At 31.5% G+C, this 57,671-nt stretch carries 57 protein-coding genes, 1 tRNA gene and 1 rRNA gene (1 of these 59 running past the window's edge); 40 read left to right on the forward strand and 19 right to left on the reverse strand.

Going from position 1 to position 57,671, the window contains the following annotated elements; genetic code table 11:
* Together rrf and QHG34_RS12415 are read left to right on the forward strand one after the other, a co-directional pair.
* A 5S ribosomal RNA gene (gene rrf, locus QHG34_RS15880) occupies positions 1-71 on the forward strand; the annotation flags it as partial.
* A gap of 468 nt (positions 72-539) precedes the next feature.
* Positions 540-968, forward strand: coding sequence for an NUDIX hydrolase (locus tag QHG34_RS12415; protein WP_282630521.1), 429 nt, complete (start codon positions 540-542; stop codon positions 966-968).
* Here QHG34_RS12415 and QHG34_RS12420 read toward each other — a convergent pair.
* Genes QHG34_RS12420 through greA form a run of 4 tightly spaced genes read right to left on the reverse strand, consistent with a single transcriptional unit; the run spans position 965 to position 2,818 of the window.
* Positions 965-1,348 (reverse strand): hypothetical protein, encoded by a 384-nt coding sequence (locus tag QHG34_RS12420; RefSeq protein WP_282630522.1) that lies wholly within the window; start codon positions 1,346-1,348, stop codon positions 965-967. The genes QHG34_RS12415 and QHG34_RS12420 overlap by 4 nt on opposite strands.
* Entirely contained in the window at positions 1,349-1,918 is a 570-nt protein-coding gene (locus tag QHG34_RS12425) for a tetratricopeptide repeat protein (RefSeq protein WP_282630523.1), read from the reverse strand. It abuts the gene before it with no gap.
* Positions 1,919-1,924: 6 nt separating this feature from the next.
* Positions 1,925-2,317, reverse strand: a complete 393-nt coding sequence (locus QHG34_RS12430) for an HIT family protein (protein ID WP_282630524.1) — start codon at positions 2,315-2,317, stop codon at positions 1,925-1,927.
* Positions 2,318-2,338: 21 nt separating this feature from the next.
* Positions 2,339-2,818, reverse strand: a complete 480-nt coding sequence (greA, locus tag QHG34_RS12435; protein WP_282630525.1) for a transcription elongation factor GreA — start codon at positions 2,816-2,818, stop codon at positions 2,339-2,341.
* 135 nt (positions 2,819-2,953) lie between these two features.
* Between greA and QHG34_RS12440 the strand changes: the two genes are divergently transcribed.
* From QHG34_RS12440 to QHG34_RS12470, 7 genes are all read left to right on the forward strand, one after another.
* Positions 2,954-3,403, forward strand: a complete 450-nt coding sequence (locus tag QHG34_RS12440) for a Rieske (2Fe-2S) protein (RefSeq protein ID WP_282630526.1) — start codon at positions 2,954-2,956, stop codon at positions 3,401-3,403.
* A 175-nt stretch (positions 3,404-3,578) separates the two neighbouring features.
* On the forward strand, positions 3,579-4,871 hold the full coding sequence (gene eno / locus QHG34_RS12445; RefSeq protein WP_282630527.1) for a phosphopyruvate hydratase: 1,293 nt from the start codon (positions 3,579-3,581) through the stop codon (positions 4,869-4,871).
* A gap of 80 nt (positions 4,872-4,951) precedes the next feature.
* Positions 4,952-6,235 carry a citrate synthase gene (locus QHG34_RS12450; protein ID WP_282630528.1) on the forward strand — a complete coding sequence of 428 codons (1,284 nt, stop codon included), beginning with the start codon at positions 4,952-4,954 and terminating at the stop codon, positions 6,233-6,235.
* Between the two features lie 133 nt (positions 6,236-6,368).
* Positions 6,369-7,037 carry a sterol desaturase family protein gene (locus QHG34_RS12455; protein ID WP_282630529.1) on the forward strand — a complete coding sequence of 223 codons (669 nt, stop codon included), beginning with the start codon at positions 6,369-6,371 and terminating at the stop codon, positions 7,035-7,037.
* A 38-nt stretch (positions 7,038-7,075) separates the two neighbouring features.
* Positions 7,076-7,984: a M28 family peptidase gene (locus tag QHG34_RS12460; RefSeq protein WP_282630530.1), complete on the forward strand. Its 909-nt coding sequence runs from the start codon at positions 7,076-7,078 to the stop codon at positions 7,982-7,984.
* Between the two features lie 60 nt (positions 7,985-8,044).
* Entirely contained in the window at positions 8,045-8,563 is a 519-nt protein-coding gene (locus QHG34_RS12465; RefSeq protein ID WP_282630532.1) for a DUF421 domain-containing protein, read from the forward strand.
* Positions 8,564-8,778: 215 nt separating this feature from the next.
* Positions 8,779-9,351, forward strand: coding sequence for a DUF1572 domain-containing protein (locus tag QHG34_RS12470; protein ID WP_282630533.1), 573 nt, complete (start codon positions 8,779-8,781; stop codon positions 9,349-9,351).
* Between the two features lie 28 nt (positions 9,352-9,379).
* On the opposite strand, the gene aqpZ is transcribed toward QHG34_RS12470, so the two are convergent.
* Together aqpZ and gcvP are read right to left on the reverse strand one after the other, a co-directional pair.
* Positions 9,380-10,090, reverse strand: a complete 711-nt coding sequence (gene aqpZ / locus QHG34_RS12475; RefSeq protein ID WP_282630535.1) for an aquaporin Z — start codon at positions 10,088-10,090, stop codon at positions 9,380-9,382.
* A 144-nt stretch (positions 10,091-10,234) separates the two neighbouring features.
* Positions 10,235-13,090 carry an aminomethyl-transferring glycine dehydrogenase gene (gcvP, locus tag QHG34_RS12480; RefSeq protein ID WP_282630536.1) on the reverse strand — a complete coding sequence of 952 codons (2,856 nt, stop codon included), beginning with the start codon at positions 13,088-13,090 and terminating at the stop codon, positions 10,235-10,237.
* A gap of 226 nt (positions 13,091-13,316) precedes the next feature.
* Here gcvP and hisE point away from each other — a divergent pair, with 226 nt between their 5' ends.
* A complete protein-coding gene (gene hisE / locus QHG34_RS12485; protein WP_282630538.1) occupies positions 13,317-13,661 on the forward strand; it encodes a phosphoribosyl-ATP diphosphatase in 345 nt (114 codons plus the stop codon).
* Positions 13,662-13,679: 18 nt separating this feature from the next.
* Positions 13,680-14,456, forward strand: a complete 777-nt coding sequence (locus tag QHG34_RS12490) for a M48 family metalloprotease (RefSeq protein ID WP_282630539.1) — start codon at positions 13,680-13,682, stop codon at positions 14,454-14,456.
* Between the two features lie 428 nt (positions 14,457-14,884).
* Here QHG34_RS12490 and QHG34_RS12495 read toward each other — a convergent pair whose 3' ends face one another.
* The gene (locus tag QHG34_RS12495) at positions 14,885-15,286 is read right to left on the reverse strand and encodes a thiol-disulfide oxidoreductase DCC family protein (protein ID WP_282630540.1); all 402 of its coding nucleotides are present in this window, start codon (positions 15,284-15,286) and stop codon (positions 14,885-14,887) included.
* A 72-nt stretch (positions 15,287-15,358) separates the two neighbouring features.
* On the opposite strand from QHG34_RS12495, the gene QHG34_RS12500 reads away from it, so the two are divergent.
* Both QHG34_RS12500 and QHG34_RS12505 read left to right on the forward strand, forming a co-directional pair.
* Positions 15,359-16,747 carry an HTTM domain-containing protein gene (locus QHG34_RS12500; protein WP_282630541.1) on the forward strand — a complete coding sequence of 463 codons (1,389 nt, stop codon included), beginning with the start codon at positions 15,359-15,361 and terminating at the stop codon, positions 16,745-16,747.
* Between the two features lie 43 nt (positions 16,748-16,790).
* Positions 16,791-17,297: a DUF2314 domain-containing protein gene (locus QHG34_RS12505; protein ID WP_282630542.1), complete on the forward strand. Its 507-nt coding sequence runs from the start codon at positions 16,791-16,793 to the stop codon at positions 17,295-17,297.
* Positions 17,298-17,372: 75 nt separating this feature from the next.
* Here QHG34_RS12505 and QHG34_RS12510 read toward each other — a convergent pair whose 3' ends face one another.
* Positions 17,373-19,505: a Tex family protein gene (locus QHG34_RS12510; RefSeq protein ID WP_282630543.1), complete on the reverse strand. Its 2,133-nt coding sequence runs from the start codon at positions 19,503-19,505 to the stop codon at positions 17,373-17,375.
* Positions 19,506-19,864: 359 nt separating this feature from the next.
* Between QHG34_RS12510 and QHG34_RS12515 the strand changes: the two genes are divergently transcribed.
* From QHG34_RS12515 to QHG34_RS12525, 3 genes are all read left to right on the forward strand, one after another.
* Positions 19,865-20,287 carry an acyl-CoA thioesterase gene (locus tag QHG34_RS12515; RefSeq protein ID WP_282630544.1) on the forward strand — a complete coding sequence of 141 codons (423 nt, stop codon included), beginning with the start codon at positions 19,865-19,867 and terminating at the stop codon, positions 20,285-20,287.
* Positions 20,288-20,343: 56 nt separating this feature from the next.
* Positions 20,344-21,549 (forward strand): RsmB/NOP family class I SAM-dependent RNA methyltransferase, encoded by a 1,206-nt coding sequence (locus tag QHG34_RS12520; protein ID WP_282630545.1) that lies wholly within the window; start codon positions 20,344-20,346, stop codon positions 21,547-21,549.
* Between the two features lie 266 nt (positions 21,550-21,815).
* Positions 21,816-22,196, forward strand: a complete 381-nt coding sequence (locus QHG34_RS12525; protein WP_282630546.1) for an endonuclease domain-containing protein — start codon at positions 21,816-21,818, stop codon at positions 22,194-22,196.
* Between the two features lie 10 nt (positions 22,197-22,206).
* Here the strand turns inward: QHG34_RS12525 and QHG34_RS12530 are convergent, their stop codons facing one another.
* The gene (locus QHG34_RS12530; RefSeq protein ID WP_282630547.1) at positions 22,207-24,441 is read right to left on the reverse strand and encodes an OmpA family protein; all 2,235 of its coding nucleotides are present in this window, start codon (positions 24,439-24,441) and stop codon (positions 22,207-22,209) included.
* Positions 24,442-24,689: 248 nt separating this feature from the next.
* On the opposite strand from QHG34_RS12530, the gene QHG34_RS12535 reads away from it, so the two are divergent.
* From QHG34_RS12535 to QHG34_RS12550, 4 genes are all read left to right on the forward strand, one after another.
* A complete protein-coding gene (locus QHG34_RS12535; RefSeq protein ID WP_282630549.1) occupies positions 24,690-25,556 on the forward strand; it encodes a cupin-like domain-containing protein in 867 nt (288 codons plus the stop codon).
* Positions 25,557-25,696: 140 nt separating this feature from the next.
* Positions 25,697-26,890, forward strand: a complete 1,194-nt coding sequence (gene mnmA, locus QHG34_RS12540; RefSeq protein ID WP_282630550.1) for a tRNA 2-thiouridine(34) synthase MnmA — start codon at positions 25,697-25,699, stop codon at positions 26,888-26,890.
* 256 nt (positions 26,891-27,146) lie between these two features.
* The gene (nagB, locus tag QHG34_RS12545) at positions 27,147-29,069 is read left to right on the forward strand and encodes a glucosamine-6-phosphate deaminase (RefSeq protein ID WP_282630551.1); all 1,923 of its coding nucleotides are present in this window, start codon (positions 27,147-27,149) and stop codon (positions 29,067-29,069) included.
* 66 nt (positions 29,070-29,135) lie between these two features.
* A complete protein-coding gene (locus QHG34_RS12550; protein ID WP_282630552.1) occupies positions 29,136-29,618 on the forward strand; it encodes a GNAT family N-acetyltransferase in 483 nt (160 codons plus the stop codon).
* Here the strand turns inward: QHG34_RS12550 and QHG34_RS12555 are convergent.
* Positions 29,615-30,319 carry a hypothetical protein gene (locus QHG34_RS12555; protein WP_282630553.1) on the reverse strand — a complete coding sequence of 235 codons (705 nt, stop codon included), beginning with the start codon at positions 30,317-30,319 and terminating at the stop codon, positions 29,615-29,617. The genes QHG34_RS12550 and QHG34_RS12555 overlap by 4 nt on opposite strands.
* 249 nt (positions 30,320-30,568) lie before the next feature.
* On the opposite strand from QHG34_RS12555, the gene QHG34_RS12560 reads away from it, so the two are divergent.
* Positions 30,569-30,871 (forward strand): hypothetical protein, encoded by a 303-nt coding sequence (locus QHG34_RS12560; RefSeq protein ID WP_282630554.1) that lies wholly within the window; start codon positions 30,569-30,571, stop codon positions 30,869-30,871.
* Positions 30,872-30,901: 30 nt separating this feature from the next.
* Here QHG34_RS12560 and QHG34_RS12565 read toward each other — a convergent pair whose 3' ends face one another.
* Positions 30,902-31,624, reverse strand: a complete 723-nt coding sequence (locus QHG34_RS12565) for a YqjF family protein (RefSeq protein ID WP_282630555.1) — start codon at positions 31,622-31,624, stop codon at positions 30,902-30,904.
* A 90-nt stretch (positions 31,625-31,714) separates the two neighbouring features.
* On the opposite strand from QHG34_RS12565, the gene QHG34_RS12570 reads away from it, so the two are divergent.
* The gene (locus QHG34_RS12570; protein ID WP_282630556.1) at positions 31,715-32,749 is read left to right on the forward strand and encodes an alpha/beta hydrolase; all 1,035 of its coding nucleotides are present in this window, start codon (positions 31,715-31,717) and stop codon (positions 32,747-32,749) included.
* Between the two features lie 83 nt (positions 32,750-32,832).
* On the opposite strand, the gene QHG34_RS12575 is transcribed toward QHG34_RS12570, so the two are convergent.
* Positions 32,833-33,324 (reverse strand): metallophosphoesterase family protein, encoded by a 492-nt coding sequence (locus QHG34_RS12575; protein WP_282630557.1) that lies wholly within the window; start codon positions 33,322-33,324, stop codon positions 32,833-32,835.
* A 34-nt stretch (positions 33,325-33,358) separates the two neighbouring features.
* Between QHG34_RS12575 and truA the strand changes: the two genes are divergently transcribed.
* The 4 genes from truA to QHG34_RS12595 all read left to right on the forward strand — a co-directional run bounded on the left by truA (position 33,359) and on the right by QHG34_RS12595 (position 37,443).
* Positions 33,359-34,114: a tRNA pseudouridine(38-40) synthase TruA gene (truA, locus tag QHG34_RS12580; RefSeq protein WP_282630558.1), complete on the forward strand. Its 756-nt coding sequence runs from the start codon at positions 33,359-33,361 to the stop codon at positions 34,112-34,114.
* Positions 34,101-35,861 (forward strand): ABC transporter ATP-binding protein, encoded by a 1,761-nt coding sequence (locus QHG34_RS12585; protein ID WP_282630559.1) that lies wholly within the window; start codon positions 34,101-34,103, stop codon positions 35,859-35,861. The genes truA and QHG34_RS12585 overlap by 14 nt, the downstream gene beginning before the upstream one ends.
* 77 nt (positions 35,862-35,938) lie before the next feature.
* Positions 35,939-36,355: a hypothetical protein gene (locus QHG34_RS12590; RefSeq protein WP_282630561.1), complete on the forward strand. Its 417-nt coding sequence runs from the start codon at positions 35,939-35,941 to the stop codon at positions 36,353-36,355.
* A 137-nt stretch (positions 36,356-36,492) separates the two neighbouring features.
* Positions 36,493-37,443 carry a LysR substrate-binding domain-containing protein gene (locus tag QHG34_RS12595; RefSeq protein ID WP_282630562.1) on the forward strand — a complete coding sequence of 317 codons (951 nt, stop codon included), beginning with the start codon at positions 36,493-36,495 and terminating at the stop codon, positions 37,441-37,443.
* Between the two features lie 64 nt (positions 37,444-37,507).
* Here QHG34_RS12595 and QHG34_RS12600 read toward each other — a convergent pair whose 3' ends face one another.
* Positions 37,508-38,626, reverse strand: coding sequence for a calcium:proton antiporter (locus tag QHG34_RS12600; protein ID WP_282630563.1), 1,119 nt, complete (start codon positions 38,624-38,626; stop codon positions 37,508-37,510).
* Positions 38,627-38,791: 165 nt separating this feature from the next.
* Between QHG34_RS12600 and QHG34_RS12605 the strand changes: the two genes are divergently transcribed.
* On the forward strand, positions 38,792-39,106 hold the full coding sequence (locus QHG34_RS12605) for a DUF3817 domain-containing protein (protein WP_282630564.1): 315 nt from the start codon (positions 38,792-38,794) through the stop codon (positions 39,104-39,106).
* Between the two features lie 39 nt (positions 39,107-39,145).
* On the opposite strand, the gene QHG34_RS12610 is transcribed toward QHG34_RS12605, so the two are convergent.
* Together QHG34_RS12610 and QHG34_RS12615 are read right to left on the reverse strand one after the other, a co-directional pair.
* Positions 39,146-39,448, reverse strand: a complete 303-nt coding sequence (locus QHG34_RS12610; protein WP_282630565.1) for a helix-turn-helix domain-containing protein — start codon at positions 39,446-39,448, stop codon at positions 39,146-39,148.
* 20 nt (positions 39,449-39,468) lie between these two features.
* Positions 39,469-39,894: a transposase gene (locus QHG34_RS12615; RefSeq protein WP_282630566.1), complete on the reverse strand. Its 426-nt coding sequence runs from the start codon at positions 39,892-39,894 to the stop codon at positions 39,469-39,471.
* A 160-nt stretch (positions 39,895-40,054) separates the two neighbouring features.
* Between QHG34_RS12615 and fabV the strand changes: the two genes are divergently transcribed.
* Positions 40,055-41,254: an enoyl-ACP reductase FabV gene (fabV, locus tag QHG34_RS12620; RefSeq protein ID WP_282630567.1), complete on the forward strand. Its 1,200-nt coding sequence runs from the start codon at positions 40,055-40,057 to the stop codon at positions 41,252-41,254.
* A gap of 311 nt (positions 41,255-41,565) precedes the next feature.
* Positions 41,566-42,975, forward strand: coding sequence for an amino acid permease (locus QHG34_RS12625; protein ID WP_282630568.1), 1,410 nt, complete (start codon positions 41,566-41,568; stop codon positions 42,973-42,975).
* A 95-nt stretch (positions 42,976-43,070) separates the two neighbouring features.
* Here the strand turns inward: QHG34_RS12625 and QHG34_RS12630 are convergent.
* Positions 43,071-43,155, reverse strand: a tRNA-Ser gene (locus tag QHG34_RS12630).
* Positions 43,156-43,342: 187 nt separating this feature from the next.
* Between QHG34_RS12630 and QHG34_RS12635 the strand changes: the two genes are divergently transcribed.
* From QHG34_RS12635 to QHG34_RS12645, 3 genes are all read left to right on the forward strand, one after another.
* Entirely contained in the window at positions 43,343-44,512 is a 1,170-nt protein-coding gene (locus tag QHG34_RS12635) for an MFS transporter (RefSeq protein WP_282630569.1), read from the forward strand.
* Between the two features lie 144 nt (positions 44,513-44,656).
* Positions 44,657-46,333: a TrkH family potassium uptake protein gene (locus QHG34_RS12640; RefSeq protein WP_282630570.1), complete on the forward strand. Its 1,677-nt coding sequence runs from the start codon at positions 44,657-44,659 to the stop codon at positions 46,331-46,333.
* Positions 46,334-46,344: 11 nt separating this feature from the next.
* Positions 46,345-47,040 carry a potassium channel family protein gene (locus QHG34_RS12645; RefSeq protein ID WP_282630571.1) on the forward strand — a complete coding sequence of 232 codons (696 nt, stop codon included), beginning with the start codon at positions 46,345-46,347 and terminating at the stop codon, positions 47,038-47,040.
* On the opposite strand, the gene QHG34_RS12650 is transcribed toward QHG34_RS12645, so the two are convergent.
* Positions 47,027-47,407, reverse strand: coding sequence for a hypothetical protein (locus QHG34_RS12650; protein ID WP_282630572.1), 381 nt, complete (start codon positions 47,405-47,407; stop codon positions 47,027-47,029). The two genes, QHG34_RS12645 and QHG34_RS12650, sit on opposite strands and share 14 nt — an antisense overlap.
* A 253-nt stretch (positions 47,408-47,660) precedes the next feature.
* Between QHG34_RS12650 and QHG34_RS12655 the strand changes: the two genes are divergently transcribed.
* Positions 47,661-47,966, forward strand: coding sequence for a hypothetical protein (locus tag QHG34_RS12655; RefSeq protein ID WP_282630573.1), 306 nt, complete (start codon positions 47,661-47,663; stop codon positions 47,964-47,966).
* A 40-nt stretch (positions 47,967-48,006) separates the two neighbouring features.
* Here the strand turns inward: QHG34_RS12655 and lysA are convergent, their stop codons facing one another.
* Together lysA and QHG34_RS12665 are read right to left on the reverse strand one after the other, a co-directional pair.
* Entirely contained in the window at positions 48,007-49,251 is a 1,245-nt protein-coding gene (gene lysA, locus QHG34_RS12660; protein WP_282630643.1) for a diaminopimelate decarboxylase, read from the reverse strand.
* Positions 49,252-49,379: 128 nt separating this feature from the next.
* A complete protein-coding gene (locus QHG34_RS12665; protein ID WP_282630574.1) occupies positions 49,380-50,513 on the reverse strand; it encodes an MBL fold metallo-hydrolase in 1,134 nt (377 codons plus the stop codon).
* A 128-nt stretch (positions 50,514-50,641) separates the two neighbouring features.
* Between QHG34_RS12665 and QHG34_RS12670 the strand changes: the two genes are divergently transcribed.
* The 7 genes from QHG34_RS12670 to QHG34_RS12700 form a co-directional block, all read left to right on the forward strand.
* A complete protein-coding gene (locus tag QHG34_RS12670; RefSeq protein ID WP_282630575.1) occupies positions 50,642-51,190 on the forward strand; it encodes a YeeE/YedE family protein in 549 nt (182 codons plus the stop codon).
* A gap of 4 nt (positions 51,191-51,194) precedes the next feature.
* On the forward strand, positions 51,195-51,608 hold the full coding sequence (locus QHG34_RS12675; RefSeq protein WP_135836085.1) for a YeeE/YedE family protein: 414 nt from the start codon (positions 51,195-51,197) through the stop codon (positions 51,606-51,608).
* 2 nt (positions 51,609-51,610) lie between these two features.
* Entirely contained in the window at positions 51,611-52,240 is a 630-nt protein-coding gene (locus tag QHG34_RS12680; protein ID WP_282630576.1) for a Crp/Fnr family transcriptional regulator, read from the forward strand.
* Positions 52,241-52,410: 170 nt separating this feature from the next.
* Complete coding sequence (locus QHG34_RS12685; RefSeq protein ID WP_282630577.1) at positions 52,411-53,328, forward strand: YeiH family protein; 918 nt, start codon at positions 52,411-52,413, stop codon at positions 53,326-53,328.
* 119 nt (positions 53,329-53,447) lie between these two features.
* Entirely contained in the window at positions 53,448-53,717 is a 270-nt protein-coding gene (locus tag QHG34_RS12690) for a rhodanese-like domain-containing protein (protein WP_282630579.1), read from the forward strand.
* A 376-nt stretch (positions 53,718-54,093) separates the two neighbouring features.
* Positions 54,094-56,802, forward strand: a complete 2,709-nt coding sequence (locus QHG34_RS12695; protein WP_282630580.1) for a M36 family metallopeptidase — start codon at positions 54,094-54,096, stop codon at positions 56,800-56,802.
* A gap of 17 nt (positions 56,803-56,819) precedes the next feature.
* On the forward strand, positions 56,820-57,671 hold the 5' portion of the coding sequence (locus tag QHG34_RS12700; RefSeq protein ID WP_282630581.1) for a T9SS type A sorting domain-containing protein. Its footprint extends 1,572 nt past the window's final position; only the first 852 of its 2,424 coding nucleotides appear in the window; it begins with the start codon at positions 56,820-56,822; its stop codon lies off the right edge, out of view.

A 57,671-nucleotide genomic window follows, 5' to 3' on the forward strand; every position in this document is an offset into this window, starting at 1 on the left:
CCGAACAGAGAAGTTAAGCCTGCCTGCGCCGATGGTACTGTTACTTACGGGAGAGTAGGTCGTCGCCAGTTTTTATTAAAAGCCTCAAGATTTAGTTCTTGAGGCTTTTTTTGTGGTTATACTTTTTTGTAAAGTGTACAAAGTAAAATGTACGAAGTAAAATATAACATAAAACGTAATACTTCAGACATCTCTATAATCCAAAGGAACTTACCCTTCGACTCCGCTCAGGGTACCATAATAGGTTAGAAGATTCTTCACTACAATATTGTTATGTTCTGAATGACAGTTTTTAGTTTTGCTTATCACTTATCACTTATCACTTATCACTTATCACTTATCACTTATCACTTATCACTTATCACTTATCACTTTAAATGCGTTAGGGATAGTAGTGGAAATCCTTTTTTGTTGATTGAGCGAAGCGGAAATCATAACAAAAAAGATTGCAGCGAATAGCCCGACCGAAGGGAACGCTTAGAATATTATCTTCTGAACTGAGATTTTTTATATATTTAGTTTCTAAAATAAAATGAGATATGAAACCATTCAATGTGCGTGTATACGCATTGTTAGAACATAAGGGTAAAGTTTTGGTGATGCATGAACCATTTCAAGGAAAGTTGATTTATAAGTTTCCTGGTGGTGGTTTGGAGTTTGGTGAAGGAACAAAAGACTGTATTAAAAGAGAGTTGAAAGAGGAGTTGAACCTGAAAGTAAAAGTACATGACCATTTATATACACAAGACTTCTTTGTGTTGAATGCTTTTGATCCTACAGAACAGGTTTTACTAATCTATTATAAAGCAACTATAACAGATAGAGCTTTGGCTAAATTAAAAGTTTTGGATGCAGATATCAACGAATTGTTGTGGTTATCCAAAGAGGAATTGATTGCTGAGAAATTTACTTTAGAAGCAGATAAAGTTGTTGTAGAATTATTTAAAAAAGAAAACTTCGAATCTTAAGACTCGAAGTTTATTATTTTTTGATCATCGAAATACTGTATTACAGCATATTTCATCAATAAGGTTTGTTCATTTGTTTTGAGAGGCGGTAACTCTTCTAATAATTCGAAGTGTGGCCATCCATCAGGATCTTGTCCATCAAAACGATAAAAGCCAAAAGGTTCTAATACTCGACAAACGGCAATGTGTAATAAATTGAGTTTATCATCTTTCTTAAAACGTTTTTTACCTTGACCTAATTCTTGAACACCTATTAAGAAAAGAATTGTATCCAAATCTGGTGTTTCTCCATCAGTGAAATTAATTCTGAAAAACTCTTCAATTTGTTTCCATCTCGAAGTATTGGTCGATGTATCTTCTGTATATTTTGAAATATCCATTTAGAATTTACGTCCTTTATGACGCATATGTGGGTTTTGTAATTGAGAAGTACTTACGTTGAAACGTTTCATTTGATCATTCATCATTTTGATTTGATCAGTAAACATTCCTTTTGTATCGTTTTTCTTTGCCTCTTTAATGTAATTTTCAGCTTCTTTCTTTTTTCCTTTAGACATAGATGCTCCAGCTAAAGATAAATTTGCCATAGCACGATCATGGTCAAAAGATAAACCATAATTTAAGGCTTCTTTCATGTATTTCTCAGAAACAGCAACATTGTCTTGTGCTTCTGTAATTCCCATCATGTAATGGTAATATCCCATTTGTTTAGGAATTAATTGGGCTGATGGATTGGTAATTCTCTTTAACCATTTTTTCGCTTTTACCATGTCTTCTTTACGTAGAAACCAAAATGCTAATAAAATATTTTCGTTTCTGAAATAAAATAAAATAGGAAAGATCGCTAAAAACAACAACGAAAATCCCCAACCGTATTCGCGAATTGTAAACAAGTAGATTGCTAAGGCGATTAATACAGCGGCGATTACTAATTTAATGTATTTGTTCATCGTATATTATAAATATGATTTGATTTTGTCTGCAACATCATTCATTTCTTCAGCAGACAATTGAAGTTTCGGATTTGAGAAGTTAATGTCTTGCATAGAATTTAGAGGAACCAAATGCACATGTACATGTGGTACCTCTAATCCTACAACAGCAACACCAACGCGTAAGCAAGGAACTGCTTTTTCTATAGCTTGCGCAATTTCGTAACTAAAATCCATTAAGCCCAAATAAGTCGATTTGTCTAAATCAAAGATTTTATCAACCTCTTGCTTAGGCATAACCAAAACGTGTCCTTTAACCAAAGGAAAAGCATCTAAGATAGCGATGTACTGATCGTTTTCGGCAATCTTGTATGAAGGAATTTCTCCGTTTATAATTTTAGTGAAAATGCTTGGCATATTTTTAAACTATTTTAAAATTTAGTCCAAAGATATTTCTAAAATTTCAAAATTTAAAGTCATTCCGTTAGGTAATGTAATTTCTGCTACTTCGCCTAATGTTTTTCCTAACAAACCTTTTGCAATTGGAGTGTTAACAGAAATGCGCATTTTAGCTAAATCAGCCTCAGATTCAGGTACTAAAGTGTACACTAATTCTTGTCCGTTAGCAGTATTCTTAATTTTAACTTTTGATAATATAGAAACTTTAGAATGATCTAATTTTGACTCATCAATGACTCTAGAAAATGCGACAACTTCTTTTAATTTAGCAATTTGCATTTCTAACATACCTTGAGCTTCTTTTGCAGCATCATATTCTGCATTTTCAGATAAATCTCCTTTATCACGCGCATCAGCAATTTGTTGCGAAATTTTTGGACGTTCAAAAGTTTCTAACTGATGAAGCTCTTCACGCAACTTTTCTAATCCTTCTTTCGTTACATATTGTATATTTGCCATAACAACGATGTTTAATTAATTTTTATTAAATAGGTCTTATAAAATAAATAATCCTACACATATCAATAATATGCGCAGGACTATTTCTAATAATTTGTCCAACAAAGATAGTAAAAATTTTAATCTAAATTAAAAATGGAACAATTTATTAAAACGATTCTAAATAAGGTTTTGGTATTCGCTATTTTTCTATTCTCAATTCTATCATGTAACACAAATGACGGAACCGTAAATTGCGTACCAGTTACTACAATCAATGTTTCAATTAATCCAAATATGCCATTGTATAGTAATCTCAATAATCCTGGAGGTTGGGCATACGTAGATGGCGTAACTGCAGGATCAAGAGGGTTAATTGTTGTAAGAACAACTTCTGGATACAAAGCTTATGATAGAAATGCACCGCATATATGTCCTGGAGAAAAGACAAGCTTATATGTAAAAAATGATATCAGTATTGTTTGTGATGCCGATGGCGCTGAATGGATTTTATTAACAGGTCAGCCAACAAAAGTTGCTAATCGTGCTCCAAGAACATACAGAGTAGATCTTCAAGCAAACGGTAATCTTTTGATTACCAATTAAAGTATTTTCCTTCGAAAGACTTAATTACTTCTACTTATATTTATTATGCTTGCATAGATATTAATGATAGGCAATTAAATAATTTATTTTTAAAATAAATTAATTTCGTTGTAAAGATTGTACAAATCCATTATTTTTGGTAAATTAATTTTTACCAAATAAAAACATAAATACAATGAGCATTATTTCGCATATACATGCAAGACAAATCTTAGATTCTCGTGGAAATCCTACAGTAGAAGTAGATGTAATCACAGAAAACGGAATTATAGGACGTGCAGCTGTTCCATCAGGAGCATCGACAGGAGAATATGAAGCAGTAGAATTACGCGACGGAGGGAATCTTTACTTAGGAAAAGGAGTTCTGAAAGCAGTAGAAAATGTGAACGAAGTAATCGCTCCAGAATTAATTGGTTTTTCAGTTTTTGAACAAAACTATATTGATCAATTAATGATTGAATTAGATGGTACTGAAAATAAAGCAAAATTAGGAGCAAACGCAATTTTAGGTGTTTCTTTAGCTGTTGCAAAAGCAGCTGCAGAAGAATTAGGATTGCCATTGTTTAGATATATTGGAGGTGTTAATGCAAATACATTACCAGTTCCGATGATGAATATTGTAAATGGAGGTTCTCATTCAGATGCTCCAATTGCATTTCAAGAGTTTATGATTATGCCAGTTGTTGCAGAGTCTTTCTCAGATGCTTTACGCAAAGGAACAGAAGTTTTTCATGCATTAAAAAGTATTTTACACGATAGAGGTTTATCTACAGCAGTAGGTGACGAAGGTGGTTTTGCACCAACTTTTGAAGGAACTGAAGATGCTTTGGATACAGTTATTTTAGCAATCGAAAAAGCTGGTTACAAAGCTGGTGAAGAGATTATGATTGCTTTAGATTGTGCTTCATCAGAGTTTTACCACGATGGTAAATACGATTACACAAAATTTGAAGGTGATAAAGGAGCTATTCGCACTTCTGCAGAACAAGCAGCTTATTTAGCAGAGTTATCAGAAAAATATCCAATTATCTCGATTGAAGATGGAATGGACGAAAATGACTGGGAAGGTTGGAAAATCTTAACTGATAAAATTGGTAATCGTGTACAATTAGTTGGTGACGATTTATTGGTTACAAATGTGAATAAATTAGATCAAGCAATAGAAAGTGAAACAGCTAATTCAATCTTAATCAAATTTAATCAAATTGGGACATTAACAGAAACAATTAAAGCTGTACAAATGGCTCAAAATGCACGTTACACAGCAGTAATGTCTCATCGTTCTGGTGAAACAGAAGATGCTACAATTGCTGATTTAGCTGTTGCATTAAATACAGGACAAATCAAGACAGGTTCTGCATCTCGTTCAGATCGTATGGCGAAATACAATCAGTTGTTACGCATCGAGGAAATCCTTGGTGAAACAGCTATTTTCCCAGGTTTGAAAGCTTTTAAAATTAAACGATAATATTGTGCTGGACTGATATTTATCAGTCCAGAATAAATAAAAATATCGTAAATTACGCAATAAATAATATAAACTATAAAATGTCAGATAAGGTAATATTAAATTACAACGGAAACGAGTTGGAACTTCCAGTTACAACAGGTTCAATGGACGAAAAATCTATTGATATTTCTAAGTTAAGAAGTGCTACTGGATTAATTACAATGGATCCAGGTTACAAAAATACAGGATCATGTGAGTCTAAAATTACTTTTTTAGATGGTGAAGAGGGAAAATTAATGTACCGTGGCTATCCAATTGAACAATTAGCAGAGAAATCTTCTTTCGTAGAAGTAATGTATTTGTTGATCAAAGGAGAATTACCTACACAAGCCGAATTAGACAAGTTTGTTGCAGATATTAATGAGTATAATTATGTTTCTGAAGATTTAATCAAAATCTTAGATGCATTCCCAAGTTCTGCTCACCCAATGGGAGTTTTAACTTCTTTAACAGCAGCTTTATCAGCTTTCAACCCAAAATGTGTTGATGTTTCATCTCCAGATGATATGTATCGCGCAGCTGTTACTTTGTTAGGAAAGTTCCCAGTTTTAGCATCTTGGACTCAAAGAAAAATAAAAGGATTACCAGTTAACTACTCTAATGATAAATTATCTTACGTAGAAAACTTTTATCAGTTATTATTCAAAAAACCAGGTCAAGAATTAGACTTAGATCCAGTTATTATTGATGCTCTTGATAAATTATTTATCTTACACGCAGATCACGAACAAAACTGTTCTACATCAAGTGTACGTTTAGTAGGATCTTCTCACGCAGGTTTATTTGCTTCTATCTCTGGTGGTATCTCAGCTTTATGGGGACCATTACATGGTGGTGCTAACCAAGCAGTATTAGAAATGTTAGAAGCGATCAAAAATGATGGTGGAGATGTTGAAAAATACTTAGCAAAAGCAAAAGATAAAAACGATCCATTCCGTTTAATGGGATTCGGACACCGTGTTTATAAAAACTTTGACCCTCGTGCAAAAATCATCAAAGTTGCTGCTGATAACGTTTTAGAGAAATTAGGAATCAATGATCCTATTTTAGATATTGCTAAAAAATTAGAAAAAGCTGCTTTAGAAGACGAGTATTTCAAATCAAGAAACTTATATCCAAACGTAGATTTCTATTCAGGAATTATCTACAAAGCGTTAGATATCCCAACTGAAATGTTTACAGTTATGTTTGCTGTTGGACGTTTACCAGGATGGATTGCACAATGGATGGAAATGCGCGAAACAAATCAACCAATTGGTCGTCCTCGTCAATTATACACAGGAGAACCATTACGTGATTACGTTGAAATTGAAAAAAGATAAGAATAATCTTATTCATCATACAATCCGAAAATCAAACTTTGATTTTCGGATTTTTTTTTACAATTAATTTTTAGAGATTATTTGTTTAAAATGTGCTAAAACCTTATTTTTAAGTAAATTAAATTTTGTAACCATGAAATTTGAGAAAATACATAATAAAGGTCAAGCGCAAATCTTCGAAAACAAATACCTCGAAATGTTGACAAAAGGTCATCCTGCAGTTATTTGGGGAATGTACATACCATTACTTTCTTATTGTATTTATTATGGAATTTCTCGTTACGATTTATCTGTCTTAACAGTTGTTAGTCTATTTTTTAGCGCAATGCTATTTTGGACGTTGTTCGAATATTTTGCGCATCGTTATCTTTTTCATTGGACAGCCGAACAACCAAGTCTAAAACGAATTGTTTATATTTTTCACGGAAATCATCATCATTATCCGCGCGATAAACAACGTTTGTTTATGCCACCAGTTCCAAGTATTCTTTTGGCGTCAATTATTTTTTTGATTCAATATTTAATTTTAGGGAAATACACCTTTGCTTTTTTTCCTGGGTTTATGATTGGTTATTTATTGTATGCGTCTATGCATTATTTGATTCATGCTGTTGCGCCACCTTTCAAGTTTATGAAACCGCTTTGGCGCAATCATCATTTGCATCATTATAAAGACGAAGAATTAGGTTTTGGCGTTTCCAATACGTTTTGGGATCGTATTTTTGGAACAATGTTCGACTTAAAAAATGAAAAAGAAGACAAAGAAAAAGTAAAAGAATTGATGTTTGAGAAGAAAAGTTAATTTTTTGTATCTTCCCTCAAATTAAGTTCACACAAAAAATGAAAAAATATACTTTACTTGCAATAGGATTACTTGCGTTCAATCAAGCAAACGCACAATATTCAAAAGAAAATCAAAAGAAATATGTCGAAAAATTAGCTTCTGATGAAATGAAAGGTCGAAACTTTGGTACGCCCGAAAATCGTTTAGCAGCAGAATTTATTGCAGAAAAATTCAAACAAAATAAATTAAAGCCTTGTGTTGGCGATTCATATTTAATCGAATTTGAATATAAAGGGAAAACGGGGCAAAATGTTTGCGGAATAAAAGAAGGTAAATCGTCTGATATTTACGCTGTAGGTGCGCATTTTGATCATGTTGGAACAGATGACAAAGGCGATGATAAAGTTTTTAATGGAGCAGATGATAATGCAAGTGGAACTTCGGCTGTAATGGCTTTGTCTGATTATTTTAAGAATAAAAAAGTTAAGCAAACCATGATGTTTATGGCTTTTGATGCTGAAGAAATAGGATTAATTGGTTCTAAAATGTTGGTAGAAAATACAGATTTTCAGTCTTATTTACCAAATATGAAAGTGATGCTTAATCTTGAAATGATAGGAACTGTTTCTGCTTTTGGAGAAGGAAAAGTATATATGACAGGAAGTGATCGTTCGGATTTGATGAGTATAATGAACAAAAATTCATCTAAAACGTTTAAAGTTGAGAATGATCCTTATTTACAACAACAATTATTTTTCCGTTCTGATAATGTGAATTTCGTTAATCATAAAGTTGTTTCGCATGCGCTTTCGTCTGTTAACATGGAAAACCAACATCATTATCATCAAAAAAATGATGAAGTTTCGGTGATTAATTTCGAAAATCTGTCAGAAATTACTCAAGGAATAGGAAATTCATTGTTTCAGATGATGAAAAAAAATGAAGCACCTAAATATCTAAAATAAACTTTAATCCGTTCAAATTGAGCGGATTTTTTTATTACCTTTTGTTGATATAAATAGAATATGGAAGGTTATTTAGGAATTGTATTGCGATGTGTATCAGTTTATTTTTTTATGCTGATTGCATTAAGGGTATTTGGTAAACAACAATTGTCGCAATTAAATACGGCTGATGTTATTTTGATTTTATTGATTAGTAATTCAGTTCAAAATGCAATGGTTGGAACAGATTCTAGTCTAGAAGGTGGATTAATAGCAGCTTTTGTATTGTTTTTACTCAATTTTGTTGTTAAAAAAATAATGATAAAAAATCATTTTTTAGGAGATTTAATTGAACAAAAACCTGAAGTTTTGATTAGAAATGGAAAAGCAGACTTTACGATGTTGAGTAGATTAGATATTAATGCAGAAGAACTAGATGAAGCGATGCGCGAGCATGGAGTAGAGTATATAAAAGACGTGAAATTGGCAATGATGGAGATTGATGGTAATATCTCGATTGTCACAACGGATCAAAATCAATTTAAGGAAACACATTATAAGCGCAAACATAATCGAAAAAATTTACAAGGAACCGATTAAATAAGTAGATTTGTTGGTATTGAAACTATATTATGAATAAAATTATTAATCCTTTAAGTTATATAATTCTCGCAATTTTATTATTTCTGATACTGTCAGTCAACTTTTTTCCGATAGCAGGTTTAGAGAAATTATATAAGTATAGAATTGTTTTGATTGTGCTATATGTTGTGTTGAGATTGTATCAACATTTTGTTTTAAGTAAGAAATCATAAATGAACGATTTAGTTAAAGGAATTATCAAACAATTCCAGTATTATAAACAATTAGGTGAAAAAACGTTTGAGCAATTATCCCAAGATGATTTGTTTTGGCAATACAACGAAAACTCAAATAGTATTGCGATTATTGTGAATCATCTTTCTGGAAATATGTTATCACGTTGGACAGATTTTTTAACTACAGATGGTGAAAAAGAGTGGCGAAATCGTGATGAAGAATTTGAAGATACAATCAAAACGAAGCAAGAACTTTTAGAGAAATGGGAGAAAGGATGGAAATGTTTGTTTGATGCTTTAGCACAAATTAAAACGGACGAAGATTTGAATCAAATTATCTATATCCGAAATGAAGGACATACAGTTATAGAAGCGATCAATCGTCAATTGGCGCATTATCCGTATCATGTTGGACAAATCGTTTTTATTGGAAAACTATTAAAAGACAATGAATGGAATTCACTTTCGATTCCGAAAAATAAATCAGCAGATTATAATCAAACAAAGTTTTCGGTTGATAAAAAAGTGCAGCATTTTACAGATGAGTTTTTAGATGATAAAGAAAAATAAAAAAAGCTCCATTCGGAGCTTTTAAGTTTTATGCTAAATTTTCTTCTTTCTGTAAAAGGAATTTATAAATCAACCCTCCTACAATTGCTCCAGCGATTGGCGCAACCCAAAATAACCATAATTGATTTAAAGATTCTCCACCTACAAAAATTGCTTGTGATGTAGAACGAGCAGGATTTACAGATGTATTAGTGATTGGAATTGAAATTAAGTGTATTAATGTTAAGGCTAAACCAATTGCAATTCCAGCAAATTTTCCGTTAGCAAATTTATCTGTCGCACCTAAAATAACGATTAAGAAGAAAGCTGTTAAGACAAATTCAATTAAAAAAGCCGATTGTAAACTATAGCCATGTGGTGAAAAAGCGCCATAACCATTTGTTGCAAATGCACCAGCTTTGGTATTGTCTATTGCAAAATCTGCATTTCCTGAAGCGATAACATACAATACTCCTGCCGCAGCAGTAGCACCTAAAACTTGAGAAATGATGTACGGAGCTAATTGTTTTCCGTCAAATCGTCCACTTGCGAATAATCCAAAAGAAACAGCAGGGTTAAAGTGCCCGCCAGAAATATGACCAACTGCGTAAGCCATTGTTAATACTGTAAGACCAAATGCTAAAGCAACGCCAGCGTAACCAATTCCTAATTCTGGAATTCCTGCTGCGAAGATTGCACTACCACAACCTCCAAAAACTAACCAAAATGTACCGAAAAACTCGGCTGCATAATTTTTCATAAATGTTTTTAAATTAAAAGTTTAGTTAGAATGAATTTAAGAAAATTTTAAGAAATAATATATTTTTTCTTGATTATTCTCACAAAAAAAATCGCTCCGATTTCTCAGAGCGATTTATATTTAAAAATATTCTTTTCAGAATGATTAATCCATATAAGCTTCAATAGGAGCACAAGTACAGATTAAGTTACGATCTCCGTAAGCATCATCAATACGCGAAACTGAAGCAAAGAATTTACGTTCGCGAACCCACTCTAATGGATAAGCTGCTTTAGAACGTGTATAAGGATATTCCCACTCATCACCAGTAATTAAGTGAATTGGGTGTGGAGCATTGTGTAATACATTGTTGTCTGCTGGATAATCTCCGTTAGCAACCTCATCAATTTCTTGACGAATTGAGATTAATGCATCACAAAAACGATCTAATTCTGCTTTGTTTTCAGATTCTGTTGGCTCAACCATTAATGTTCCAGCAACTGGGAAAGATACTGTTGGCGCATGGAATCCGTAATCGATTAAACGTTTTGCAATATCTGTAACTTCGATACCAGCTTTTTTGAATGGACGACAATCTAAGATAAATTCGTGCGCTACTACATTGTTTGCATTTGTATATAAAATATCAAAATGTTTTTCTAAACGAGTTTTCATGTAATTAGCATTCAAAATTGCACCTTGTGTTGCTTTCAATAAACCTTCTGCACCTAACATCAAAATGTATGAGTAAGAAATTGGTAAAATGAATGCTGAACCATAAGGAGCTGCAGCGAATGTATTTTTCGCTTCTTTTCCTCCAGTTTCAATTAATGGAGAAGATCCTAAGAAAGGAGCTAAATGTGCTTTAACACAGATTGGTCCAACTCCAGGTCCACCACCTCCGTGAGGAATAGCGAAAGTTTTGTGTAAGTTTAAGTGACAAACGTCTGCACCAATATTACCTGGTGAAGTTACACCAACTTGCGCATTCATGTTTGCACCGTCCATATAAACTTGACCTCCGTAAGCGTGAATCATTTCAGTAACTTCTTCGATATTGCTATCAAAAGCTCCATAAGTTGATGGATAAGTAATCATCAATGCAGCTAAGTTATCTTTATGTTTTTCACATTTTTCTTTCAAGTCAACTAAATCTGTTTCACCAGATTCTAAGTTTTTCACAACAACAACTTGCATTCCAGCCATTGCAGCTGATGCAGGGTTAGTTCCGTGAGCAGATTGTGGAATTAATGCGATGTTACGGTGTCCTTCTCCTTTTGATTCAAAGTAAGAACGGATTACCATTAATCCTGCATATTCTCCTTGTGCACCAGAGTTTGGTTGTAAAGAAGTAGCGTCAAAACCAGTGATTACAGATAAATAATCTTCTAAGTTTTGGATTAATGTTTGGTAACCTACAACTTGATCTTTTGGTGTGAAAGGGTGTACATTACCCATTCTTTCCCAAGACATATGTAATAATTCTGTTGCAGCATTCAATTTCATTGTACAAGAACCTAATGCAATCATCGATTGGTTAAGAGCTAAATCTTTACGCTCTAAACGTTTGATGTAACGCATTAATTCTGTTTCTGTATGATATAAATTGAAGTTTTCGTGTGTTAAGAAATCAGAAGTTCTGATTAAATCTTGTGGTAAATAAGATTCGTCAACCTCAAACTCGAAACCATCTTCTGTATTTTTAATTGTTGCAAAAACACTTAATAATTCGAAAATATCTTCTTCTGAAGTCATTTCATCAACAGTAATTGAAATTTTTCCGTTCTCGAAACCATTTACGTTAATGTCTTCTTCTTCAAAAATCTTCACGATTTCGTCAGAGTTTTCAACCTCGATTTGAATTGTATCGAAGAAAGAAGTGTTCACTAATTTAAATCCTAAGTGCTCTAAACCTCCGTGTAAAACAGCAGCTTTAGTATGGATTTGATCAGCGATATATTGTAAACCATCTTTACCGTGGTAAACTGCGTAGAAAGAAGCCATAACAGCTAATAAAACTTGAGCAGTACAGATGTTAGATGTTGCTTTTTCACGTTTGATGTGTTGCTCACGTGTTTGTAAAGCCATACGCAATGCATAGTTTCCTAAACGATCTTGAGAAACACCAATAATACGACCAGGAATTACACGTTTGTAATCTTCAGTACAACCAATAAAAGCTGCGTGAGGTCCACCGTATCCCATCGGAACACCAAAACGTTGAGAAGTACCAATTGCAATATCAGCTCCCCATTCACCAGGAGGTGTTAATAAAGTTAAAGCTAATAAATCTGTTGCTACAGCTACTTTAACACCAACAGCATTTGCTTTTTCTACAAATGTTCTGTAGTTATTAATTTGTCCTCCTTTACTAATGTATTGTACAATCGCACCGAAGAATTCTTCTGTAATTTCAGTTGTTTCAAAATTTCCTACAACTAATTCAATTCCTAATCCATGAGCTTTTGTCTCTAAAACAGCAATAGATTGTGGAAACAAATTATCTGCTACAAAAAATTTGTTAACATTATTTTTCTTTTGATCACGAGAACGAGATTCAAATAACATGTGCATAGCCTCACCACAAGCTGTTCCTTCATCTAATAAAGAAGCATTTGCGATAGGTAAACCTGTTAAGTCAGAAATGACTGTTTGGAAATTTAACAAAGCCTCTAAACGACCTTGTGCAATTTCTGCTTGGTAAGGTGTATAAGCTGTGTACCAACCAGCATTTTCTAAAACATTACGTTGGATAGGAGCAGGTAAAATTGTTCCATAATATCCATATCCTAAATAATTTTTTACTTTTTTATTCTGGGCAGCTAATTCAGCTAAATGATTAGTTGCTTCAAATTCAGATAAAGCTTCTGGTAAATCCAAAGCCTCTGTCAATCTAATATTTTGAGGTAATGTAGCCTCTACTAAAGAATCAATAGAATCTTTCCCAATTACAGCAAGCATCTCTGCCGACTGTTCTGCATTGTTTCCAATATGTCTTATGGAAAAATCGTTTGTGTTCATTGTGTTTGCGCTATGTTTATTTTGCGTAAAAATACATTATTTTCTCCTAAAATAAAATAGTTAGTTGATTATTAACCTTTAAAATAATTAACAAAAAAATCTTAAAATTGTGAACAAATTCTAAAGAAAAAAAACAAATATTTTGGGATATTTGAAAAATTGGCAATATAATTGAACGATAAAATCAGAAGAATTTTTTAAATTTATTCCGCATTAATTTTTACCTATGCAAACAAAGAATTTTATGGAATTAGATGACAACACATCTGAAGTTAAAAAAGAAAAGAAATTTCCATTCTTGAAAAAGTTGGAAATGATGATGGAAGATGCAAAATTTGAAGATGCGAAGAAATCAAAAATGAAACGTGTTCATAAAAAAGGAACTTCGCAAATCGCAAAAAAAATGGGTGAAGAAGCTGTAGAAATGGTTATTGCTTCGGAACAAGATAACGACGAAAATTTTTTAGAAGAATCTGCAGACGTTTTCTTTTACTACCTGATGGCATTACACGCAAGAGGGTACGAATTGAAAGATGTTTTGGAGATTTTAAAGAAAAGGCACAAAAAATAATTAACACCTAACACTAATATGCAAAAAGGCGGTACGTCTATAAAATTGATAGTTGCAGCTGCAATTGTGATTTTTTCGTTGATCAAATACTTCTCATCATCAGAAGTGAATGAAATTACAGGTGAAAAACAGTATATTTCTTTAACCAAAGATGATGAAATTGCAATGGGAGTAAATTCTGCGCCGCAAATGGCACAAGAATTTGGTGGTTTGTCGCAGAATGCGCAATATCAGCAACTCGTAAAGCAAGTTGGCGCTAAAGTTGTCAACAATAGTGATGCTAAAAAAACGAATTATCCTTTTCAGTTCTATGTTTTGGCAGATAATCGTACCGTAAATGCTTTTGCGTTGCCTGGTGGTCCAATTTTTATTACCGAAGCGTTGTTGACTCGTTTGCAAAACGAAGATCAATTAGCTGGTGTTTTAGGACACGAAGTTGGACATGTTATTGCACGTCACAGTGCAGAACAAATTTCGAAGCAAGAACTTTCGCAAGGAATTGCAGGTGCAGCTGGTGTAGCAGCAGGCGATGCTAATTCGGCATATTATGCGCAAGTTGTAGCCAATATGGTGAATATGAAATATGGTCGTGATGATGAATTGGAATCTGATGATTTGGGCGTACGTTTTATGATTCAAGCAGGTTATAATCCAGAAGCATTGATTGGTGTAATGGATATTTTGGAAGAAGCTTCGGGAGGAAGTCAAGTTCCTGAATTTCAAAGTACGCATCCATCGCCGTCAAATCGTCGCGAAAAAATAAAAGCTGCTATAGAGAAGTATAGAAATCAGTAGAATTGAAAAATATTATTCATTTCTCCTTTCTTGATGTAATCTATATAATTCAATTAATCTGTTGTTTTTTATTTATTAAATACACAGAAGGGGTTGGTTATATTCAAGGAGATGATTTTTATTATACTTCCCAATTACAATCTTCTGGTAGTGATGATGATGTTTCAATTTTTAGTTTAGGATTGACAACAATACTATTTTTATTTATTAGTATATTTTTAAAAAGGAAATATAGAGTGTTGTCCTTTTATTTGTTGTTTGCTTATTTTTTACTGTTTTTAATTCAAATGGGAGATATAGATTCAACTATTTTACATGGTAATTTTGCTCTCCTGATAATTGTAGTCATAAATCTTTTTTTGACTTTTTATTTTTGGTTGATCCTTTTCAAGAAAATTAAAAATTATTTGAATAGAGAAGTTTAAATTTTAATCAATAAACTTCGCTTTCAATTCTGGAGTAGGTAACCAACAACTTTCGTTTTTTCCAAACCAACGATAACGATTTTTCGCAATAAAGCTATAAACTACATCGCGTAAAGGTTTTGGAACAATCATAAAAATAGTTAACCAGGAAGTTATTCCGTCCAAATATTTCGAAATCTTTAGTGCGGCAGATGATTTGGTATGAAAATGATCATCTTCAATAAAAACGATAGAATCAAATTGAGTAGCTTCTAAATTATTTTCTTTCAAGAAATTTTGTCCAAAATCTGATTGCAACGAAGCAAAACGAAATTGATTTTTAGAATCATGTTCGATAATAAATTGCACCGATTGGTTGCATAAATTGCAAATTCCATCAAACAAAATAATTTTCCTCGTTTTCATACAATAAATATACGTCAAAAGTAGCTAAACTCTAAAGGTTATTTTTAAATTAGCCAAAATTAACAATCAATCATGTTTAGCGAATATCTATTCAGAAAAGTTGATAATTCTCCACTTGTTATTTTTCGAATCATTTTCGGATTATTGATTGTGGCAGAATGTTGGGGAGCCATTTACACAGGCTGGGTACAGAATAATTTTGTTGATCCTAAAATTTCATTTTCATTCATCGGTTTTGAATGGACGAATGTATTTCTTGGTGCGAAAATGATTTATTTCTATGCTGTTATGGGACTTTTAGGATGGTTTATTACGTTTGGTTTTGCTTACAGATTTTCCTCAATAGTTTTTGCAATACTTTGGTCATTAACCTATTTTATGCAAAAAACGAGTTATAACAACCATTATTACTTGTTTATGTTGGTTTCTTGGATGATGACTATCATTCCGGCGCATCAGTTTTTTTCTGTTGATAGTTTAATTTTTCCGAGAATAAAAAGATTAACATGTCGTAATTGGGTTCCGACTATTTTTATCATTCAGTTATTGATTGTTTACACATTTGCAGCTGTTAATAAAATTTATCCAGATTGGTTTAATGGAGTATTCTTGCAAATGAAGTTTCAAGAGTATGGAGATTTGCTGACCTTCAAATACAATTTAACAGGTTTAGGAAAAGTAGTGAGTAGTTTAGAGTTTGCTCAAGTATTTTCTTGGGGAGGTTTTTTCTTCGATTTATTGATTATCCCCGCAATGTTAGTGAAACGAACAAGAGGTATTGCAATAAAATGTGCAGTGTTTTTTCATATTTTTAACTCTGCTGTTTTCGGAATCGGAATTTTCCCGTTTTTTGCTTTAGCGATGATGATTTTCTTTTACGATCCTGTGAAAATTCAAGAGTTGATTTTCCCAAAAAAATCATACATGATGGATCGTTCTGACGAAGATAATTTATTAACTACACGTCGTGTCATGTTCTCTTATTTGTTATTTTTTTATGTTATCTGGCAAACTTATTTACCTATTCGTCATTTTATTATTCCAGGAAATGTTTTTTGGACAGAGGAAGGTCATAGACTATCTTGGCGAATGATGTTACGTAATAAAGCAGGAGAAGTAGAGGTTTTTGTAACACGACCTGATCCCAAACAAAAAGGTAAATTCTTGAAGCGAGAAAAAGTTAAATTAGATGATTATTTGACATATAAACAAATCTCTAAGATGGCTGTTAGCCCAGATATGATGTGGCAATTTGCTCGTTTTGTAAAGTACGAATATGCTAAAAAAGGAATCAAAGATGTAAAAGTTTTTGTAGATGCTAGAGTTTCGGTAAACGGAAGCGAGTATTATCAGTTTACCAATCCAAATTACAATTTAGCTTATACAACATGGAGTTATTTTGGGCATCAACCATGGATTTTACCAACACCAAATGAGTTGCATTTATCTTATTTCGATTAATTTTTTGTAACTTTAAACAAATCAATTTCTAGAAAATACATTTATGAAATATACATTTTTAGCAATCGCTTTCTCAGCTTTTTTGTTTTCTTGTAATAAGAGTCCAGAAGATATGGGAGTTAATGCATACAAAGCGCAGAATAAAGAGGCGCAGGAAGAGAAAATATTCGATAGTATAAGTAAAGAAGCGCGACAAACGTTGGATGATTTTAAGCTAGCGTATTCGATGAAAGATACAACGACGACTAATTTCATGTTACAAGAAAAGTTTGAAATTCCGAATGCTAAAGCAAAAGAAGGTATTTGGATTGGGAATATATTTACGGTTAACGATACGTTGAAAGGGGTTGTAAACAGTCAACCACAATATACGAAGCTTGTAAAATTAAACGATACTGTAACAATTGATGAAAGTAAAATTTCGGATTGGATGTATTATAAAGCTGACAAAATGATTGGTGGTTACACGATAAAGTACATTAGAAGTAAATTATCTGATGCTGAAAAAGTGGAATTTGACAAACAATATAAAGTAAAATTTGAAGATTAATTTCTTCTCAAAAATAATAAAATCAAAAAGGCAATCTTTCGTTAGATTGCCTTTTTGATTTTGAAATTATTTTCCTCAATCAATCAAAGATAATTGAATTTTACGTTTTTCAGTATCAATTCCAATTACAGTTACTTCAACTTGTTGACTAAGATGTACTTTAGAATTAACATCTGAAATAAATTCATTCGAAATTTTAGAAATATGAATCAAACCATTTTCTTTGATTCCAATATCTACAAAACATCCAAAATTGGTAATATTATTGATGATTCCAGGAACTTTCATTCCTAATTGCAAATCTTCGAATTTCTTTAATCGTTGATCAAAACTAAAAACTTTAGCTGTAGAACGCGGATCCAAGCCTGGTTTTTCCAATTCCTTTTTAATATCTTCCAAAGTCAGTAAACCTACTTTTTCGGTAATATATTTGGTCAAATCAAGTTGATTAATTAATTCTTTATTCTGAATTAAATTTTTCAAATCAACTTTCAAATCTTTGGCCATTTTCTCTACCAGAGCATACGATTCTGGGTGAACAGCAGAATTGTCTAACGGATTTTTAGCATTCGGAATTCGTAAAAAAGCAGAAGCTTGTAAGAATGCTTTTTCACCCAAGCGAGGAACTTTTAGCAATTCTTTTCTAGAATTGAATGCTCCATTTTCTGAACGATATTCTACAATGTTTTCAGCCATTTTTTCACCAATTCCTGCAACATAATTTAATAAATGTTTACTTGCTGTATTCAGATTAACACCAACTTTGTTTACACAGAAAGAAACGACATCATCCAGTTCGTTTTTTAATAAATTTTGATCTACATCATGTTGATACTGACCAACTCCTATCGATTTTGGTTCTATTTTTACCAATTCTGCTAAAGGGTCTTGTAATCGTCGACCTATAGAAACAGCACCACGTACAGTTACATCTTTATCTGGAAATTCGTCGCGAGCAATTTTAGAAGCAGAGTAAACAGAGGCTCCAGCTTCATTTACTACAAAAACTTTTAATGGGCGATCAAAAGCAATGTTTTGGACCAAGTTTTCTGTCTCGCGAGAAGCAGTTCCATTTCCGATCGAAATAGCATCAATATTATAAGCATTTACCAAAGATTTCAATTTTTTGATTGCTTGGGCTTTTTCATTTTGAGGAGCGTGTGGATAAATATTTTCGTTATGCAACAAATCACCTTGCTCATCTAATGCAACAATTTTACAACCCGATTTGTAACCAGGGTCTATTGCTAAAACTCGTTTTTGACCAAGAGGTGGAGCAAGTAGAAGTTGATTTAAATTTTTAGAAAAAACATCGATAGATGTTTCATCCGCTTTTTGTTTTGCTTCTTTTAATACTTCATTGGAGATTGAAGGAGCTAAAAGACGCTTGTATGAGTCTTTAATTGCTTCTTCTATAATCCAAGAAACCTCTGGTTGTATTGATTTTATTATTGTATATTCTAAAAAGCCAAATGCCTCTTTTTTATCTATAGTTACTGAAAATTTGAGAAAACCTTCATTCTCACCACGTAAAATTGCTAATAATCGATGAGATGCGATCTTTTTTAAAGGTTCTTGGTATTCAAAATAGTTTGAATATTTTTTTGCATCATCCTCATTTTCATTAGATTTTACAACCTTACTTTCTATCAAAGCAGATTTTCTATAAATCTCACGTAAACGATGACGAACATACTCGTTTTCATTTATCCATTCGGCAATTATGTCTTGTGCACCTAGAAAAGCATCTTCTATAGTAGAAACTTCATCATTAATATATTTTTCGGCTAAAGCATCCAAATCATTAATATTATTTTGTTTCATAATGATTTTTGCTAAAGGTTCAAGTCCCTTTTCTTTAGCTATAGTTGCCTTTGTTTTCTTTTTCTTTTTAAAAGGAAGATATAAGTCTTCGATTTGAATTAAATCAAAACTTTTTTGAATGCGTTGTTGCAACTCTGGAGTTAATTGATTTTGTTCTTCCAAAGTTTTTAAAATAAATTCTTTTCTATTGACAATTTCACTATACTGAGACTGCAGTTTTTTGATAGCAGAAATTTGTACTTCATCAAGATTTCCTGTTACCTCTTTTCTGTATCTCGCAATAAAGGGTATGGTATTGTCTTCGTTTAAACAATTTAGTGTATTGTTAATCGATTTTTCAGAAATATCTCTTAGTTGTTGATGAATGTATTGAGTCAGATTCATATTAATTATTTGGATTTGCAAATTACTAATTTTTAAATTGATAATTATTAAAGTGATTTATTTATATAGGTCTTAATTAATCAGTTTTTTTTGTTACATATTTTCTTAATTTTCAACAGAATTTATGGAGATATTATTTTTATTGAAAAAAAATAATAAAATTTTTCTAAAAAGTTTTGGTGTTTATTAAATTATTTCTAAATTTGACCCCAGGTAGTAGAGAGTAAGATTGATTTTTTTTAATGTTAAATTTATACTTACAGTGTAAGTTTTTTTAAAAATCAATTGGGTTTAAGCTGAGGAGCTTAAACCCGTTTTTTTTTTATACCAATTTCTTATCTTTGATTGAAACAAAAAATATGGCTAGAATCAAATTAGAGATAACTTCACAATATCTATTTACCGCAACTATTCCCGTTCGTATTACTGATCTTAATTATGGCAATCATTTAGCAAATGATAAAGTGCTTTCTATTATACATGAAGCAAGAATGCAATTTTTTAACCATTTTGGATTTTCTGAAATGGATTTGGGAGGTGTTAGTTCTATCATGGCAGATGTCGCAATAGAGTATAAAAATCAAGCTTTTTATAAGGATACATTAATTATAGAAATAGGTGTTCAGGATTTTGAGCGTGTAAGTTTTGATATCGTTTACCGAATTTCTACATCAGAAAAGCTAATTGCAATTGCAAAAACTGGCATTGTAACTTTTGATTATCATAAAAATAAAGTGGTTGCAATACCAGATGAGGTAAGAAAAAAGTTGAATCAATTGTAAAGTCTAAAAAAATAATTGCGCTAATCGCTTAACTCTTTGTAAATTTGCAACGAATTATGAAGATTTTACCATACAAAAATTTATTTGTCGGAATTACTGACACTTTAAATCAGATTTTTTTCGAAAGAAAATATGCAGATAAAGAAGTAGAGCGAACATTGAAGTCGAACAAGCTTTGGGGTGCGAGAGATCGTGCTTTTATTGCGGAAACGGTTTACGATTTGGTTCGTTGGAAACGTTTGGTTGAAGGTGCAATGAGCCGTCCACTTTCTCCCGAAACAATTTGGGAATTTGTCGGAACTTGGTTTGCATTAGATCCTGAACAAACTTTACCTAAATGGGAAGAATTTCAGAAAATTTATCCAAAAGAAGTTTTAAAAAGACATCATCAATCGTCTAAAAATGTTGCTGTAGCCGAATCTTATCCAGATTGGATGTTCGATTTGGGGCAATCTGCCTTAGGTGATCGTTGGATAGAAGAGGTACATGCAATGAATTCGCAAGCGCCAACTGTTTTACGTGTTAATACATTAAAAACTGATCGTAAAACGTTACAAAAAGCACTGAAAGAGCGCAAAATAAAAACGAAAGTTTTATCAAAATACCAAGATGCGTTAGAATTAGAAGAGAAAACAAACATTTTTAGAACAGATGAGTTCCAAAACGGTTGGTTCGAAGTTCAGGATGCGGGTTCGCAATTAATTGCGCCTTATTTACGTGTTCAGCCTGGTATGCGTGTTGTAGATGCGTGTGCTGGTGCGGGAGGAAAAACGTTACATTTAGCTTCTTTAATGGAAAACAAAGGACAAATTATTGCAATGGATTTGTTTGAATGGAAATTAAAAGAGTTAAAACGTCGTGCAAAACGTAATAATGTACAAAATGTGCAAACTAAGGTGATTGAAGCAAAAACAATCAAACGTATGGAAAATACGGCCGATCGTTTGTTGATTGATGCACCTTGTTCTGGTATGGGAGTTTTGAAGCGTAATCCTGATGCTAAATGGAAATTACAACCTCATTTTATTGATGAAATTATAGCAACACAAGAAAAAATCTTGTCAGAATATTCTAAAGTTATAAAAGTAGGAGGTTTGATGGTTTATGCAACTTGTTCTATTTTACCACAAGAAAATGAACAACAAGTTGAAAAATTCTTAGCTAATAACGCTAATTATAAATTGCTTTCTGAAAAAATGCATTATCCTTCTGAAACTAATTATGATGGATTCTACATGGCTTTGATCGAAAGAATTTCTTAAGAAAATAAATTAAAATAGCTAAAACCTCGAAAGAAATTTCGAGGTTTTTTTTGTTTTACACCCTTATAATCCCTCTAAGGGATAAACTTATAAAAAACATTACTCTATTATTCCCCCTTTGAAGGGGGGAGGGGGATGTTTTTATAATTATGTATTTTTAATGAATATTTTTACACCCCTATAATCCCCTCAAGGGAATAAATCTGTAATTTTTTTATGGGGATATGAGGATGATTTTACGTTATTATTTTTTGTTAAATTTAAGAATGAGAAATAAGATAATTCCTTATAATCCTAAATTAAAAGAGTTTGCAAGGGCTTTGAGAAAGAATAGTACTCTTTCAGAAGTTTTGTTTTGGAATCAAATTAGGAATAAATCGTTGGGATATCAATTTCATAGACAAGTTCCAATGCTAAACTATATTGTCGATTTTTATTGCCATGAATTAATGTTAGTGATAGAAATTGATGGGAATATACATGATTTTACATATGAAAATGATTCATTAAGACAGAATAAAATAGAGGATTATGGTGTTTTAGTTGTCCGATTTAGTAATGAAGAAATTCTAAATTATTTATTTCATGTAATTCAATCATTAGAGATAATAATTAAAGAACGAGAAAAAAGTTTTTCGGAAAAATAATTCATCATTCTCATCTTATTCTAAATCTCACACGTCTATTCTCGAAATTTTTCCAATCGATACAGTTGGTTGCTGGATTACACTCTTTATGTTTTAAATCTGAAAAACCTTTTCCTTCGATTACAAATCGATCTCTTTTTAAGCCTTTTTCTTCTAAATAACTCAACACAGCATATGCTCTTCGTTGTGATAAATCTAAGTTGTAAAGTTCTGTACCAACCGCATCTGTGTGACCTTCGATGACAAAATGATGTGACGGATTTCGTTTCATTATTGCAACAACTTCATTTAGTTTTGGGTAATCAATAGCTCGGATTTCAGCTTTGTCAAAATCAAATTCGACAGTTTCCATTAAATAGTTTGAATAATCAACAACATAATTTTTAAGTTGTTGATTTTTTAAATTTTCTTCAGGGCAACCATTTCCAAATCGATTTCCTTTTACATAAGGACATTCATCTTCCATGTCCATTACACCATCATTGTCTGTGTCATAATCATTGTTGTAATTTTCTAAATTTCCATTCTGAATCAGTAAATTATAGGGTGTTGAAAGATTAAACTCAGTCCCAATTTTCTCAATTTCTTTACGATAACGTCCGTCTTTTACACACATTTCGCCACATCGTTGCTCATCTTTTAAGAGATAATCTATTTTTTGCTTTGCCCAATAAAACTTGATTGCTTCAGTCAATTCATTTTGATTAGATTGTTTAATCTCTAAATCTTTACTATAATTTTGGCGTGATTCTGTACCAATAATTTGTAGTTTTTTAGGATAATTTCGGTTGCAATCTTTGCTTACAAAATTGATCGAATTTTGAGCCAAATAAGTATTGAAATTCTTTGGAAATGTTTCGTTTAAATTGATTTGTGACGATTGAACTTTTAGTTGATAGGCAGAAGAATTCAGAACAGCTTCCTGAAATTGAGTTGTTTTCTGTTGTAACTCTTTTGAGTCATTCACCGTAATTGGTAGTGTTCCGGTTGCCAAACTAATAAAATTCATTGCTTGATAATCCAATTCTCGCCCAATTCCTAACGTTATAAATTGCGCATCTTTTGCATTATTTCTAAGCGAATTATAAACCGTTTCGTTCAGAATCATTTTTCCATCAGAAACAATTGCGATAATTCTTTTATAAGTTGGATCAATCGGATTTTTCTGAATTTGATTAATTCCTTCATCCAATAATTTTTCTCCATTTCCGTCATATTGTTTGATTTTACTCAGAGCAAACTGTAGATTTTCAGCTGTCGGAAATTGTGATTCTTTAAAAAACAATTCATTTTTAGTTGAATAAACCAAAATATTAAACTTGTCAGTTGAACGTAAATCAGTTAAAATACTACGCATCAATTTTGTGATAATCTCGATTGGCTCATTCATCATCGAGCCAGAAGCATCTAACACAAACAAAAATTCACGAGGCATGGTATAATTTTCTGATTTATTAGAAGGTTCAATAATCCCGAGAATATAATCACAACCATTTTCGGTAAACGTTTCGATTCCGCTCTGAATATCATTTTGAGTATAAGAATAAGTTATTTTCGAAAGTTTATTTTCAGTACTTTTTCCGTAATAATTTTGATCTTTTTCTTTAACAAATTTCAAGTTCGAATCAATTTTTGAAATTTTAAAATTACCAGAAAGTATTATTTCAGAATTTATTTTAGAAGGAAAACCATTTAAAATTGAGTTTTCTCGGTTAATTTGAGTGAAAGATTCCGTTCTTTTTGTAATAAATTCTGGGAAAGTAAGTTGATAATTTGTTCTATTTTCGGTTACGATTTTGGCAATTTTTAGTTCAACTTTAATTGTTGCTTTTGGAGGAACTTTCCCAAGATTTAATCGTAAAAATTGGTTATTTTTTTGCTTCTTAAAAATAGTTGAAGCATCAATGTTTTTTAACTCTTTTCGAATAGAAGAAATAGATTTTGATTGAATTTCAAACATTTGATCATTTACAAAAGCCTTTAATTCGTATAAATTTTGATTAGTTTGATAAGGATAAATAAATTGAGCATCAACATTTTCTTCACTACTATTTATATAATGAAACGTACTGGTCAAATTACCTAAAGAATGATGAAAAGTAAATTTATTGGTTAAAGAAATAGCAGAAATCTTTTTGAAATCTTCATTGTTTTTTAATTCTAAGTAAGGAAAAGTTTGCTGAGCAGAGCAAAAAAAACTCAGAACAAGATAGAAAAAGGTAAAATATTTAGTCCAAAAATTCACTTTTATGGTTTGTTATTTTGTTAGGTAAAGATAACAATTGTAACTGTTTGTATATGCATCAAATGCAAATGAATTCCATTTAAGATTCTCCTATTTATTTGATGAATAATTATTATTGATGAAAATAATTCTAAAAAATTAAAAGATTTATAAATGAGTTAGATTAAATTAAGATAAATTTTGGAATACTTTTCGCTAAGAATTTAACCAAAAGTTAATTAAATTTGTAGCTTTATTTTAGATAAAAGATGAATTTTAATTTCACAGAAGTTGAAAGAGTAGAAACTATTTCTGCAAAAGATTTTCAGAAATACTACGTAAAACCTCAAAAACCAGTAGTTGTAGAGCGCATTACAGAAGATTGGCCTGCATATGAAAAATGGAATTTTGAGTACATGAAACAAGTTGCGGGCGATAAAATTGTTCCTCTATATAATAATGATCCTGTTGATTATACAAAAAAAGTAAATGAACCAGTTGCTAAAATGAAGATGTCTGAGTATATCGATTTATTACACGCTGGACCTACAGATTTACGTATTTTTTTGTATAATTTGATGAGTCAAGTTCCTGAATTACAAAAAGATTATAAATTGCCAGATTTAGGATTAAATCTTTTCAAATCTATGCCAATGTTATTTTTTGGAGGTGAAGGTTCAAATGTTTTTATGCATTATGATATTGATTTAGCGAACATTTTACATTTTCATTTTGCAGGAGAAAAAAAATGTGTCATTGTTCCTCCACAAGATTCAAAATATATGTACAAAATTCCGTATTCGGTTATTTGTAGAGAAGACATCGATTTTGATAATCCTGATTTTGATAAATGGCCAGCATTGAAAAATATTAATCCAATGGTAGCTGATCTTAAACACGGCGAAATGTTATACATGCCTGAAGGTTGGTGGCATTATATGAAATATCTTACACCAGGATTTTCGGTTAGTTTACGTTCTTTAGCACATAAACCTAAAAATTTATCCGAAGCTATTTATAATATTTTTATCATGAGAACATATGATAATGTCATGAGAAAAATAAAAGGACAAGAGTGGATTGAAGAAAAAAATGCACGAGCAATTACAAAGACAAATAAGTTAATAGGATTATAACTGTTTTCTATAAAATAATAAAAAGGAACATCAAATTTGATGTTCCTTTTTTGTTATTCCATCATCAATAAAAATGATTGATACACATCAAGACTGCTCCGGAATTATTTCGTAAATTTGTGGACTGAAATTTTTTGAAGATGAAAAGAGTTGTCGTAGGACTTTCTGGAGGAGTAGATTCTAGTGTTACAGCCTATTTGCTAAAAGAGCAAGGTTATGATGTGATTGGATTATTTATGCGTAATTGGAATGATGCATCTGTAACCTTAGAGGACGAATGTCCGTGGATAGAAGATAGTGCAGACGCTTTGTTAGTAGCCAAAAAATTAGAGATTCCTTTTCAGGTTATTGATATGTCTGACTCGTACAAAGAGCGTATCGTAGATTATATGTTTAATGAATACGAGCAAGGAAGAACGCCAAATCCAGATGTTTTATGTAACCGTGAAATTAAGTTTGATTTGTTTTTGAAAACAGCTTTAGAACTTGGAGCAGATTACGTTGCAACAGGGCATTATGCCAGAAAAACATCTACAATTGATGAAAATGGAAAAGAAATTTTTCAGTTACTAAAAGGAACAGATAACAATAAAGATCAATCTTATTTCTTGTGTCAATTATCTCAAGAACAATTGAGTAGAGCATTGTTTCCGATTGGAGATATCGAGAAACCTGAAGTTCGTAAAATTGCTTTAGAACAAGATCTTGTTACAGCAAATAAAAAAGATTCGCAAGGACTATGTTTTATTGGTAAAGTAAGTTTACCTGAATTTTTACAACAACAGCTGAAACCAAAAGATGGTGTAATTGTAGAAATAGCGAAAGATTGGAACGGATATAAAAGAGAAATTCCAACTTTTACAAATAAATATGAAGCATTAGATTTTGAAGCAAAAGGTTTTGATTATTCTCAAGTTGATGGAGAAGTTGTAGGTAAACACCAAGGTGCGCATTATTTTACACGTGGTCAACGCAAAGGATTAGGAGTAGGAGGAAAAGTAGAAGCTCTATTTGTAATTGATACCGATGTAAAAGAAAATGTGATTTACACTGGTCAAGGAGCTGATCATCCTGGTTTATTGAAAAAAGCTTTGTTTATAAAAGAAGAAGAAATACATTGGGTTCGCGAAGATTTAACATTAAAAGAAGATGAAACGATGGAAATCTTAGCTCGTATTCGTTATCGTCAACCATTACAAAAAGCAATTTTACATAAAGCAAAAAATGGAATGTATGTAGAATTTGAAACTCCTCAAACAGCAATAACAGAAGGTCAATTCTGTGCTTGGTATTTGAATGATGAGCTTTTGGGCTCAGGTGTAATAAATTATTAAAAACAATATTTAAATAATTAAAAAAACGCTCAAGGTTTCTTGAGCGTTTTTTTAATTATTTTTTTTCTGTTTAAAAATGTAATTCAAGTAAAGAATTCTTTGATATAGCTATTTTTTAAAAAATATTTTCACACTAGTTTCAATAGTAGAAATTATCACGTATCATATATTCACACCCTTTAATATTCGTGTTTTAGCTACTAATTAATCGCAGTTTTTTTTTACTTTTAAAATTAACTTTTACGACAACAAAAAAATGGCAAGATTAAATTTTCTAGAAGAAACACGTTTTGAAAAGGTTCCTGTAACCGTTTATCCAAATCAAAATGTGGCTTCAATAAAAGTAGCAAATCGAATAGCTTCTATTATTAAGGAAAAGCAAGAAAAAGGTGAAAAAGCAGTTTTAGGCTTAGCAACAGGTGTTACACCTATTGGAGTTTATAAAGAATTAGTAAGATTACACAAAGAAGAAGGTTTAAGTTTTAGTAATGTTGTGACATTTAATTTGGACGAATATTATCCAATGCAACCAACAGCTGAGCAAAGTTATGTAACCTTTATGAATAAAAATCTCTTTGATCATATTGATATATCAAGAGAAAATATAAATATTCCAGACGGAACATTAAAAGTAGAAGAAGTTCAAGCTTTTTGCGAAGCTTATGAACAAAAAATTTCTGATTTTGGAGGTTTAGACATTCAGATTTTAGGAATCGGTCGTACAGGACATATTGGTTTTAACGAGCCAGGTTCGGCGCCAAATTCAGCAACTCGAATGGTAATTTTAGACGATTTAACTCGTCGTGATGCTTCTCGCGATTTTGGAGGTAAAGAAAATGTACCTACAAAAGCCATTACAATGGGAGTTGGAACGATTTTTAAAGCCAAAGAAATTATTTTAATGGCTTGGAATGAGAAAAAAGCGGGTATTATAAAAAGAGCTGTAGAAGAAGAAATTTCGCCAGAAATTCCAGCAACATATTTACAGCTTTCTGATCATGTAGAGTTTGTAATTGATGAAGACGCCTCTACATTATTAACAAGATTTGATACACCTTGGTTAACTCATGAAGTAACTTGGAATGATGTTTTAACAAAAAAAGCAGTTGTTTGGTTATCATTAAAATTAGATAAAGCAATTCTGAAATTAACAGATGACGATTATAATAATAACGGGATGGCTGATTTGGTGACAGAACAAGGTCCTGCTTATAATATCAATATCAAAATTTTTAATGATTTACAACGTACAATTACTGGTTGGCCAGGAGGAAAACCTAATGTAGATGATACTAATCGACCTGAACGAGCTGAGCCAGCGAAGAAAGATGTTATATTATTTTCGCCACATCCAGATGATGATGTTATTTCGATGGGAGGAACATTTATACGTTTAGCAGATCAAGGACATAATGTGCATGTAGCATATCAAACATCTGGAAATACAGCGGTTTGGGATGATGATGTTTTACGTTATTTAGAATTTGTACAAGATTACGCTGGAGCAATTGATGAAAGTAATACAAAAACAAAAACGACATACGAGCAAGCTCGCGAATTTTTCAAAAATAAAAAACCAAACGAAGTAGACCCTGAACTTATTCGTACCATAAAAGCACTTATCAGAAAAGGAGAAGCTATTGCTGGAGCACGTTTCGTAGGATTAAAAGACGAGAATATTCATTTTCAGGCTTTACCATTTTATGATAGAAGTAAGTTTGAAAAAAATGTTTCTTTAGAAGACGATATTCAACAAACAATGGAATTGTTGCGCCAAGTAAAACCTCAACAAGTTTTTGCAGCAGGCGATTTCGCTGATCCGCACGGAACACATAAAGTTTGTTTTGATATTATTTTAGAAGCTTTAACACGTTTACGTAAAACAGATGAATGGACAAAAGATTGTTGGTTATGGCTATATCGTGGCGCTTGGCATGAGTTTCCAATTCACGAAATAGAAATGGCGATTCCGCTTTCTCCACAAGAAGTAAAAAGAAAGCGATTAGCAATTTTTAAACATCAATCACAAAAAGATGTTCCTGTCTTTCCTGGAGATGATCCGAGAGAGTTTTGGGTTCGTGCAGAAGATCGTACAAGTGAAACTGCTGGATTGTATAATAAATTAGGATTAGCAGATTACGAAGCAATTGAAGCTTTTGTGAAATGGAAATTTGATTAAATATTTATGATTTGCGCTCAAGATAATCTTGAGCGTTTTTTTTATATTTAGTAGAAGTTAAATAGTATGAAAAATATTCAATTAAAATTTACAGAATCAATACATCATAATGCGTTGTTAAATTATACGTTGCCCGAAAACCAAATTAATTTTACCGCTTTACCCGAACTAACTTTTCATCGATTAAAAGAACGAAAGGATAATCATGCAAAGCCGATTACAATTTTGTTAGAAGCTGAACCAATTGGCTTTTTTGTGTTAGATTATGGTGATGATAAATTAGAGATGACGAATAACAAAAATTCATTATTAGTACGTTCTTTATCAATAAATCCACAATATCAAGGTAAAGGTTATGGAAAAGTTGCGATGAATTTGGTTGATGGTTTTGTAAAAGATAATTTTCCGACAATTGATGAATTGGTTTTAGCGGTTAATTTCAACAATAAATCAGCATACGATTTGTACCTTAAAGTTGGTTATATAGACGATGGTTCTCAACGAGAATGGGTAAATGGAATGCAACATTTATTGAGAAAGAAAATTTAAGATCTAGTTAAACGACTATTTTTTGAGTAAATAGCATCATTTAAATAATCAACAGAATGTTTACTTGATAATATAAAGAATTTCAAATTTGGATGCTTGATTTTTACATGATAACCGCCTTTTACACCACTTGTAACAGAATAAGATTGTATATCGTTAATGTTAATTTCTACAACTCTTCCAGCTTTGAAAACATATATAGTTTGATCGTCAATAATTAATGGAGGATATGCTTTATCCATAATATTTAATCGCGAACTATAATCAATAAAATTTTGATAATCCTGATCAGATAATTGTGGTATAATTGAAATCTGAGATTTTATCATTAATCTTAACATTAAGTAAAAAATAGTTATAAAAATAAGTGAAACGATAAACATTATAGCGCCCATAATGTAGCTATCAGTCATTCTTTCTTGTACAACATCCATATGTTTTGGATAAAAAGTTGTATAAGTTTCGTAAACAGTGAAGAAAAAAGGAAATTGTAAGGCAACAATGATAAAAATCGAAAAAATCGCCGTTACTTTTTTATGTAACTTTAGTTTATTCTCTATAAATAGTTGACGATTTTTAGGAATTAAACTATTAGTTGGTTTGATTTTCTTAAGAGAAGAAACAGATTTTATTCCTAAAAATAATAATAAAGAAAATGTTATAACAAACAGTAGAATTGTTATTATAGTCATTGGTGTCATGGCAGAAAGGTTTTAATTATTGGTTAAAGATAAAATAATATAACACATTTCAATAGAATTTGATATGAGAAAGTATATCATCAGTAGTTTGTTAGTTTTTGTTTTTTTTCTTGTAAAGAGAAAGAAGTTAAAATTGAGCAAAAGTTAGTAATCGATACTATTAAAGTTGAACCACAAATAGTAGATTTTAAAAAATTTATTAAAAATAGTAATGATAAAGGATTTCGATTGTTGTGTGGTTATGATGTTATGAGTTTTTATTTTATCACGGATTCTACAGCCGTTTTTGATATAGATATTTTTCAGGGTTGGGATAAGCCTGGTAAAGATTTTAAGGATACAATAAAAATCACAAATTTGGAAGAAATAATACAACTAAATAAAGATGAAAATTCAGCTATAATAGATTTTAAATCAACAACTAATTTTTCAACTACCATTCATTTGGAGATAAGATATAATCCAAAATATACAGATGTATTAAATTCAGCAAATGGGAATGTAACAATAAAAGAGGTTGATTATACTTGCAAAGATTTATGGTATAAATGATAGGTATGAAAAATACATTACAAATGATTGCTAAACCATTTCCTTCTCCCAAGCGACAACTTGTATGCCTTCTGAATAATGAACTAAATCTGGTCTAGAGTCGATATTTAATTCTTCGAGCTGATAATCTATTGTCAAAAATTCTAAATCAAGTTGATTGATTTTCCAAGGTAAATGCTGAATTTCGTAACGAAATAATTGATTATTTTCTTCCAAATACAAGCAATAACGTTCGGTCAAAAATAAATCCAATTCTGTTTTGTGTTTCACTTCCATTCCGACATGAAAATCTGCTAATAGTGAAAAATTTCGTTTAGGATGATCCGCTTGATAAGAATTTTCGGTTCTATTGATGTTTGATTTTTCGTAAGGTAAACCTGATAATGATTTTGCTAAAATTGCCGAAAATAATTTTCCAGCTTCAATTGATAAAAAATAAACACCAGGCTTTCCATTTTTCGTTACATAAGTTCTCAAGTTAATTTCATCAAAATCAGAAATAGGAGAGAAGGCAGGTAAAAAACGAGGTCGAATTTTTTCCATTGTAAATGCAACAAGCGAAACCCAAGCAGAACCATTTATTTCATCAATTTCTACATTTTTTGGTACTAATTCTTTCAAAATTTCTTTATCAATTCTGTAATGAAAAAACAACGCTTTGTTCCATTCTTGATAGTATCTCCATGACTTTGAAGGATATTGCCAAGTGCGATGGTTTGTTTCGGCTAAAATTTGTTTGATGTTATATTTCACTTAAAACCTTGTTAAACTTCTGGTTGAAGATACTAAATCTATTGTGAAATAAAGAAAATTGTAGTTACTTCGCATACCAATTTTTATCATATGAAAAACTTGTTATATATCATCTTGATTAGTTTGTTAACGTCGTGTGCAGCAATACATAACGTGCCGACTTCTCAGAATCCAAATAATTTTATTCAACCAAATACAACAAGTTCTTTTGTGGATCAAAACGGAAATTTTTATCCAGATAATTGGCTAAAAACGTATGGAAATCCACCTAAAAATGCTGGTCGTAGAGATTATTCGCTAATGAAAATTGCAACAGAAAATAATTTTCAGAATAAATTGACTTCCTACGAAGATTTACGTCTAAAAAACATCGAAAAACGAGTTAAGAATAAAAAACGTGTCATCATTTTTGTACACGGAATTGACAATGATTATCTGTTTAGTTTGAAGAATTACAATAAAGCACAAACGTATATGAATGTTAACTCTTCGAGTGATGAGGTGATTAATTTTTATTGGGACGGATTGGTGAACGAAAGTCTTTTTGGTGCAGCAAAAGTTTGGGTTAGTGCAACGACAAATAGCCAAATGGCGGGTGTTTTTGGACTTCGTAGAATTCTTAATGTTATACATAATAAAGATGTGTATTTAATTTCGCATAGTCGTGGAGCTTCAGTTGTTTTGAGTTCACTCGTAAATCCTTCGTTACGAGGAAGTGAAATAAAACGTGCAGAAAATGCACATCATGTCGATTTTACAAATGCAGAAGCTTTGTTAGAAAATAACAATAAAATTTATAGTATAATGTTGGCACCAGCAATTGGGAAGATTGATTTTACGACTGATTCAGAACAATTAAAGGTATTTACGCCTCAGCTAAAACGTATGCATATTACAATTAACAATACAGATTACGTATTAGGAAAAGGTAAAATTGGTTTTTTGTCAGAGAATTTGATTGCAACAGATTTTGGTTACAAAAAAGATTTGTTTGATGAGCTTTCAAAAAACTATACATTCTTAGAAGAAACTGATTTTTCAGGTCAAAAAACGCACGAATTTAGAGATTATATTACCAATCCAAAGTTTGTATCTATATTGAAAGAATTTAAGTTGTCGAAATAGAGCTAGATACGAAGTGCGAAACTCGAAATGCAAATCTCATTTATAAATTTAGTAAATCGTAATTCAAACTTCGTAATTATAGGTTATTTCTTAAACTCAATCACTTCCAAATTCTCAATTTTTCCTTCGTTTAATTCAAAACGTAACATCGTACGAACTTTCTGAAAACCGTGTTTACCAACAGCACCTGGATTCATATGAATTAAACCCAATTGTTTATCTGGCATTACTTTTAGAATGTGTGAATGTCCACAGATGAATAATTTCGGAGGATTTTCTGTGATTTCTTTTCGAATGGAAGGATTATATTTTCCTGGATAACCGCCAATATGCGTAATCCAAACATCAACACCTTCTAATGTAAATCTGTTGTTGAGAGGAAATTCTGCGCGCGCTTTATTATCATCAATATTTCCATAAACAGCACGCAAAGGTTTTATTTCAGCTAATTTATCGGTCACAGAAATATCACCAATATCGCCAGCATGCCAAATTTCGTCTGCTTGTTGCGCATATTCCAAAATTCTATCGTCGATATAAGAATGCGTGTCCGAAAGTAAAAGAATTTTCTTCAAAAGGTTGTATTTTTGTTGCTCAAATTTACAACAATTGCGATATTTTTTAGAATTAGCATACAACGGGAAAAATTATTTTGGTTATCAAATTCAACCCAATCAAATTTCGGTTCAAGAAGTTATTGAAGACAGATTGTCTAAAATCTTAAGAAAAGAAATTTCGATTGTCGGAGCAGGGCGCACAGATTCTGGTGTTCATGCGAAAAAGATGTTTATTCATTTTGATTATGAAGATGAATTATCGGTTGATTTAATCAAAAAATTAAATTCTTTTTTACCAAAAGACATCGCTGCTTATCGTTTATTTTTGATGGATGATGAAGCGCATGCGCGTTTTGATGCGACTTCGCGTTCGTACAATTATTTTATTTCACCTTTCAAAGATCCTTTTGCGTTTGATAGCGCTTGGATTTTTAACAGAGAATTGAATATTGAAAAAATGAATGAAGCAGCAAAATTGTTAATTAAGCAAGGAGATTTCGGAAGTTTTGCTAAATTACATACCGATGTGAAAACAAATATTTGCGATGTAAGAGAGGCGTTTTGGCGCAAAAATGAAAACGGACAATTGATTTTTCAAATCACTGCCGATCGTTTTTTGCGAAATATGGTGCGTGCAATTGTTGGAACATTGGTTGAGGTAGGATTAGGAAGAATTTCTATCCATGATTTTGAAGAAATTATTGAACAAAAACAACGTTCTTCGGCAGGAGCTTCGGCGCCAGCGCAAGGATTGTATTTGGTAGATGTTCAATATCCAAAAGAATTATTTAAAAATGAGTTCAAATAACGAAAATACATCGTTTGATTTTAATGGATTAAAACGTGTTTTACAAATCGGGGCGCAAAGCAAAGTAATGTTTTGGTCGGTGGTTTTTGTAGCGGTTTTTAGTGCGTGTTTTTCTGTTTATCGTCCGTATTTAACGGGAAATATCATCGATGATTATATTCAGACAAAAGATTTACCAGGGCTTCAAATGCAAATTGTGAAATTAGCTTTGGTATTGGTTTTCGAAGGTATTTTGTCCTTTTTTATGGTTTATTTAGCGAATGTTGTTGCACAGCGAGTTATTCGTTTGTTGCGTGTTCGTTTGTATAATCATTTGATAAAATTCAAGCTTGGTTATTTCGATAAAACGCCAAATGGCGTTTTGGTAACACGTTCAGTTTCTGATATTGAAACGATTGCTGAAGTTTTCAATGATGGAATTTTAGTAATGTTAGGCGATGTTTTGAAAATCGTTTTCATCGTTTTTGTGATGTATTGGATGAACTGGGTTTTGGCAACTGTGGTGATTGTGATTCTTCCGTTGATGATGATTATTACACGATTATTCCAAAAAGCATTGAAAAATGTTTACCAAGAAGAGCGTACAATTGTCGCGAAGTTGAATACATTTGTGCAAGAACGATTAACTGGAATGAATATTATTCAGGTTTTTAATCGTCAGCAAGCAGAATATGACAAATTCGTTTCGATTAATAATGATTTAAAGAAGAACTATCTAAAAACAGTTTTCTATTTTTCTTTAATGTTTCCTGTTGTCGATATTATTTCGGCTTTAGCAACCGGAAGTTTGATTTGGTTTGGAGGACTTAGAACTGCGGTTCATGGAGATGTTTCTGTCGGAGATTTGATTGCTTTTACACAATACGTTGCGTTGTTAACAGCGCCAATGAGAGCAATAGCAGAGCGTTTCAATACCATTCAACGTGGTTTGGTAGGAGCAGATCGTGTTTTCAAAATTATTGATGATGATCAAAGTTTACCAGATAATGGAACAATCAAATTGGAGCATGTAAAAGGCAAAATTGATTTTGAGAATGTTAAATTTTCTTATGTTCCGAATAATTTGGTCTTGAAAGGAATTTCTTTTTCTACAAATCCTGGAGAAAAAGTGGCAATTGTAGGAGCTACGGGAGCAGGGAAATCTACAATCATTAATTTATTGAGTCGTTTTTATGATATAGATTCAGGAACAATTAAGATTGATGACGTAAATATTCATGATATGGAATTGAAGAATTTGCGTCAACATGTTGCGGTTGTTTTACAAGATGTTTTCTTATTTAATACAACAATATATGATAATATCGTTTTAGGAAATAAAGATATTTCGTTAGAAGAAGTTCAAAATGCAGCAAAAATAATTGGAATTGATCATTTTATTATGTCACTACCAAAAGGTTATTACAGCGAAGTGAGCGAACGAGGTTCTACACTTTCTGTAGGTCAGCGACAATTAATCTCATTTTTACGAGCGTATATTTACAATCCAGAGATATTAGTTTTGGATGAGGCAACATCGTCAATTGATACAGAATCAGAAGAACTAATTCAGAAAGCTACTGATAAATTAACTCAAGGAAGAACTTCTATCATTATTGCACATCGTTTAGCGACGATACAAAATGCAGATAAAATTATTGTAATGGATAATGGAATGATTGTTGAGCAAGGAACTCATAGTGAGTTATTAGCGAAACATGGTTATTATGCTAATTTGTATGAAGTTCAGTTTTCGAAAGAAAATTAAAAAATTAACTCAAAATAATCATTAGTTTTTCTATATTGTACTATCAAAAAATATTAACTATAAAACTCTAATTTAAAATGAAAAAATTATTTTTAGCCGCTGCAGTATTAGGTGTAGTATCATTATCTTCTTGTAAATCTGAAAAAGAAAAAGTAGATGCTAAAGTAGAAAATACACAAGAAAACGTTGCTGAAACAGTTACAGATCAAGTAGAAGCAGGTAAAGAGACTATCGATAAAGTTGCTGATGTAGCGAAAGATTTTCCAACTTTTGCAAGTCCAGAAGCAAATGATTGGGCAAAAAGATATGGTGAATTAGCTGGTGAGATGAAGGTTGCAGCAACTGCTGGTGATCAAGCAAAATTAGCTGAGTTAACTAAAAAAGCTGTTGATTTATCTACAGAATTACAAAAAATCACTCAAAAATTATCTCCAGAAGATGCGAAGAAATTACAAGAGTGGTCTGCTGAGATTCAAAAACAATTAACTAAGTAATATTAAGTTTATTAATAGTATAAAGCCCGAATTTTTTCGGGCTTTTTTTGTGGATTAAATTATGATTAATGATATAAATTGATAATATAATAATCCATATCTTTATCACAAAAATTTATAGATATCAATTTTTATATATGACATTAGTACAATTACAATATGTGTTGGCTGTTGCCGAGCACAAAAACTTTACAATTGCTGCTGATAAATCGTTTGTTACTCAACCAACATTGAGTATGCAAATTCAGAAATTGGAAAAAGAATTAAATATTGATATTTTCGATAGAACATCACATCCAATCAAAATCACACAAATTGGAGAAAAGATTGTTGCTCAAGCAAAAACAATTTTAATGGAAGCTAATCGAATGAAGCATCTTGTAAACGAAGAAAAAGGTTTGTTAGAAGGTGATTTTATTATCGGTGTTATTCCGACAGTTTTACCATCATTAGTTCCATTATTTTACAAAACTTTTCAAAAAAACAATCCAAAATCTAATCTTATTATCAAAGAATTACAAACGGATAAGATTGTAAAAGGGATAAAAGATGGATCATTGGATTTTGGAATTGTCGTTTCTCCATTATTTGAAGATCAAATTATTGAAAGACCATTATATTATGAACCATTAGTTGGCTATGTACCATCGGGGCATCGTTTATCTGGACATGAGAAAATAAATGAGTCTGATTTAGATACTTCAGATTTACTGATTTTACAAGAAGGACATTGCTTCAGAAATAATGTGTTAGCACTTTGTGATACATCAAACATGAAGAACAGACCAATTAAATTGGATTCTGGTAGTTTTGAAGCATTGGTGAAATTAGCAAACGATGGTTATGGTATGACATTGCTACCTGCTTTGGTTGCTGACGATTTGCCACAAGAGTATAAACAATATGTGAAGAATTTTGAATCTCCAGTTCCGACACGTGAGGTTTCATTAGTTTTTCATCAATCGCAATTAAGAGATTCTTTTGAGAAGGAATTGATTAATACGATTCAAAGTATTTTAAGAGGAAAAATATTTTTAGAGAAAGATCAAAAAATGGATGCGAATATGGTTTCGCTTCCAAAGAAATAAAATAATAAAAACGACTCAAAATTTAATTTTGAGTCGTTTTTTTATCATTTTAAATAAATTTCTTTTAAGGAACTATTGTAGTGAATAAATATGTTGCAAAAAGAGTTAATAAAACAATTCCTTGCTGAATATTTGTTCTCCCCGAACTTAAAGATAAATAGACTGTAAATAGAGATAAAACTAAGAGTATAGATGATTTACCATCAATCCCCAAAGTAACTTGTAAGCCAGTAAAATAACAAACGATTGCAACGGCAGGAATCGTTAATCCGATTGAAGCTAATGCTGAACCTAACGATAAATTAAGACTGGTTTGCAAACGATCTTTACGAGCAGCTTTGTAGGCTGCTAAACCTTCAGGAAGTAAAATAACTCCTGCGATTATAATTCCGACCAATGATTTTGGGGCTCCCAAATCCATTACAATTGCTTCAATAGTTGGCGATAATTTTTTTGATAATAAAACGACCGCAACAAGTGCAATTATCAATAAGATTAAACTAGATGTTGTTGTTAGTGCATTTGGTTTTTCGACATGTAATTCAGACGCAATATTATCCTCGCTTGTTTGTGGTAAAAAATAATCGCGGTGACGAATTGTTTGTACAGAAATAAATCCTCCGTAAAGGATTAAAGAGATAATCGCAACAAATATCAATTGACTTGGAGAAAATTCGCCAGCGCCTTCAGATGTTGTGAAATTAGGTAAAACCATTGTTAATATAGATATTGCTACAAGAGTAATTAAAGCTGTAGAAACTCCTTGTTTGATAAAATTTTGTTCTCTATAACGTACACCTCCAGCCAAAAGACATAAACCAATTATCCCGGTTAAGATGATCATTACAGCAGCAAAAACAGTGTCTCTTGCTAAAACGGATGGTTTGCCAACAGGTTCGGACATCATTAAGGAAACAATTAATGAAACTTCTATTACAGTAATTGCTAAGGCTAAAATTATTGTACCAAATGGTTCTCCAACTTTATGTGCTACAACTTCGGCATGATGTACGGCAGCTAAAACTGCAGAAATTAATGAAACTCCTAAAAAAGCTAAAAACCATGGATTGTCTTTATAAGCGTTAGCTACACTTAATGTTGAAATGGCAATAATAGGACAAATAATCGTCCAATAGGGCAGTGCTAAATTTAATTTTTTTGAGATAAAATTGTTTACATGCATTGATTATTAGGTTTTAATAAACACAAAAATAATAAATTATATTGATAATTATTATGTGTAATTATCATAAATAACAATAATTTGATATTTATTTTTGTAATAAAATCTTAACAATTGCTAATCGTTATCATTGATACCAATTAATTTATCGCTTAAATTTGTAAAATGTTAAATATTTCTGACGAAAAATTAAAAAAGTGGTTTGCGACAACTTGTGTTTGGGAAACGATAAGTTGTGCACTGTTATTTTTGGTTGCTATGCCAATTAAATATCAATTTGGATATGTGTTACCAATGCCATTTGCTGGTTGTTTTCATGGTTTTTGGTTTACAGCTTACTTACTTTTATTATTTAGAGTCAGAAAAATATATAAATGGGATGATGAAGATTTTATCATTTACGTTATTTATGCGTTTATACCATTTGCAACATTGGCAGTACATAAAGTGATTAAGGAAGATAAAAATAAAATTGAATAAAAAAACGGCTTCAAATTTTGAAGCCGTTTTTTTATTAATTTATCCATATATTTTTTTCCATTTTGCAATAGAGTTGCGACTAATTTTAAATTTTTCTGCAACTAAAATATTGGTCAAATTATGGGATTTTTGGAATTCTAAAATTTTGAGAATAGAATCTAAATCATAAGATTTATGCTTTTGATTGTAATTATCAAAATTGGAATTAAGAATTTTAGAAATCTTAATCACATCAAGTGAAGTCATATCTTCTTTTAATAAAGATTTTGTTTGAACTTCTTTTTCAGGAAATTTTTTTTGAATGATGTGTTGGTAAATTTTTTGGTAGTTTGGTTTTTCCATGAGAGTAATAGAGTTTAGGGTTAGGTATATTTTTTTATCCAGTTATGGATAGTATTTTTAGGTATATTGTACTCATTGGCAATTTCTTGAATAGTTTTATTCTCTTTTAGATGTAAATCAAGAACATATTCTATGATTTCTTTTGTGTAGACATTTTTTCTATAATTGGGTAAAATAGTACTTGTGTTGGGTTTTGTTTGTAGATTTTTGTCAATTTTACCAACTGGCGCAAATAGAATAATGTGTTGCGTGTAGATTCTGAAAAAGTCATACTCAAGAAGTTTAGACCATCTTAGTAAGTCATCTGTTTGTATAGCAGCACTTTCGTATTGCTCCTGAATTTCTTTTTCCGAATAGATTTTAAAAAAAGAGATAATTCTCTTTATATCAATATCTAATTCGTTTACTCTCTTTTTAATGAGAGTTCCGATGTGTATATTTTTCATAAGTAGTAGGTTAGAGTAGAATCGTCCTAAAACGAATTCTTGTTAAAAATAAGGAATTAAAAGATATAATTCACAAAATCTAAGATTTTTTTTAACAATAGGGTAACTTTATGTTTTATTAGAAATTTATTTATAATTTTATGCAACTAAATAATATAAAATGATTATTCAACCAAGAACAAGAGGTTTCATCTGTATTACCACTCATCCTGAAGGTACTGCAACAAATGTTCACAATCAAATTGAGTACATAAAATCTAAAAATATAACAGGCGAAGGACCTAAAAAAGTATTAGTTATCGGTGCTTCGACAGGTTTTGGTCTGTCTTCTCGTATTTCTGCTGCTTTTGGCTATAATGCTGCAACTATAGGTGTTTTCTTTGAAAAACCAGCTGCTCCTAACAAACCAGGAACTGCAGGTTGGTACAATACAGCTGCTTTTGAGAAAGAAGCACAAGAAGCAGGTTTGTATGCAAAAAGTATCAATGGTGATGCGTTTTCAGATGAAATTAAACAACAAACGATTGATTTGATAAAGAAAGATCTTGGTCAAGTAGATTTAGTAGTTTACAGTTTAGCTTCTCCTCGTCGTACACATCCAAAATCTGGTGTTGCTTATTCATCAGTTCTTAAGCCAATTGGAGAGCCTTTTACAAATAAAACGGTAGATTTTCATACTGCAGCTGTAACAGATATTACAATTAATCCTATCGAAAATCAGGAAGAGATTGATAATACAATAGCTGTAATGGGAGGAGAGGATTGGAAATTTTGGATTGAAGATTTAAAAGAAGCTGGAGTTTTAGCTGATGGAGTTAAAACGGTTGCTTATTCGTACATCGGACCTGAGTTAACACATCGTATTTACAAAGATGGTTCTATTGGTATGGCGAAAAATGATTTAGAGAAAACGGTTCCAGTTATCAATAATTTATTAGCAGATCTTAACGGTATTTCTTATGTTTCAGTTAACAAAGCGTTGGTTACACAATCTAGTTCTGCAATTCCAGTTGTTCCTTTATATGTATCATTATTGTATAAAGTAATGAAAGAAAAAGGAATTCATGAAGGTACAATCGAGCAGATGCAACGTTTATTTACAGAGCGTTTATATACTGCTGATGGAAATGTTCCTTTAGATGAAAATGGACGAATCAGAATTGATGATTTAGAAATGCGTGAAGACGTGCAAAAAGAAGTTGATGACTTATGGAAAGTTGTAACATCTGAAAACATCAACGAGATTTCTGATATCAAAGGTTATCGTGATGAGTTTTTCCAATTATTTGGATTTAATTATGATAGTATTGATTATGAGAAAGATACTAATGAATTAGTTCAAGTTCCTAGTATTTCATAATTTGATAGAAAATATAATATCTTTTAAAGCTTCGATTTTTTCGAGGCTTTTTTTGTTTCTACATTTTAGATAATATTCTATTTAATTTTCTTTATACAGACGTGCATAGTATTCTATTTATATTACTTTTTAATGATGTTTTTTATTGATATAATAAAATAAACTCGTAATAAATGGATTTTAGTGAAATATGTGTAAATTTTAAGGTTTCTTTTAGAAATATTTTCAAAATCATTAACTTTTATTTTTTTTAATATTCAAATATCTCTCAAAACACAATACTTTCATTCATTATTTAACACAAGGTTTTTATGTCAATTTGGAAAGTTAAACCACTTGCGAAGTTAATACAAGATTCGCAAGAAAAGGAAGGAGGTTTAAAGAGATCATTATCTTCAGGAGCATTAATTGCTTTAGGTATCGGCGCTATTATTGGAGCAGGCTTATTTAGTTTAACAGGTATTGCAGCTGCAGATCATGCTGGTCCGGCAGTTACTTTATCATTTGTTTTAGCTGCAGTTGGTTGTGCATTTGCAGGTTTATGTTACGCAGAATTTGCTTCGATGATTCCTGTAGCAGGTAGTGCATATACTTATTCTTATGCTACTATGGGAGAGTTTATCGCTTGGATAATTGGCTGGGATTTAGTGTTAGAGTATGCTTTAGCAGCTGCAACAGTTAGTGTGAGTTGGTCAGCTTATGTCGATAAATTTTTACAACAATTAAATATACATTTACCACAAGAATTACTTCATGCACCTGCAGATGGAGGAATGATAAATTTACCAGCAATTTTTATTGTTTGTTTACTATCCCTTGTTTTGATAAGAGGTACAAAAGAGTCTGCAGTTATTAATAATATATTGGTTATTCTAAAAGTATCTGTTGTAGTAGTATTTATAGTTCTGGGATGGAGTCATATTAATCCAGAAAATCATGTTCCATTTATTCCTAAAAATATTCCAGGAACACAATTTGGAGGAATGCCAGGTATTGCAGCCGGAGCAGCAGTAGTATTTTTCGCTTTTGTTGGTTTTGATGCTGTTTCTACAGCTGCACAAGAAGCGAAAAATCCACAAAAAGGAATGCCAATTGGTATATTAGGTTCGTTGGTTATTTGTACTATATTATATGTGTTATTTTCTTGGGTAATGACTGGTTTAGTGCCTTATACTATTTTTAAAGGAGATGCTTCACCAGCAGCAACAGCATTTGCAGCAACAGGTTATACTTTTTTACAAAGTGTATTGATTTTGGCAATTATCGCAGGGTATACATCTGTTATTTTAGTGATGTTATTAGGCCAGAGTCGTGTTTTTTATAGTATGAGTAATGACGGTTTATTACCTTCATTCTTCTCAGATATTCATAAAAAATTTAGTACACCTTGGAAAACGAATTTATTTTTTCTTGTTTTCGTGAGTATTTTTGCAGGATTTGTTCCAATTAAAGATCTTGGACATATGGTAAGCATTGGGACATTGTTTGCCTTTACATTGGTTTGCATAGGAATTATTGTGATGCGAAAAAAAATGCCTAATGCAGAACGAAAATTTAAAGTTCCTTTGGTTCCGTTAGTTCCAATTTTAGGAATTGTGGTATGTGTTTATTTAATGACTTCACTTACTATGGAAAGTTGGTGGAGATTGTTAATCTGGTTAGTGATAGGAGTTTGTATTTACTTTTTCTACGGAAAGCAACATAGTAAAGTTGATGATTAATTCATCATGATTTTGAGTTTAGAAATCCTTTTTCAGAAATGAAGAAGGATTTTTTTTGTAATAAAAAAGCTTGAACAATTTGTTCAAGCTTTTAGCGGAGAGTGAGGGATTCGAACCCCCGGAGGTGTGACCCTCAACAGTTTTCAAGACTGCCGCATTCGACCACTCTGCCAACTCTCCAATAACAACATCTAATGCGTTATTGCGAGTGCAAATATAGAATGCTTTTTCGTTTTTCCAAACTCATAAATCAATTATTTTAAAAATATTTTTTAACGAAATGAGTATCAATAGAATATTTTTTATATTTTTTTGATGTGAAAGAACGTTTTCAAAAGAGTAAATTTGCAGCATAGTTTTTTTAGCCATGATTTCATCTGAAAATTTATCAGCATCTTCCAAAAATAGAATTCGCATTGCTGTTTCGTTCTTCTTTTTTTCGCAAGGTTTAGCATTTTCTTCTTGGGCCAGTCGAATTCCAACAATCAAATCTGAATTAGGCATTTCTGAAGGTCAATTAGGAACATTATTATTGTTAATGCCTATTGGGCAATTGTGTACTATGGCTCTTTCAGGGAAATTAGTTGCAAAATTCGGAAGTAAAAATGTTTTGAAAATAGTTGTATTAATTTATCCATTAATCCTTTGTTGTATTGGTTTAGCTCAAAATTTTTATCAATTAGGAGCAGTTTTATTCTTTTTTGGAGTTGTTGGAAACATGTGCAATATTTCTGTAAATACACAAGGTGTTGAAGTTGAGAAAATATACGGAAAATCAATTATGTCATCCTTTCATGGAGCGTGGAGTATTGCTGGTTTTACTGGTGCTTTGATAGGTTTGTTAATGGTTTATTTACATATCGATACATTTTATCATTTTGTGATGATTTATGCATTAATTGTGTTGAATTGGTTGATTAATAAAAAGTATTTGGTTGATTCGGTACCAGCTCCAACAAAAGAAAAGAAATCGATTTTTTCTAAACCAGACACTATTTTAGTTCAATTAGGAGTTATTGGATTCTTGAGTATGGCGACAGAAGGAGCTATGTTTGATTGGAGTGGAGTTTATTTCCAAGATATTGTAAAAGCTCCAAAAAATTTAGTTGTAGTTGGTTATGCTTCGTTTATGATTATGATGGCTACAGGACGATTTGTAGGAGATTATTTTATAAGTAAGCACGGAAAACAATGTATAATGCAAATTAGTGGATTATTGATGTTTTCTGGTTTGATGATTTCTGTATTTTTTCCTCAATTAATCATCTGTACAATTGCTTTTATGATGGTTGGGCTTGGTGTAGCATGTAATGTCCCAACGGTTTATAGTGTAGCTGGTAAAGCTAAAAATATTAATGCAGGAGTTGCTTTAGCTACAGTTTCAAGTATTTCATTTTTAGGATTTTTAATGGGACCACCACTTATTGGATATATAGCAGAAGTATTCGATTTGAGATACTCTTACGCTTTATTTGCAAGTTTTGGTTTGATCATGATTTTTATGGTAGGAAGGATGAATATTTTTAAGAAAGAATAAAACCTATTTCTAAAAAATACTAAGATAAACTTGTAAAAAGTTTACATAATTATAAATTTGCTACTTAATCATGATGAGACGACTATGTTTCGAACTTTTGTAAACAATAAAATTTTAAATGTAATTCTTTCAATATCATATATATTGGCAATTATTGCATTAGTAGCGATGTTCGGCTTTGGTTTTCCGATCGAATATAAACTCTATATCAATATATTTTTTATTGTACTCTTATCAATAGGAATTCTAAGAACTGTACTAAAATATGTTCATTTCAAAGAGAAAATTATTCCACGAGTCATTATTTTTGATTTAGTTAGTATACTTTTTATACTTTATTGTATCAAAGTTCAGATTACAGATTACAGTTGGTTTTTTGTAAGTAAATACTTACAATTTGCAATCGTTTTGAAACTGATTAGAGAAATAGCAACACCTAATCTTAACTTCAAACGTTCTGTAATAACACCTCCTCAACTGTTTATTTTTAGTTTTTTGATTTTGGTTTTTGGAGGGGCTTGTCTTTTAATGTTACCAAAAGCAACACATCATCCTATTTCATTTTTAGACGCACTATTTACAGCGACAAGTGCAGTTTGCGTAACGGGTTTAACAACTGTTGATACCTATGTTACATATACGCCTGTTGGACATTTTATTTTGATGATGTTGATACAAGCTGGCGGTTTGGGAATCTTGACTTTTGCAGGATATATTGCTTATTTTTTTAAAGGAAATAGTTCGTATGAAAATCAAATTGCGTTAGGAAGTATCGCAAATAATGATTCGTTGAGCGAAGTTTTTTCGTTTGTAAAAAAGATTATTTACTTAACTTTTGGAATTGAATTAGTTGGAGCAATCTTAATTTATATTTCGCTTGCTCCGTATAATATCGGAATTATTGATAAAATATTTTTCAGCGTTTTTCATTCCGTTTCAGCCTTCTGCAACGCTGGTTTTTCGACATTACCAAGCGGATTAATGAACAAAGGCTTTATACATAATTATGGTTTTCAGTCCGTGTTAATTACCTTGATTTTTTTAGGAGGAATAGGTTTCCCAATTTTGATCAATATATTACGTTATTTTGATTATTTAATCAGAAAATTAATCTCAAAAATAATTCATAAAAAGAAAAATCGAAAAAATTGGGTTTTTACATTAAGCTCAAAGGTTAATTTAATCACATCGTTAGTGATATTATTTGTTTCTACTATCATCTTGTTTTTTGAGGAATATTATTCAACATTAGCTCCTCACCAAGGTTTTGGCAAGTTTATTTCAGCGTTATTTATTGCAATGACACCTCGTACAGCAGGTTTCAATAATATAGATTTTGCTCAGTTACAATTTTCATCCATACTTTTGGTTATTCTCCTAATGTGGATTGGTGCGTCTCCAGCATCTACTGGTGGAGGGATCAAAACAAGTACTTTTGCAATAGCAATTCTTAATTTTATTAATATTGCACGAGGAAAAAATAAGATCGAAATTTATAAAAGAGAGTTAAATCCGATTAATGTACAAAAGGCTTTTGCAACGATGACATTATCTTTTTTGGTGATAGGAATCGGAATATTTTTAATCACAAAATTTGATAATGATTTACATCTTATTGATGTAGCTTTCGAAGCTTTTTCGGCTTATTCTACCGTTGGTTTATCACTTAATTTGACACCAACTTTATCAGATCCTAGTAAAATAGTTGTCATTACAATGATGTTTATAGGTCGTGTATCAATGATCACAATTTTGATGGCATTTTTTAAGAAAACAGTTTCATCTAATTATCGTTATCCAACAGACGATATTTTAATTTAATAAAAACAATTATGAAGGTAATAATTATAGGTTTAGGAAATTTCGGAGCAGCGCTTGGAAAAAAAATGGTTAAACTTGGTCACGAAATAATTGGTGTAGATAATAATATACAACGTGTAGAGGCTTTGAAAGATAAGCTATCTTATACAATTTGTTTGGATGCGACAGACGAATTGTCGATCAATAAATTACCTTTAAATAATACTGATATTGTAATTGTAAGTATTGGTGAAAACGAGGGAGCAAACATTATGGCAACTGCTATTTTTAAGAATAAAAATGTAAAACGCCTTATAAGTCGTTCTATCAATTCTTTGCACGAAAACGTTTTGCAAGCAATTGGTGTTACAGAAATTATTCGTCCAGAAGCCGAATCAGCAGAACGTTGGACCAAAAAACTTAATGTGGAGGGAGTTGTTGATTCTTTTGAGTTGAACAAAGAATATAGTATTATAGAGGTTGTGACGCCGAATGAATTGGTAGGAAAAACGTTTGATGAAATTCAGTTCAAGAAGCAACATAATATATTGGTAATGACTGTTATAAAAAATAAAGAAGAAGCAAGCTTTTTGGGACAATACAAAATTGTTCCAGAAGTTCAAGGTTTTCCTTCGTCAAATACAGTAATTACAAAAGATGATGTGTTGGTAATTTATGGAGCAAATCATGATATTTATAAATTCTTGAAAAAATTTAATATTCAATAAGTTGCTTAGTATGCTTTATTATGTATGGTTTGTGCCAATACTGATAAATCAAAACACCTAAAAAGTAACAAATACAATCAATATAATCTCCAACATAATTTGGAGATTTTTTTGGCATTATAAATTCCATCAGAATAGATAAAACTGCAGCTGTAATCAATAAATAAGAGATTGGATAGGTGTAAATTTGATTGTTGTATTTTATTCTTGAAATAAGATAACTTCCTAAATGAGACATTGTAGGTACAGCAATTATATCAGTTAAATAGGAATTTAGAATTCCGATGTCAATTCCGTAAAAGCGACTGATTTTTACAAAAAAGAGGATTAGAAGGTATCCTATAAAATAAGGATCAAAAAGTTTCATTTTTTATACAACCAACAGAATAATAACGACACAAAATAAGCCAAGTAGCATCAAGAAAAAGAAAAAAGCGTCATCTATTAATTTTTGTACCGTGCTTCGTTTGTCTTTATTTTCTTCCATTATTTAACTTTGGTGTAAAAGTATTCATTTCATTCAGAATAATATAAGACGAATATCATTGTAAATTTTCTAAAATGGAATATGGTTAATTATTAATAATTTTTATTAACTTTATAAATGTAAATATCTGGTAATGAAAACAATTTTATTATTTCTTTTTCCGATATGTCTTTTTGCACAAGTCAAAACGGATACTATAAACGAGGATGTAAAATCATCTCTTTTGAAAAGTTATTATCAAATAAATTCTCTTGTAAAAAAAGAACAATCATTTGCACAACTAGATAATGAAGTAAAAAGCTTAGGAATTAAAATTCGAAATGGACAACGAGAAGAGGAATACGGATATAAATGGGACTTTAATAAAAGTTCTACTTACAATGTCGTAGGATCTATTTTAAATAATCTATTAAGTAAAAAAGCTCAGTCCGAAGACTGAGCTTTAAAAATACTTTAAATTAATATAAAAAATTCTGAGCTTAGAATTTGATATCTTCTGTTGTTGCGATTAAATCTTGAATTGTTTCGCGACGACGAATTAAATAATCCTTATCGTCAATTAACAAGACTTCCGCAGGTTTGAAACGCGAATTGTAGTTAGAAGCCATCGAGAAGCAATATGCTCCTGCATTGTGGAAACACAACACATCTCCTTCGCTAATTTCATTTATTTTACGATTCGTACCAAAAGTATCCGTTTCGCAAATGTATCCCACAACTGTGTAATAACGGCTACGACCTTCTGGATTCGAAATATTTTCAATTTCGTGATGAGCACTATAAAACATCGGACGAATTAAATGGTTGAAACCTGTATCAATTCCAGCAAAAACTGTAGAAGTTGTTTGTTTCACAACATTTACGGTTGCTAAGAAAGATCCCGCTTCCGAAACCATATATTTTCCTGGCTCAAACATCAATGTCAAAGGTTTTCCGTACCCTTTTTCAAATTCATTGAAACGAGCTGATAAACGCTCTCCTAAATATTCAATATCCGTTTCGTCTGCTCCTGGATAGTAAGGAACTTTAAATCCTGATCCAAAATCGATGTAAGATAAATTCTTGAATTCTGCTGCAACTTCAAATAAAATTTCAGCTCCTTGCAAGAAAACATCAATATCCAAAATATCAGAACCTGTGTGCATGTGAACACCATCCAAATGTAAACCTGTATTTTCTACAACACGTTTGATATGTGGTAATTGGTGAATAGAAATCCCGAATTTAGAATCAATGTGTCCAACCGAAATATTAGCATTTCCACCCGCCATAATATGTGGATTGATACGCACACAAACTGGGTATTTAGGAAAATCTTGACCAAATGTTTCTAAAACCGAAAGATTATCGATATTGATACGAACACCTAAATCAATTGCTTTTTTAATTTCTGCATACGAAACACCATTTGGCGTATAAATGATTTCTTTTGGTTTGAAACCTGCCATTAATCCTAATTCTACTTCCTGAATAGAAACCGTATCCAATCCTGAACCAAGTGATTTGAAATACTTTAAAATATTAAGATTCGTGTTCGCCTTACATGCATAATTTAACTTTAAACGTTTGACTGTAGAAAATGCATTTGTCATCTTATCATATTGCGATTTTATTTTGTTCGCATCATATACATATATCGGCGCACCATATTTTTGCACCAATTCTAATAGACGTTCTCTATTCAGTTCCATTTGTTTATTTTTTTGTTTAAAGTTAAATTTCAGTTGCCAAAATTACGGATTATAAATGGTTTTCTGAAGAAAATTCAGAATAAACTTATTATAAATAAGTGATTTTGAATATTATTAAAAAGTTTAAAAAATATTTTGAATATTATTCGGGAATGAGTCATTTAATCCTTCCACCATTCTTTGAAGTTGAAGACCGAATCGTTCAAATTTAGAGGTTCACCAATCATTGGTGTCAAAATATCGAAGTTATTTTGCTTACCATTCGCCATAATTTTCTCTAAAGGTTCGTCCCAAGCATGTTTTGCCAAAGCAAATTTTGCCGCATGAACAGGAATGATATGTTTCGCTTTCAAATCCTTTATAATCAAAGGCAAATCTGTTGGTAGGGCATGAATATACTTCCAAGCTTCATTGTATTGACCATTTTCGAGAATTGCAAAATCAAACGGACCATATTTTTCTCCAATTTCCTTGAAATGCGTATCATAACCACTGTCACCACCTAAAAATATTTTTTGCGTAGGCGTTTCTAACACATAAGAAGTCCAAAGTGTTGTGTTTCGTTTAAATTTTCGACCAGAAAAATGGCGAGCTGGTGTAAAAGTAATTTTCAAATTATTTTTTAAAGCTACACTTGTGTTCCATTCTTCTTCGATTAATTGTTCGGGCGAATAGTTCCACTTCTCGAAATGCGCACCAACTCCAAGCGGAAGAATCACTTTATCTACTTTTGAGCGTAACTCTTTCACTGTTTTATAATCCAAATGATCATAATGATCGTGCGAAATAACTAAATAATCAATCTTTGGAAAATCTTTGACATGATAGGTATTTGCTCCTTTAAACGCTTTATTGAAAATTGGTAAAGGCGAACCATATTCACTAAAAACAGGATCAATTAAGAAATTAACACAATCTAATTGAATATAATAAGACGAATGTCCCAACCAAATAAACACATTTTCCGTTTTATCAATAGATTTGATATCCGTCTGAATATGAGGAATAGAATCTTTTGGGTTGAGCTTCGGATTTTTTGCACCAAATAAAAACGAAATCATTTCTTTTTGCATACTATAACCTTCTGCCATAGCTGGCGTGTGATGTATATTTTGAAATTGTCCGTCTTTGTATAACTTCGATTGTTTCATTCGTTCCAATCGTTTTCCGGTTGCATCTGCACCAAAAGTATCCATTTGTAGAACCGCGAAAGTTGCAATTACAAGAATTACAATCAAGCCTAATAGGAAGTAAAGCATTCGTTTAAAAACTTTTCGTTTATTGATTTTTTTCATTGATGGTCAAATTTATAAAATTCTTAGATTGCTTTTGAAATAATATATCTTAAGTAAACTGTAACATTTGTAACTTTCATTCTAATTTAGATTAATCAACTTTGTACACGTTTTAGAAAAAATACAAAATGGAATTTATCTTACAACCTTGGCCATGGTATATTGGCGGACCAATAATTGCAATTGTAATGCTTTTATTGATTTATTTCGGGAAAAGTTTTGGGTTTTCATCCAATTTCAGAACGATTTGTTCTGCTTTGGGAGGAGGAAAATCATGCGATTTTTTCTCGTTTGATTGGAAAGCTCAAAAATGGAATTTATTATTCTTAGTTGGCTCAATAATAGGAGGTTTTGTTTCGGTACATTTCTTATCAGATAATCAAATTCCTGAAATTTCAGATGCTACAATTGCAAAATTGAATACAATGGGATTCGAAAGTGCAGGAAAAGCCTATTCTCCAACCGAAATTTTCGAAACGATGTCCGTTAAAAATATTGCTTTATTATTTGTTGGTGGATTATTAATTGGTTTCGGAACACGCTACGCAGGTGGTTGTACATCTGGACATGCAATTTCTGGGTTGAGTGATTTGCAGTTACCTTCATTAATCGCTGTTATCGGCTTTTTTATCGGTGGACTTGTGATGGTTCACGTTTTATTTCCTTTAATTTTTTAATCTCATGAGAAGTTTAGTTTATATCATATTAGGTGTTATCTTTGGTGTAACCATGTACAAGGCAGAAACAGCCTCTTGGTTCCGCATTTTCGAAATGTTCAATTTTCAATCTTTCCACATGTACGGATTTATTGGTTCGGCTTTGGTTGTAGGTTTGATTGGAATACAATGGATGAAAAAGAAAGAAGCAAAAGATATCGATGGTGAAAAAATTGTGATTCAGCCCAAAACAAAATCAATTGCACGTTATTTGATTGGAGGAATTTTCTTCGGATTAGGTTGGGCGTTGGTTGGCGCTTGTCCTGGACCAATATTTGTGTTATTAGGCGCAGGAGTTTATCCAATTTTAATTACAATTGTAGGTGCATTAATCGGTACTTTTCTTTACGGAAAAATTAGAAACAAAATTCCACATTAAACATGATAAAAGAGAGAATAGAAGCAACGTATCCGTATCAATTTGAAGACGAATTATTGAGTGAAATTGATGAATTAGGATCTTTGATTGATTTTAAAGCGAATGATGTGATGATTGATTTGAACCAATTTATCAAAGGAATGCCAATTCTTTTGAGTGGTGCAATCAAGATTATGCGCGAAGATTTTGACGAAGGAGAATTGTTGTTATATTTTCTCGAGAAAGGTGATACATGCGCCATGACGATGGCATGTTGTTTGGGCGATAAACAAAGTAAAATACGTGCGATTGCCGAAACTGATGGTGAATTGGTAATGATTCCGATTGTAAAAATGGACGAATGGTTGGCAAAATATCCTTCGTGGCGACGTTTTATTTTTGATAGTTACAACAATAGAATGGAGGAAATGTTGGTAGCGATTGATAATTTAGCTTTCAACGATATGAATGAGCGATTGAAGAAGTATTTGTTGGATGTCGCAAGTATTAACAAAGGTAAAGTTGTTGTAAAAACGCATCAAGAAATTGCTTACGAACTCAATACTTCTCGCGTTGTGATTTCTCGTTTGCTGAAAGCTTTAGAGAAAGAAGGTTTTCTTCAACTAAACCGAAACGAAATCACGATTAAGTAATAAATTATTTAAAAGATATATAAATAGGAAGTTCAGTTTTGAGCTTCCTTTTTTGTTGTAAGTATTTAGAATTCGAAATTTATTCTAACAATTTATTTTTTTGTAACATATGTTACATTCTGAGTTAATTGATTGATTTACTTTTGACTTGTTATTTTTTAGATGACAGAATGATTGCCCGTTATATTTTTTTTGGATTACTGCTACTTACTTTTTTTCCTTTTATAGAGTCTTCGATGGCATTGGTGATGGGTATTTTGTATGGAGCTTTATTTCAGAACGAATTTACGTCAATCGCAAAAAAATACTCAAAAAAGCTATTAAATATAGCAATCATAGGTTTAGGGTTTGGTTTGAATCTCCACGAGGCAGTTTCAATAAGTAAAGATGGTTTTGTACTTACTTTAATTTCAATTTTTAGTGTATTTACATTTGGATATGTATTTTTTCGATTATTAAAGATCAATAAAAATACTTCGTTACTCATTACTTCTGGAACTGCAATTTGTGGGGGGAGTGCTATAGCAGCTATTTCTTCGGTTCTTAGACCAAAAAACAACCAGATTACAATTGCTTTAGCAACAGTTTTTATCCTAAACGCTTTAGCTTTACTTATTTTTCCTTTTGTCGGACGCATTTTAGAACTTGATCAGTATCAGTTCGGACTTTGGTCTGCTATTGCGATTCACGATACAAGTTCTGTTGTAGGAGCTGCTAAACAATATGGAGAGGATGCTTTACATGTAGCAACAACAGTAAAATTGAGTCGTACTCTTTGGATTTTTCCTCTAGCAATAATTATTGGTTATTTTAATAAGAGAGAAGAAACTACATATAATTTTCCATTTTTTATTTTTGGTTTTTTAGCGACTATGTTGATAGCAACTTATTATCCGAAAGGAGAAAGTTTTTATACAATTTTACAGTCTATTTCTAAACAATTGATGGTTGTTGCATTGTTTTTGATTGGTTCGATGATCGATTTTAAATCAATAAAACAAGCAGGGGCAAGAACAATGACTTTTGCTATTTTGCTTTGGTTGTTAATATCTGTACTCTCATTGTTTTTGATTCTTACATATTATTGATAGAGATAATGAATTGCTTCTGTAACATGAGTTACATTGATTGAAAATTGCTATACTAAATTTGTAACTTATTAACTACTAGATTGAATTAGATTATGTTTTTTAAAAAGATTATTAAGATGTTAACATCAAATTCAAATACAGAAAAATATTTGCATGAAAATGCTTTGTTATTAGATGTCCGTACTGAAGCAGAGTTTTCAGAAGGTCATCATTCAGACTCTATTAATATTCCATTACAAGTTTTAGAAGATAGATTGAAGGAATTAGATAAAGAGAGACAAATAATTGCAGTTTGTAGAAGTGGAGCAAGAAGTGGTATGGCTACAACGATATTGAAGAGTAAAGGTTATGACGTAATAAACGGTGGACCTTGGAATTTGATTTAAGATTTATTTTTAGATAAAAGTCATACATTATTAAATGTGATAACGAAGAAGAAGCTAATGAGCTTCTTTTTTTTATTTTATGATATTTGTTAGTTTTTTATAATGAAGAATCCTGTTATATGCAATGTATTTTGTTTGAATATTTCAGAAATTGTATTGTTCTTAGAGTCTACATATAGTCTACCTTAGTTTTTCAATTAATTATATAATAAATTGATTTTTAGTAATTTAATTGATTTATTTGTATCTACAATTCGTCACAATTAATTCAGCTATAAGAGTCTACGTAATTTGTTGAGGTTTTAATGTTAATTTTATATTATTGAATTGTTAAGGCAATTCTAAAGTTAATATAATGTAAAAACTATAATAATTTATGAGAAAAAATTACTTTTTACTCCTTCTTCTAAGTTTAACAACGACAAGTGTTTTTGCACAAAGTCCAGTTAAAGTTGTTGATGATTTTCTGAATCAAGCACAAAGAAAAGGAACAGTTAATTCACAATTTGACTATACGGTTGTGAATGAAAATGTGGTAGGAAATAATGTAGGAGACTATGTTAAAATTCAGCAAACGATAAATGGGATTCCTGTTTATGGTAGTAATGGAACTTTTTATGTGAAAGAAGGAAAAGTAATTAATCATAATGAAAGTTTTGTAAATTCTACAACCGATAATAATCTTTCGGTTACTCCAAAATTAACTGTTGATCAAGCTGTAAGTAAAATGGCAGCATCTTTAGGTAAACAGTTTTTAGAGATTGATCCTAATACTATTACGGATAAGGTGAAGTTGTCAGCTAAAGGAATAGTAACAAAGGACTATGTTTCTTATGTAAAAAATTCTCCAAGTTTTTTATACTACTATAATGATAAAGGGACATTAAAATTAGCTTGGTTTACACTTACAGAAATAAAAGACCAAAATACGAAGGAAGGAGAAATTCCAAACAATGTTTTTGAAACTTTAATTGATGCTAACACAGGTGAATTATTGTTCAAAAATTCTATCATTCATGTTTGTAGTTTTCATCCAGATGGAACGAAACACAATGTTTACCATAACAATCCTGAAGATTATAAATGGATTGAAGAAGAGTTTACAAAAAATAATCAAGTTTCAGCTACTGTAGCAGATGCACCATTAAATGGTACTTATCGTGTAATTCCTGCAACGCAACAGAGTCCACTAAAATCTGATTTCAAATTATTAACGAATACATATGATCCTGTAGCCTCTAAAGAAGGATGGCATAAGTTGGTTAAAGATGCAGCGGCAAGAAATCCAACTTTAACAAAATATCATACTGTAGGTAATAATTTACAAGTAGGTTCTGATAAAAATGGAGTGTTTAGTGATATTGTATTTGGTGTTTCTCAGTTGATAGTTGCTTTTGGTGATAATTTTGTGAAAAATGAAGTAGATGGTGGAGAAAAATTACTTTTTGATTTTCCTAATCCAGGAAATTCAATGAGTTACGATCCTTTACAATATACAGATGCAGCAGCTACACAAATGTTTTATTCTATGAACTCTATTCATGATATTTTATATTATCATGGGGTTAATCCTAAAGCAGGAAGTTTCCAGATGAATGAGGGTGACAAAAAACGAGTAATTGGTTTTTCTACTTCCGGATTAGGTGAATTTGTTAAAGTTAAGAATAATGCTATTATGGCATATAGTCCTTTATTTGCGAGAAATCCCGTGACAATGTTCTTCACATTCGAAACACTAAAAGAAGGTGGAGGAGTACTTGAAATTGAAGAAGGACCATTAAAAGGTATTTACAAAGGTGCTCTAGGTAATAATACAGGATTTGTTTACGGGAAATCTCCAGTTGTAAAAGGAGAATTTGTACTTGTAAATGATGGTAAAGGAGACGTAAATGACGGTTGTGAAGTAATTACAAATGGAGAACAACTTAAAGGTAAGGTTGTATTAGTAAATAGAGGATCATGTACTTTTGGAGATAAAGTTAATCACGTAAAAGAATTCAATCCGCTAGGTATTATTATGCTTAATAATGCAACAGGAGAATTTACAGGTTCTTTTGATATCTCAAATCCAGATTTATCAATTCCTGTTACTGGGATTAGTAAAGATATTGGAGATAAAATTAAAAGTGCTTTAGAGAATAAAGAAACGATAAAAGGTGTTCTACCAGCCAATAACTTAAACATAAAAGTAAGAGATAGTGGTTTTGATAGCCAAGTATTATTACATGAGTATACACACGCGGTAAGTGTTCGTTTAACTGACGGAATGATTGGAGGAGAAGAAGGTATGGGTGAAGGATGGAGTGATTATGTAGCTCTTAATCTTACACAACAAGCTTTTCATACAGCAAAAGATCAAATTAATATGGGAGAATATGCTTTTGATGGTGCTGGACTTCGTGAATTGCCGTATACAACCGACATGAAAGTGAATCCTCATACTTATGATAAATTAAAAGAAATTGGTGCAGGAGAAGGCAAAATGCACCCTACAGGATATGTATGGGCACTAATGTTATGGGAAATGCACTGGAAATTGATTGAAAAATATGGATTTAATCCAGATTTCAAATCAAATACAGGAGGTAACAACATGGCTTTAGATTTAGTGATAGAAGGATTGAAAATTCAAAAAGCCAACCCTGGTTTTGTAGATGGACGTGACGGTATTCTGATGGCTGATGTAGTGTTAAATGGAGGCGAAAATCAATGTTTAATATGGGAAGCATTTGCTAAAAGAGGACTAGGATATAGTGCAGATCAAGGTGATCCTATGTTAAGAGCGGATGGAAAAGAAGCGTTTGATCTTCCTCCAACTTGTGCGCGTTTAGGTACTGCAGAACAAGAGAAGAGTAAGTTAGCGATTTACCCTAATCCGGTTAAAGATTTGGTGTATATAAACGCTGAAGATACGGTAGAGAAATACGAAATTATTGATGTAACAGGTAGAGTGTTAGAGTCTGGTACTCCAAGAAAAGACAATAAAGTGAGTAGCATATCTACAGAACGTTTATCAGCAGGTTTATACATCTTAAAGTTACATACAACAAAAGAGGTTGTAACGAAAAAAATCATTAAAAAATAATGACTAAATCTAAAAACATGAAAAGAAATCTAAATATTTTATTATTCACACTTCTTGGTGGTACTTTGTTTGCTCAGCAACCATCTTCAACAGTTTTGCAACATTGGTTGAAGGATGTAAAAGAGCCTGTTACATTGAGTAATCCGCTGAAAAGTGCAAAAAACGGATTGAATAATTATCAAAATAAATCAAGCCTTGTTTATTGTGAACCAGAAGAAATTGCTACACCAGAAGAAATAACAAATGTGTTAATAAAAACGAAGTTAAATACTATTTTTAATCACGCAAGCGAAAATAATACAGCAATTGGTTATGAAGATTTTTCTGCGATTAGTGGAGGGAAAATAGGTCAAACATCGGATTATATTTTTACATTTCAAGGAGATACAAAAGGGCAGTATTATAGCTCTTATACAATCGCAATAGATTACAATCAAGATGGTATTTTTGGGGCTGTAACGAACGATGATTTTTATAATACTAGAGAAATTATTAAAGTAGAAAACCTGTTGTTTAACTCGACTGGTAAAGACGGAAAGTCAGTTTCTCAGACAGTAATAGTTCCTCAAGATGCGGTTTTAGGCGAAACTAGAATGCGAATCATGAAGAGACAGACAGATAAAAAGTCTGCATTACATCCTAAAAATGGATGTGATTTAGGATCTACTTATGGACAAATAGAAGAATATTCAATCACAATTGTACCCCCTTCAGTTTGTACCTCTACGCCAAATGGAGCATTGTTACCAACTACATATATTCCCGTAAATGGTAGGTATAATTCAATTGCTAAAGATGCTGCTATAGGATCTTATGTAGATGTATTTGTGTACGAAGGAAATAATTATTACTTTGAATCATCTAATAAA

It is taken from the genome of Empedobacter sedimenti, assembly GCF_030005555.1.
Taxonomy (GTDB): domain Bacteria; phylum Bacteroidota; class Bacteroidia; order Flavobacteriales; family Weeksellaceae; genus Empedobacter; species Empedobacter sedimenti.

Bases quoted from the DNA above. Each gene is read 5' to 3' on its own strand.
- QHG34_RS12675 (WP_135836085.1), top strand. From the start codon at position 51,195: ATGAGAAGTTTAGTTTATATCATATTAGGTGTTATCTTTGGTGTAACC.
- QHG34_RS12605 (WP_282630564.1), top strand. From the start codon at position 38,792: ATGTTAAATATTTCTGACGAAAAATTAAAAAAGTGGTTTGCGACAACT.
- QHG34_RS12495 (WP_282630540.1), bottom strand. From the start codon at position 15,286: ATGAAAACGAGGAAAATTATTTTGTTTGATGGAATTTGCAATTTATGC.
- QHG34_RS12490 (WP_282630539.1), top strand. From the start codon at position 13,680: ATGCAAAAAGGCGGTACGTCTATAAAATTGATAGTTGCAGCTGCAATT.
- QHG34_RS12625 (WP_282630568.1), top strand. From the start codon at position 41,566: ATGTCAATTTGGAAAGTTAAACCACTTGCGAAGTTAATACAAGATTCG.
- QHG34_RS12470 (WP_282630533.1), top strand. From the start codon at position 8,779: ATGAACGATTTAGTTAAAGGAATTATCAAACAATTCCAGTATTATAAA.
- QHG34_RS12695 (WP_282630580.1), top strand. From the start codon at position 54,094: ATGAGAAAAAATTACTTTTTACTCCTTCTTCTAAGTTTAACAACGACA.
- QHG34_RS12590 (WP_282630561.1), top strand. From the start codon at position 35,939: ATGAAAAAATTATTTTTAGCCGCTGCAGTATTAGGTGTAGTATCATTA.
- QHG34_RS12655 (WP_282630573.1), top strand. From the start codon at position 47,661: ATGAAAACAATTTTATTATTTCTTTTTCCGATATGTCTTTTTGCACAA.
- QHG34_RS12450 (WP_282630528.1), top strand. From the start codon at position 4,952: ATGTCAGATAAGGTAATATTAAATTACAACGGAAACGAGTTGGAACTT.
- QHG34_RS12615 (WP_282630566.1), bottom strand. From the start codon at position 39,894: ATGAAAAATATACACATCGGAACTCTCATTAAAAAGAGAGTAAACGAA.
- gcvP (WP_282630536.1), bottom strand. From the start codon at position 13,090: ATGAACACAAACGATTTTTCCATAAGACATATTGGAAACAATGCAGAA.
- QHG34_RS12685 (WP_282630577.1), top strand. From the start codon at position 52,411: ATGATTGCCCGTTATATTTTTTTTGGATTACTGCTACTTACTTTTTTT.
- greA (WP_282630525.1), bottom strand. From the start codon at position 2,818: ATGGCAAATATACAATATGTAACGAAAGAAGGATTAGAAAAGTTGCGT.
- QHG34_RS12550 (WP_282630552.1), top strand. From the start codon at position 29,136: ATGAAAAATATTCAATTAAAATTTACAGAATCAATACATCATAATGCG.
- QHG34_RS12645 (WP_282630571.1), top strand. From the start codon at position 46,345: ATGAAGGTAATAATTATAGGTTTAGGAAATTTCGGAGCAGCGCTTGGA.
- QHG34_RS12690 (WP_282630579.1), top strand. From the start codon at position 53,448: ATGTTAACATCAAATTCAAATACAGAAAAATATTTGCATGAAAATGCT.
- QHG34_RS12595 (WP_282630562.1), top strand. From the start codon at position 36,493: ATGACATTAGTACAATTACAATATGTGTTGGCTGTTGCCGAGCACAAA.
- QHG34_RS12535 (WP_282630549.1), top strand. From the start codon at position 24,690: ATGAATTTTAATTTCACAGAAGTTGAAAGAGTAGAAACTATTTCTGCA.
- QHG34_RS12650 (WP_282630572.1), bottom strand. From the start codon at position 47,407: ATGAAACTTTTTGATCCTTATTTTATAGGATACCTTCTAATCCTCTTT.
- mnmA (WP_282630550.1), top strand. From the start codon at position 25,697: ATGAAAAGAGTTGTCGTAGGACTTTCTGGAGGAGTAGATTCTAGTGTT.
- QHG34_RS12525 (WP_282630546.1), top strand. From the start codon at position 21,816: ATGAGAAATAAGATAATTCCTTATAATCCTAAATTAAAAGAGTTTGCA.
- QHG34_RS12635 (WP_282630569.1), top strand. From the start codon at position 43,343: ATGATTTCATCTGAAAATTTATCAGCATCTTCCAAAAATAGAATTCGC.
- QHG34_RS12505 (WP_282630542.1), top strand. From the start codon at position 16,791: ATGAAATATACATTTTTAGCAATCGCTTTCTCAGCTTTTTTGTTTTCT.
- QHG34_RS12500 (WP_282630541.1), top strand. From the start codon at position 15,359: ATGTTTAGCGAATATCTATTCAGAAAAGTTGATAATTCTCCACTTGTT.
- aqpZ (WP_282630535.1), bottom strand. From the start codon at position 10,090: ATGAAAAATTATGCAGCCGAGTTTTTCGGTACATTTTGGTTAGTTTTT.
- QHG34_RS12415 (WP_282630521.1), top strand. From the start codon at position 540: ATGAAACCATTCAATGTGCGTGTATACGCATTGTTAGAACATAAGGGT.
- QHG34_RS12440 (WP_282630526.1), top strand. From the start codon at position 2,954: ATGGAACAATTTATTAAAACGATTCTAAATAAGGTTTTGGTATTCGCT.
- eno (WP_282630527.1), top strand. From the start codon at position 3,579: ATGAGCATTATTTCGCATATACATGCAAGACAAATCTTAGATTCTCGT.
- QHG34_RS12570 (WP_282630556.1), top strand. From the start codon at position 31,715: ATGAAAAACTTGTTATATATCATCTTGATTAGTTTGTTAACGTCGTGT.
- nagB (WP_282630551.1), top strand. From the start codon at position 27,147: ATGGCAAGATTAAATTTTCTAGAAGAAACACGTTTTGAAAAGGTTCCT.
- QHG34_RS12560 (WP_282630554.1), top strand. From the start codon at position 30,569: ATGAGTTTTTATTTTATCACGGATTCTACAGCCGTTTTTGATATAGAT.
- QHG34_RS12510 (WP_282630543.1), bottom strand. From the start codon at position 19,505: ATGAATCTGACTCAATACATTCATCAACAACTAAGAGATATTTCTGAA.
- QHG34_RS12420 (WP_282630522.1), bottom strand. From the start codon at position 1,348: ATGGATATTTCAAAATATACAGAAGATACATCGACCAATACTTCGAGA.
- QHG34_RS12425 (WP_282630523.1), bottom strand. From the start codon at position 1,918: ATGAACAAATACATTAAATTAGTAATCGCCGCTGTATTAATCGCCTTA.
- QHG34_RS12430 (WP_282630524.1), bottom strand. From the start codon at position 2,317: ATGCCAAGCATTTTCACTAAAATTATAAACGGAGAAATTCCTTCATAC.
- QHG34_RS12670 (WP_282630575.1), top strand. From the start codon at position 50,642: ATGGAATTTATCTTACAACCTTGGCCATGGTATATTGGCGGACCAATA.
- QHG34_RS12520 (WP_282630545.1), top strand. From the start codon at position 20,344: ATGAAGATTTTACCATACAAAAATTTATTTGTCGGAATTACTGACACT.
- fabV (WP_282630567.1), top strand. From the start codon at position 40,055: ATGATTATTCAACCAAGAACAAGAGGTTTCATCTGTATTACCACTCAT.
- hisE (WP_282630538.1), top strand. From the start codon at position 13,317: ATGCAAACAAAGAATTTTATGGAATTAGATGACAACACATCTGAAGTT.
- QHG34_RS12455 (WP_282630529.1), top strand. From the start codon at position 6,369: ATGAAATTTGAGAAAATACATAATAAAGGTCAAGCGCAAATCTTCGAA.
- QHG34_RS12555 (WP_282630553.1), bottom strand. From the start codon at position 30,319: ATGACACCAATGACTATAATAACAATTCTACTGTTTGTTATAACATTT.
- QHG34_RS12665 (WP_282630574.1), bottom strand. From the start codon at position 50,513: ATGAAAAAAATCAATAAACGAAAAGTTTTTAAACGAATGCTTTACTTC.
- QHG34_RS12600 (WP_282630563.1), bottom strand. From the start codon at position 38,626: ATGCATGTAAACAATTTTATCTCAAAAAAATTAAATTTAGCACTGCCC.
- QHG34_RS12515 (WP_282630544.1), top strand. From the start codon at position 19,865: ATGGCTAGAATCAAATTAGAGATAACTTCACAATATCTATTTACCGCA.
- QHG34_RS12460 (WP_282630530.1), top strand. From the start codon at position 7,076: ATGAAAAAATATACTTTACTTGCAATAGGATTACTTGCGTTCAATCAA.
- QHG34_RS12465 (WP_282630532.1), top strand. From the start codon at position 8,045: ATGGAAGGTTATTTAGGAATTGTATTGCGATGTGTATCAGTTTATTTT.
- QHG34_RS12585 (WP_282630559.1), top strand. From the start codon at position 34,101: ATGAGTTCAAATAACGAAAATACATCGTTTGATTTTAATGGATTAAAA.
- QHG34_RS12610 (WP_282630565.1), bottom strand. From the start codon at position 39,448: ATGGAAAAACCAAACTACCAAAAAATTTACCAACACATCATTCAAAAA.
- QHG34_RS12680 (WP_282630576.1), top strand. From the start codon at position 51,611: ATGATAAAAGAGAGAATAGAAGCAACGTATCCGTATCAATTTGAAGAC.